Source organism: Halalkalibacter lacteus (assembly GCF_036663595.1).
In the GTDB taxonomy this organism is placed as follows: Bacteria; Bacillota; Bacilli; order Bacillales; family Bacillaceae_D; genus Halalkalibacter; species Halalkalibacter lacteus.
In genome coordinates this window covers 1-57,671 of record NZ_JAWRVL010000002.1, presented here as the reverse complement: position 1 = coordinate 57,671, position 57,671 = coordinate 1, and the positions used below count along the sequence as shown (strand labels likewise).

Genomic DNA, 57,671 nt, shown 5'->3' with positions numbered 1-57,671 from the left:
GATTTTCGTTAACTCGCATAATGATTGAACGGATTGACTTCTTCTTAGTAATTCAGCTAGGACAAAGAGACGCTCATCATCGGTTTTATCTAATCGTTTAACTAATACATCCGTTTCTGTTTTCGCAATTTTTGTATCATAAATATGATCATATCCAGCTTCTAACGATCGGACAGCTTTCAGCAAAGACTCTTCTAAATTTCGGCCAATTGCCATAACTTCCCCAGTTGCTTTCATTTGTGTACCTAATGTACGATTGGCAGCCTCAAATTTATCAAACGGCCAACGTGGAATTTTTGATACCACATAGTCAAGTGCAGGTTCAAAACTTGCATACGTTTTTCCTGTAATTGGGTTCATCAACTCATCTAAGCTATACCCTACAGCAATTTTTGCTGCCATTTTCGCAATTGGATAACCAGTTGCTTTTGATGCAAGCGCAGATGAACGACTCACACGTGGGTTCACTTCAATAATGTAGTATTGATCACTATCTGCGTCATGAGCAAATTGAACGTTACAACCACCTTCAATTCCTAATGCGCGAATGATTCGTAACGATGAGTTACGAAGGCGCTGATAATCACGATCGGTTAGGGTTTGGCTAGGTGCAACTACGATTGAATCACCTGTATGCACACCAACAGGGTCGATATTCTCCATATTACACACAACAATTGCTTGATCTTTTGCATCGCGCATAACTTCATATTCAACTTCCTTAAACCCTGCGATACTTTTCTCGATTAAACATTGTGTTACTGGACTATACTTTAATCCACTTGTCACAATTTCACGTAACTGTTCTTCGTTATGAACAATTCCGCCTCCCGTCCCACCAAGAGTGTAAGCAGGACGAACAATAATTGGGTAGCCAACTATTTTTATAAATTGAAGTGCTTCTTCAAGCGTATGAACAATTTCACTTTCCGGAACAGGTTCATCTAATTCATTCATTAGCGTTCGAAATAAATCACGGTCTTCTGCTCGTTTTATTGCGTCGAGGTCTGTACCTAGTAGTTCGATATTATACGTTTTTAAAATTCCAGACTCATCAAGTTCCATTGCCATGTTAAGACCAGTTTGTCCACCAAGGGTTGCGACAATTCCGTCTGGGCGTTCTTTACGAATGATGCGACTAACAAACTCTAATGTAATTGGCTCAATGTATACACGATCAGCCATTGTTGTATCCGTCATTATCGTTGCAGGGTTTGAATTAATTAAAATGACTTCATACCCTTCTTCTTTTAACGCTTGACATGCCTGTGTTCCTGCATAATCAAACTCGGCTGCTTGCCCAATTACGATTGGACCAGACCCAATAACTAAAATCTTGTTGATATCATTACGTTTTCCCATTTTTAAATCTCCCCTCGATTAGGCAAGTACAGTTGCTTTCTTTTCTGTTTCCATCATTGTGACGAACTGATTAAATAAGCTGTTTGCATCATGTGGTCCAGGTGATGCTTCTGGGTGGTACTGTACACTAAATGCTGCGTGCTCAAGATGTCTTACCCCTTCAACAGTGCTGTCATTTACAGCCACATGAGTTAATTCAAGACCCGTTCCTTCTAATGAATCAAGATCTACTGTGTAACCATGGTTTTGAGCAGTAATGTCAATTTTTCCAGTTGAGATTTCACGAACTGGATGATTCGATCCGCGGTGTCCGAAGCGTAATTTACTCGTCTTTGCACCACAAGCAAGAGAAAGAAGTTGATGGCCAAGACAAATGCCAAAGATCGGTACTTGTCCAAGAATTTCATTAATCATCTCAATAGCTTCAGGGACATCAACCGGATCTCCAGGTCCGTTGCTTAACATAATTCCGTCTGGACGGAGACGTAAAATCTCATTTGCACTTGTATTATATGGAACAACAACAACATCACACTGTCTTGCAATCAGTTCTCGTAAGATGCCATGCTTCATACCAAAGTCAACAAGTACGACTTTCATTCCTCTACCTGGAGCGTGATAAGGTGATTTTGTTGATACACGCTGAACTTGATCTCGTACAAATGTAGTTTGTTTTAATTCTTCAATTACTTGTTGCGCGTCAACATCTAACGAACAAATGCGTCCACGTAACGTACCGTGTTCCCTAATTAAACGCGTGAGTTTACGTGTGTCAATCCCAGCGAGTCCTGGAATATCCTTTGCACGTAATAACGTATCTAAAGATTCTTCTTCACGCCAGTGACTTGGTTCTGGCTCGTATTCCTTAACAATAAACCCATTAATCGCTGGAGTAACGGACTCAAAGTCATCACGGTTAATTCCGTAGTTTCCGATAAGCGGGTATGTCATAGTCACGATCTGACCGCAATATGATGGATCAGATAAAATTTCTTGATAACCTGTCATTCCTGTGTTGAAGACGACCTCTCCACTCATGACCTTATCTGCTCCAAATCCTTCTCCAATAAATACGTTGCCATCTTCTAATATTAGTTGACGTTTCATGCTTTCACCTGTCCTTTCTCAAATACAAGCTTCCCATCTACAAAAGTGAATACTGGCCATCCAAAGCAAGCCCACCCATCAAATGGAGTATTTTTGCCCTTTGAAAGAAATGTTTCTTTATCAATTGCCCGTTCTTCTTCAAGATCAATAACTGTAACATCAGCAATCTCACCTTCATTTAGAACACCCGATTGTAACTTAAATGTTTTCGCTGGCTTCACTGTCAACCAGTCAACTAATTGTTTCAATGTAGCTTTTTCTGTTTTTACTAGATGTGTATAAAGCAATGGAAAAGCTGTTTCTAAGCCAACAATTCCAAAAGGTGCTCGTTCCATCCCAACCGCCTTCTCTTCTTCTGTATGCGGAGCATGGTCTGTTGCAATAAAATCAAGCGTTCCATCTAAAAGACCTTCCCAAAGAGCTTCTTGATCTTCTTTTGCTCGTAATGGTGGATTCATTTTAAAGTTTGTATCTATTCCTGGAATGTCATCTTCACAAAGCAAAAGATGATGAGGTGATACTTCAGCTGTAACATTAATGCCTGCTTTTTTCGCATCGCGGATAACGCGAACCGATTCTTTCGTACTAACATGACAAACATGATAGTGAGCCCCTGTAGCTTCAGCAAGTAAAACATCCCGTGCAATATGTACCGATTCACACACTGATGGAATGGCCGGTAAGTTGTGTTCAGCTGAGAATTTCCCTTCATGTACACAACCACCATGAATCAAAGTATCTTCCTCACAGTGCGCAACAACTGCCATATCAACTTCTGCTGCTCTTTTCATAGCTTGTAGCATCATATCAGCAGATTGAACTCCGACTCCATCATCTGTAAAAGCGAAGGCGCCAGCTTCTTTCAGTGCTTCAAAATCGGTTAACTCTTTTCCTAATTGTCTTGTTGTAATCGCAGCATAAGGTAGGACACGTACATGTCCAGTTGATTCAATTCGTCCCTGCAGCCATTCCATTTGTTCTTTCGTATCTGGAACAGGTCTTGTGTTCGGCATTGATGCAATGGTTGTAAAACCACCCGCTGCTGCTGCTCGCGTTCCTGAATTAATCGTCTCTTTTTGTTCTCCACCTGGTTCTCGTAAATGTACATGAGCATCTACAAGCCCTGGTGTTACTAATTTCCCCGCTACATTTATAATTGAATCTTCCCCTGTAGAAGGAGAACTAAATTGAATACGACCATCCACCATATATACGTCTTTTATCTCCAAAGTACCATCGTCCGCTAAAATAAATCCGCCTTCTAGTTTGATTGTCATCTCTCATTCCCCCTTAGTATTGTTCAAGAGCTCGTTTTACAACAGCTTTTCTTACTGCAACGCCATTTTTCATTTGCTTAAAAATTCTAGAACGACTACATTCAACCAGTTCACTAGCTAGTTCCACTCCTCGGTTTACTGGTGCAGGATGTAGGATGACCGCTCTTTGTTTCATTCGACTTTCTCTCTCAATGGTTAACCCAAATTGATTATGGTAACTTTCTTTAGACCATTGCATTTTTCCATCATGACGTTCGTGCTGAATCCGGAGAAGCATAATTACATCTGCTTTCGGCAATTCATCATCTAAATTCACATACTGATAAGTCTGTTCATATCCAGCCATCCATTCTCTCGGTCCAGCAATTTTCACATTTGCACCTAACCTTGTGAGGACGTCGGCATTTGATCTAGCAACACGACTATGACGCAAGTCACCAGCAATAATAATATTCAAACCAGAAAATGATGAGAATTCTTGTTGGATTGTTAGTAAATCAAGTAAAGACTGAGTTGGGTGGTGACCAGACCCGTCACCTGCATTTATAATTGGAATTTGTACTTGTTCACGGATATGTTGATAATAGTTATTCTCTGGGTGTCTGATGACAAGAGCATTTGCACCGATTGCTTCAAAGGTTTTCACCGTATCAAGTAACGACTCACCCTTTTGAACACTCGAGCTCTCTTCTGAGAAAGACAGAACATGCAGTCCTAGCGTTTTTTCAGCTACCTCAAAGCTATAGCGCGTTCTTGTTGACGGCTCAAAGAAAAGATTTGCGATGAATAACTCTTTATTCGGACGCCACTCTTTTCCATTTGCAAAATGCGCTGCCTCTTGTAGAACATTTGAAATTTCAACTGTTGACATTGTTTCTAACGTAAGTAATTCTCCTCTGACTGCTTTTTGTTCTGTCATTGTCACCATTCAAACCCCTCCTCATTAGTATATATGTGTGTTAATCCCATAAAAAATACCCTAGAGAGTGAGCGACTCTTAGGGTATATGATACGAGAGTAGTCTTATCAACTCATCGCCACCAAACCCCTTTGAAGTCTCTCTGTACCTCGTTAAAGGGAACTATTTCTTTTGTTACTCAGGTTTAAACATCAATATTTTCTCCATAAGTTGTATTAGCAGGACCACCAACGAAAGATGCACTAATGGTTGCTACTCCATCCCCTAAAAACGAACGATGTAAACCCTCTTTAATGAAGTTCTTTCCAACTACTTTACTTAGTACCATTTGATCTCCTATATGCTCTGCAATTGGAACCATGATAAAATCTGGAGTATACGTTATATCCACCCGTATCTTAACACGATTTAAAATGAGACCCTTTTATCAGCCTCGCAGGACTCATTTAAAGAGGTACTTTACTATATTGTTCAATGGTTACTTCATCTAATGAATCAACTTCTTTTACCTTCGCAACAATGATTTCGCTTTTTGATGTTGGGACATTCTTGCCCACGTAATCAGGTCGAATAGGTAGTTCACGATGTCCTCGATCAATTAGTACAGCCAATTGAATTTGCTCAGGTCTTCCGATATCAATCAATGCATCAAGACCAGCTCGAACTGTTCGTCCTGTATAAAGAACATCATCCACTAAAATAACTTTTCGGTTACTAATATCAACTGGTATGTCTGTTCCTTGTAAGATTGGTTCTTCTTTATTCGTCTTGACTGTTAGATCGTCACGATAAAGGGTAATGTCAATTTCTCCAACTGGTATTTTTGCACCTTCAATTTGCTCTATGCGATCTGCTAATCGCTTTGCAAGGTAAATTCCGCGGGTTTTTATTCCTATCAGAATACAATTATCAACACCTTTATTGTGTTCAATTATCTCATGTGCAATACGAGTTGTTGCTCTTCTTATTGCTTGTTCATCTAAAATAACACGCGACAATTTTTCCACCTCCATATTCTCCTTGAAAACGAAAAACTCTCATGTCCATTTAGACATGAGAGGATAAAATACGTAAGTGAAAACAGGCAGAAGTATGCCTAGTTCATACGATCCATTTCCTTCTCAGCCTCACGGGACTGTAGTTAAAGGACTATTAATTTCTTTAATTTAGTATGACTTAAAAACATCTAATTGTCAATCGTTTTATTTTGTTCGTAGTAGATGTAACAGCTGCTCCATATCCTCTGGTATTGGAGCTTCAAAAAGCATGTCTTTTCCTGTTTTAGGGTGAATAAATCCAAGTACTGCAGCGTGAAGAGCTTGCCCATCGATATCGAGTGTTTTCTTTTTCGGACCGTATTTCGGATCACCTGCTAAAGGGTAGCCAATGTATTTCATATGGACACGGATCTGATGAGTTCTTCCTGTCTCTAATTCACATTGAACGTACGTATATTGATCAAACGTTTCAAGTACAGTAAAATGTGTGACAGCATCACGACTATTCTCTTCGGTTACTGTCATGCTCTGACGATCTTTTTTATCTCGACCTATCGGCGCATCAATCGTACCATGCTGATGTGGAATAATTCCATGAACAATTGCTTTATACAACCTTCGCGTTGTTTTTGCTTTTAATTGTTCAACAAGAGACTCATGTGCGTGGTCATTTTTTGCAACCATTATTAAACCAGACGTATCCATATCAATTCGATGAACAATTCCTGGTCTAATCACACCATTGATACCTGATAAGTCTTTACAATGATACATGAGGGCATTAACAAGAGTTCCTGTGTAATGACCTGGTGCTGGGTGAACAACCATTCCTCTACGTTTGTTCACCACAATTACATCTTCATCTTCAAATACGATTTCAAGAGGAATATTCTCTGCAACGATTTCTAACTCTTCAGGCTCAGGTATCTCAAGAATTATATGATCACCCTCAGCCACCTTATAATTGCTTTTCACTTTCCCATTATTCACCTTGATATGTTCTTCTTTTATCCAAATCTGCACTTGTGTCCTAGACCAAGTTTCATTCATTGTTGTTAAAAATTTATCAATACGTTCGGGTGCTTGATCCGTTGTGACAGTCCATTCAAAACGTTCCATTACGTGCGCTCCTTCTTTTGATTACGTTCATCAATTATCATTTTTATAAACAATAGTCCTACACCAATGCAAAGAGCTGCATCAGCCACATTAAAAATAGCAAAATTATAGGTGAAAATATATGTATCAACAAAATCTACTACTTCTCCACGGAACAGCCGATCAATAAAATTCCCAATAGCTCCACCGAGGATTAACCCTAGAGAGATTCCGATAAGCCGACTTTTTTTCGCTTCTTTTTGCATATAGTAAATGATTCCAATGATGACAATTGTCGTTATAATATAGAAAAACCACATTTTCCCTTGAAGAATTCCAAATGCTGCACCTGTATTTCGGTGCGATGTAAAATAGAGGACATCCTCGATAATCTTTATACTTTCTCCAATGGTCATTTGTTTATCAATAATCCACTTACTAATTTGATCAATAATAATAACGACTAATGCTAATAAATAATACTTCAACGTAAGTCCCCCGTTCTGTCCACATCTTTCCATACGTTTAGCATTATAGCACAAAAAGAGGGGGATGACCCCCTACTTTCCGTTCAAGTATTGGTCGTAATGCACGTTGCGTTGAAATACGACATCCTCATCACCTGTATACCCATCTATTCCAGTTGAAAGAAAGCCCTCAATTTCTTCTACATAGCCAACCAATTCTCCATTTTCGTCAAGTGATGAATCTTCAAAAACCATCGAATTCTCATTAAACTGAGCTACTGATTGATACGCATCTTCTGCATCAAATTCCGTTTCTCTATCATCATTATCATAATTAAATCGCTTAAATCCATCTAACACATCTTCTTCAGATGGTCGATCATTTGTTACATTATGCTCTGCTACAGTAACCACTGTTCTAGCAGCAGGGTTTGCTTCTAATCGTTCGTATGGAATTACCTCGCCAGTCGCTTCGCATAAGCCGAATGTACCATGATTAAATTTCGCGAGAGCATGCTCAATTTCTTCATGTTCTCTTTCCAGTTGTTCAAGTAAGGCGAAATCTTTCTCACGTTCATATAAATCAGTCGCTGTATCTGCAGGATGATTATCATATTGAGACAGTTCTCCTGTTGAAAAAGACAATGTTCTTGATTGCTCTTCTTGGAAGTGCTTTTGAATGCGTTCTTCTACTTTTGCTTTCCGGTCGAGAAGTTGCTGTTTTATCTGTGTATAATCAGTCATTTTCAATCTCCCCCAATGAACCAAATCAAGACGTCGTCTGACGCTCCTTTTTAGTGTGACCACTTGATGGCGAAATAGCCAACACAACATTTGTCAGCTTTTTGATACAAGATAAAGGACCTGGCACTTTAGCACAGCAATCCTCAAATGAAGCTCCTCATTCATCTTTTCACAAAACGAAAAAATCTTATTCAAATTAGGAATCACAATAGAACTAAACCAGAATGATCACACACAAACAAAGCCTTTTTAAAATCAATAAAAAAGACTTTTATCAATAGAGGGGGAAAGGAAACCAAACACACGCGTCAAATGTCGGCAGCATTATAGTTCTAACGATAAATTAAAAAAGTCTGCCCTCAGCTAATTAGCTATCGGGCAGATCTTTTTTTGTTAAATAAATTTAAGCGTAATGCGTTGTAACTGTTTCAGCACATGATGAACATAGTCCGGCATGCTCCTGATTTTCCCCGACTGTTTCAGAAACAACCCAACAACGCTCACACGTCTCACCTTGAGCAGGTTCTACCACAATTGCCAATTGTTCAAACGCAATTGCATCTACAGGGGCATCACTTGCTTCACTAGCTAACGTTACGCCAGAGACGATAAATAATTTTTCAAGCTTCGGAATGGCTGTAAGTAACTCTCTAACATCACCACTAGAATACAATGTAATAGCTGCTGTTAGCGACTTACCAATTTTCTTTTCGTTCCTCGCTTGCTCAAGTGCCTTTAATACATCATCTCTAACAACCATGAAATGATTCCATTTTTCTTTTAACCCTTCCACATCACCAAACGTTTTAACTTCTGGCATATCCGTTAATTGAACACTTGCTTCCTCAGCAGCAGGAATGTTCTCCCATACTTCATCAGCTGTGTGAGATAAAATTGGTGATACGAGCTTCGTTAGAGCAACTAGAACCTCATACATGACCGTTTGAATTGCTCGGCGCGATGGATGATCAGCATGTTCGATGTAGAGCGTATCTTTAGCTAGATCCATATAAAATGAGCTTAATTCAATCGTACAGAAATTATGAATCGTATGGTACACGGTTGAGAATTGATATTGATCATATGCTTGCTTGCTCTTTTCAATCACTTCATTTAGTTTGACAAGCATAAACAAGTCTACACCTTCAAGGTCGTTTACATAGTCTTTTGCTGGATCAAAATCATGTAGGTTCCCAAGTAAAAAGCGGAATGTATTCCGAATTTTACGGTATGATTCAGACACTTGCTTTAAAATCTTATCTGAAACCCTAACATCAGCTTGATAATCAACAGATGCAACCCATAAACGGAGGATATCTGCTCCTAGTTGCTTCATAACATCGTTTGGAACAACAACATTTCCAATTGACTTACTCATTTTACGCCCTTTTCCATCTAGAGCAAACCCGTGACTCAACACACCCTTATACGGGGCTTTCCCTGTTACAGCAACACTTGTTGAAAGTGACGAGTTAAACCAACCACGATATTGGTCTGAACCCTCAAGGTATAAATCAGCAGGACGATTAAGCTCATCTCGTTCTTCCAATACAGCCTGGTGAGAAGAACCTGAATCAAACCAAACATCCATGATGTCCATTTCCCGTGTAAATGTCCCGTTTGGACTATGCTCCGAAGTAAATCCTTCCGGTAACAATTGATCTGTCTCCCATTCAAACCAGACATTTGAACCATGTTCACGGAACAAATGCGATACATGTTCGATCGTTTCATCTGTAATAATAGGCTCACCATTTTCCCCATAGAACACCGGGATCGGAACGCCCCAAGCACGTTGACGAGAAATACACCAATCGCCACGGTCACGCACCATGTTAAATAACCTTGTTTCGCCCCATTTAGGAAGCCACTCTACTTCTTCAATCGCTTTTAATAATTCGCTACGGAAGTTTTCAATCGATGCAAACCACTGCGCAGTTGCCCGATAAATAACTGGTTTTTTTGTGCGCCAATCGTGTGCATAAGAATGAGTAATGAAAGTAAGCTTCATTAAAGCTCCTACTTCCTCAAGTTTCTCCGTAATCGATTTATTAGCTGCATCATAGAATAGACCTTCAAATCCAGGTGCTTCTTCTGTCATATGTCCTTTATCATCAACAGGACATAATACATCCAAACCGTATTTTTGACCAACAATAAAATCTTCTTCCCCGTGACCTGGTGCTGTATGAACACAGCCAGTTCCAGCATCTAAGGTGACATGATCTCCACATATAACTAAAGACTCACGACCATAAATAGGGTGTGTGGCTTTCACAAATTCAAGCTCAGCACCTTTTATTGTTTTTAAGACTTCTAGCTTCTCCCACTCAAATTCTTTTTGAAGTTTTTCAAGAAGTCCAGCTGCGACCACATACTTTTTATCATTAACATTGACTACGTTATAATCAAGTTCGGGATGAACAGCAATTCCTAAGTTTGCAGGAATTGTCCAAGGAGTCGTTGTCCAGATGATGATATTCTCATCTCCTTTGAGAACCCCATTTCCATCTTTTACAGGAAACGCAACGTAAATTGAAGGAGAACGCTTATCTTGGTATTCGATTTCAGCTTCAGCAAGAGCTGATTCTGATGATGGAGACCAGTATACAGGCTTCTTCCCCTTATAGATATAACCCTTTTTTGCCATATCACCAAACACTTTTATTTGCTGTGCTTCATATGCTTTATCGAGCGTAACATATGGATTCCACCAGTCACCTCGAACACCGAGTCTCATAAACTGTTCACGTTGTCTGTCAATTTGCTTTTTAGCATATTCTTCACAAAGCTTACGAAATTCTGCAACACTCATTGATTTACGATTCACTTTTCCGCTCTTAGTAAGGGCTGTTTCAATCGGCAAACCATGAGTATCCCAACCGGGTACGTAAGGAGCATGATATCCACTCATTGATTTGTAACGTACAATGACATCTTTTAAAATCTTGTTTAATGCGTGCCCCATATGAATATCACCATTCGCATACGGAGGACCATCATGCAAGACAAATAATGGACGCCCTTTTGTGCGATCTTGAACTTTTTGATAAATGTCCATTTCCTTCCACTTTTCTTGTCTTTCTGGTTCTCGATTCGGTAAATTCCCACGCATCGGGAATTCTGTTTTAGGCATCAATAACGTATCCTTATATTCCATTTCTGCTTTCCTCCTAGATCAATTTATAAAAAACACAAAAAAACTCCTCCTCCCAAAAAGGGACGAGAAGTTAACCCGTGGTACCACCCTGTTGAAAAGTATTCATACTCTCCACTCATTCATTCGTAACGGGAATAACACGTTGCATCCTACTCTTATTTCAGTGCAAAACTAAAGGGTGATTTTCCAATGTGAACGTGTTCAGGCTCCCACCAACCCTGAATCGCTAAGCACGTTTAATACATTGTACTCGTCCCTCTCATCGTCTTTATCAACATTCATTTAATGAATACCATTATATGATAGCATTTTGAGAAGTGCAAGCTCATCAGCAAAAAATTATCGCACTTCCTCTTTTTCGGTTACTCCATCCCAATCATCCGTTTGAAGCATTTCAAGCTGAGCTTCTATCAACATTTTAAACCTCATTTTGTAAACAGATGCTTGTTTTTTTAACTCTTCCATATCCATCATCACTTTTCTTGATTTAGAAAGTGCATCATTAATAATTCGATCTGCATTCTTTTCTGCTTCTTTCACAATAAGCTGCGCTTCTTTCTGTGCATTGCTTCTTACCTCTTCTGCAGCCTCTTGAGCGACTAGAATTGATTTATTAAGTGTTTCTTCAATATTTTTAAAATGCTCAAGCTTTTCATCTAGAACTGTTACTTGTTCAAACAAGTCTTTCTTTTCACGAAGAACTGCTTCGTAATCTTTTATAACTTGATCTAGAAATTCATTAACCTCATCTTCATCATAACCACGAAACCCTCTTGTAAATTCTTTATTGTGGATGTCTAAAGGGGTTAAAGGCATATATGCCACCTCCAAGTTGTTTACGTTATTTCGCTTAATTAAAACTATAGCTACAAAATAACATTTGTTTTAAATGAGCATAGTAAGATGTTCTATAAATTACGATGTTCCCCTATAAATAAACAATATTTCGACACGAACATCAAAAATCCTGCAACTTTTTCAATCTTTCCTAACGCTTTCTTCCAAATCGCAAACGAATCTTTTCTTTTTTCGTTAATCCTTCGATTGCAGATAATCGTGCTCGTCCAAATCCTCTGACAGATATGTAATCGCCTTCCTGCAAAAGAAAGTCAAGACGGTCAACTGTTTTCCAATTAACTTTTGCTAACCCTTTTTCAATAAACGGAATAACTTTTGATCTCGAAAGCTTGTACATTTGAGCAAGAACAACATCCAATCTCATTGAAGAAACAGTTATTACTGCTTCTTCCCATTCGTCTTTAGGTATAATGTGCTCAGATAGAGGAATTCGATTCAACCGGACTGATGCTCTTCCAATTGTTTGAATGTTCATTTCGACATAGTCAGCTATTTCACTCGCAACAACTATTTGCGCAATCCCGTTTTCACTAATAAAAATGTCTCCAAATTTCTCGCGTTTCACACCAATATTCATCATAGAACCTAAGATGTCACGATGTTCTAACGTAACAAATTTGAATGGGTATTCAATGGAGAAAAGAGTAAGCCTAAAGTCATCAACGGACGTTTCTAAATACGGCGGCGCAAGATGAAGACGACATCGCTCTGCAAAACGAGAGCCTCCCGCAAAAGAGAGGCTCACTTCATCATCTTGTCCGACTATGGTCCGAACAATTTCTTGTTGCCTTGGATCGAGAAAATCACTCAATCGGTCCAAATGACGTAACGTAACATCACCTTGCCACTCGATTACTTGGTCAACAAAAGGCCGCTCTTCCTCACGAAAGTGCTGATAAATACTAATTGTTGGTCACTCCCATCTCTTTTTATATCCCAAAAAGTGATGCGACACCCGTACTCGCTAAACGTAATACAATAATCGCGACGATAGGAGATAAATCAATCATTCCAAGTGGCGGAACAAATTTTCTAAATGGTTCTAAATATGGCTCTACAATTCGACCTACAAATTGACCAAGTGAAGACTCCCGTGCATTGGGAAACCAAGACATAAGGATATAACCAATAATAAAAAAAGAATAAATATATAATGCTTGATAAAGCAATAACCCAATTGTTTGCAAAATACTCACCACCTTCTACCTACTAACTATTCAAAATGCTCCTGCATCATTTCTGTAATTGTTCCTGATACATCTACATTATCAGGAGTACATAAAAAGATGTTTGAACCGATTTTTTGGATGTCTCCTCCAATAGCATACACTGTTCCACTCAAAAAATCGACTATACGTTTTGCTTGATCATGCGAGATGCGCTGTAAGTTAATAATAACAGCTTTTCGGTTCTTTAGGTGATCAGAAATCTCTTGTGCTTCATCATAGGTCCGAGGCTCAAGAAGCATCACTTTCGTTCCTTTTTGTACACTTTGCAAACTAACGACATTCTGTGGAGAATTAGACTGTTGTTTCGATGCTACTTGTCGTGAACGACGTTTCGGCTCAGGTTCCTCCTGCTCATATTGCTCATCGATAAATTCTTCCACCTCTTCATATTCATCCTCTAATTCAAAAAAACGTTTAAACTTTGACTTCATCCCCATTTATATTCTCCTCTCGACTAGTTTATTCTCGTCCTACAAGAGCTGATCCGAGTCTAATAAATGTCGCTCCTTCTTCAATTGCTACTCGATAATCATTAGACATTCCCATTGAGAGTTCTGTACATGGAGCATAGGGAAGCTGTAAAGCCATTACTGAATCTTTTATTTCTTTTAACCTCCGAAAAATAGGTCTCGTTAATTCAGCATCATCAAAGAAAGGAGCCATTGTCATAAGTCCAATCACTTGGATTCCTTGAAAGGTTGAAAGCTCTTTTATAAAAGGAATGACTTCTTCCGGTGCAAGACCAGACTTTGATTCTTCACCTGAAACATTTACCTGAACGAAACATTTCATTACTTGCCCCTCTTCTAATCGCTTGTCCACTTCTTTGGCAAGTGACAATCTATCAAGAGAGTGAAGGTATTCATACTTTCCAATAATCTGTTTTACTTTTCGAGTCTGCATGGAACCAATAAAATGCCAAATCCCACTCTCATGTAATGCTTCCCACTTTTGCACGGCTCCTTCTACACGATTTTCACCAATATGTATTAAACCTGCATTAAGTGCTTTTTCAGTCGTTTCAACACTTACATATTTTGTAACTGCTACAATTTGAATTGAAGCAGGATTACGTTTAACACGATTGCATACAACTTCAATTTCCTTCTGAATAGAAATCAACTTTTCCTTTACGCTCATTTTCATTCATCACCTTCCAATCGGAAACCAATAAAGCTCATTAATCTTCCTGTCCTCCCAGCTTCAGCACGATGTGAAAACATTCTTTCATCATCAGCTGTGCAGACGGCAGATACAAAGATCTGACCCTGTTTAATTCCTTCTTTTCTCATAAGCTCTTTATTCACTTCTCGTAAATCAAGGAGATATTTTTCATTCGATTGTTTCATATATGGAAGATGAGCTAAATCATTAGGCCAACATTTCTCTACTTCCTTTATCACTTTCTGATCCACTTCATAAGCTAACTGACTTATACAAGGCCCGATTGCTACATGAATATCATTAAGAGGTATCCCTTCTTCAACTGTCCACCTTTTTATCATAGCTGATCCAATATTTTGAACTGTCCCACGCCATCCAGCATGCGCAAGCCCTATAGCACCGTGACTTGGTGCAAAGAAATATAAAGGAACACAGTCAGCATATAAACTTGTTAATAACAAATTTTTCTCAAACGTATACATTCCGTCTGTACTGGCAATAGCCGTGTCAAGATCTTCACTTCCAAATCCAGCTTCAATCTGGGTAACCTTTTTAATGGTAGACCCATGAACTTGTTCTGAACCGATCCATCTAGTCATTGGAAATTGAATGTCATTTGCTAATAGGCGTCGATTCTGCCTGACATTTTCTAGGTCATCTCCGACATGAAATCCTAGATTTAAACTGTTATATGGTTCGTTGCTCTGGCCACCTCTTCTAGTAGAAAAACCAACAATGAGGTGAGGATGGGCTTGTTGCCATTCCTTAATTGTTAAATACCTTTCCTTGGTTTGAACAAAAGGTTCCATCCGACTTCCCCTCCTCCCCTCACTTTACATGAATATAAAGGAAACATTTAGTATATTTTCATTTTATCATAGGACCGCCCATACAAGAAACGACTTTCTTCTTACTTTATCGCTTTCTTGTTGTCGGTACTTGTTCAAAATTCACTGGTTTTCTCCCAAAAGCACTTGGCACTTCAACAAGAATGACATCAGAACCAATTCGAATAATATTTTTCCATGGGACAACAATTTCTTCTGAATCTTTCCCAAATAGCCCCATCATTTTTCCAGAACCATTAATGACCAATGCTTCAATTGCCCCCGTAGATAAGTTGATTTCTAAATCAGTTAAATGACCTAAGCGTTTTCCATTATCCATATTAACAATATCTTTAACTTGTAATTCTGATATTTTAATCATTTTCTTCCCCTCTTTCATAGTATTACGTCTTATACTATATGCGAGGTTGTATAGGTTTTATGAACAAATACTAATCCAAAAAGAGGATGACTCAAAAGGCCTGTCCTTTCTTAGTTATCAGAGTATCTTGTGTGTCGTTTATCACAAGAATTCTGTCTTCTAATTAAGGTGCCTTACGAGTCATCCTCAGTCTAATCTTTTAAATTTGAGCATGTTTATTCATTTGTTGAATGGCTGCTTTTTCTAAGCGAGATACCTGCGCTTGAGATATTCCAATTTCATCTGCAACTTCCATTTGAGTCTTCCCTTGGAAAAACCTCATATTCAATATCATTTTTTCTCGGTCATTCAATCTAACCATTGCTTCTTTTAATGCAATTTCTTCAACCCAATTGACATCTTTATTCCGTTCGTCACTGATTTGATCCATGACGAAAATCGGATCCCCACCATCATTATAAATTGGTTCAAATAGAGATACTGGATCTTGAATCGCATCTAACGCAAAAACAACATCTTCTTTCGGTACATCTAATACCTTTGCAATTTCTTGGACAGTTGGTTCTTTTTCACGTTTTTTTCCTGACATGATCTGATCCCGTACTTGCAACGCTTTATAGGCGATATCTCGTAAAGAACGAGAGACACGGATCGGATTGTTATCGCGCAAATAGCGACGAATTTCCCCTATAATCATAGGGACCGCGTATGTAGAGAATTTAACGTTTTGGCTTAAATCAAAATTATCAATCGACTTCATTAAGCCAATGCAACCTACTTGAAACAGATCGTCAACGTATTCTCCGCGATTGTTGAATCGTTGAATTACACTTAACACTAGACGTAAGTTACCGTTAACTAGAGTTTCTCGTGCGCTTGTTTCACCACTTTGCAATCGCTGAAATAGCTCACGCATTTCAGTGTTCTTAAGAACAGGTAATTTCGAGGTATCTACACCGCAAATCTCAACTTTATTTCGTGTCAATTCTTTCCCTCCTATCGCGGGAGATGATGTCTAAGAAAAGTATCTCCTCAGAAGGGAAAAATATGCACGAGCGTTGTCGAATAAAATAGATCGACATCGCTCGTGCACGTCACGACAATAAAAACAGAATAAAAAAATATTTTCCAGGTGATTTTTTAACAGTGATTAAATTAGAACCTCTTATACAAGTCGTTGCGCGTTCTATCTGAGAAACCCATTCAGATAGAACTTAAAACCATGCAACGGCTTCGCTCAATGCTTAGAGGTTGTTCCAAAAGGTAAAAACCAACCTTTTGGAACAACCTCTTATACCATTTTATTGAATTCCTTTTGTAGTCGTTTGATGATTCGTTTTTCTAGGCGGGATATATAGGACTGTGAGATGCCTAGCATGTCAGCAACGTCTTTTTGTGTTTTTTCTTCATCTCCAGCTAGTCCGAAGCGGAGCTCCATAATTTGTTTTTCACGATCATTTAACGTATGGAGTGCTTTTACCAATAATCTCCTATCTACCTTTTCCTCAATGCCTCTTGTAATGATATCTTCTTCTGTACCTAAAACATCTGAAAGGAGTAATTCGTTCCCATCCCAGTCAATATTTAATGGTTCATCAAACGACACTTCTGATCTTGTCTTATTGTTTCGACGTAGGTACATAAGGATTTCATTTTCGATGCATCTGGATGCGTACGTTGCTAGCTTGATTTTCTTTTCTGGATTAAATGTATTAACAGCTTTGATTAACCCAATTGTCCCAATACTAATTAAATCTTCAATATTGATGCCCGTATTTTCAAACTTACGTGCAATATAGACAACTAGACGTAAGTTTCGTTCAATCAACATTGACCGAACAGCTTTGTCACCAGACGGTAATTTCTTTAATAAAACAGCTTCTTCCTCTTTTGAAAGCGGAGGTGGTAGTGCCTCGCTTCCTCCTATGTAATAGATCTCATCAGATTTCATTCCTAGTCGATACATTAATTTGTACCACCATAAGGTTATCTTTAGCTTTAGCATGTTGTGTGCCTCCTTATTACTGGATTATGCTAGCTTATCAGTGGAAACACCGAGTACTAACTTTGGATGAACGATACACTTAAAAGCTCCATCAGCAGATAATTCTTTATCCTGTAATCCTAGCAGAACATTCTTAGTTTCAAACTGTTCTTCTTTATGATAGATTTTCACTTTGTCTGGCTTTAGACCCGTTAAAAATGGGGAAGATTGCCCAATGACTTTGTATGGAATAATACAAGTTCGTTCTAATAAACGATTATCTTCTTCTTTTTTTAGACCTACATGCTCGTGAATTGTCATCACATGATTGATCGATTCTTCTGTAAAAAAAGGATGAAGCAACGTTGCCTCAATGATCATCACTGGCTTTTTCGATATTGGATCAGATAATTGGTTACCGCTATCAATTAATCCTTTCGTTCGAAATGTATACCCTGAAATGGAAATATCAACATCTACTAGTTGATCGTATTGTACTTGCTTCGTCTCAATTGTTTCAAAACGGTGCTTTGAAAAAAACCAAATTAATGGAAAACCAATCATTACGAACACCCAACTTATCCCGCTACCAAAATAACCCGAGTTTACTTGAAGGATTCCTTCAAATATATCAACCTCGGTCTGCCAAAAGAAATGTAGTGCAAACAATCCACCACCCGTCATAAATGTTACAAAATAAAACATAAGTAAACCTTGTAAAAAGTAGCGCAACCGTCTATACCCAAACGCAATGTAGACAATCACCGCTGAATAAAGAAATTTCATCCATGGCTCATAAAATAAAAATGCAACAGGACTGAACATTAAGAACACAATAAGCGATGCAAATATTGCAGCTAGGATCATTCGAATATGATGGAAACGTCGCTTTAACACTAAAGCCGTTAAAGCAATTAGCAAATAATCGATACAAAGATTCAGTACCCAAATCACATCAATATATAAGGTCATATCCATCCTCACATCCATCGATTTGAAACAAGTATATACCAAATTCTAGTAAGAAGTCTGTCGCTTCATGACAAGCTTGAGGGGGTTATTTTAAGAGATTTTCAGAAAAAATGTCTACTTTTCATGTACGGAAATAATAATGCCTTTTTCGGGGAATATTGGGCAAAAGTAAATTCAGAAAAAATGAAAAGAACTAAAAATAAAAATTCTTTCTTCATATTTAACTTAAGACCTTTGTGTATGATCATTTCCATTAGAAAAAGCTGATTCAAAGTCTGAGACCATGAACCAGCTTTTTAAATTAGCGATTTCTATTTCTACGATTTCGTAAGAAGGTTGGAATATCTAACGTATCCGTTGCTTCTGTCGGTGCAGAGTTTCTTTGCGTATACCGAGTATCTTTTTGTTCTTCTTGAACAGGAGCTTGATTGGCTTGACCTTTTGAAATAGTTGGAGATCCAGATCGTTGTCCAGCATTTTCAACATCATCAAACCCTGTAGCTATAACGGTAACAACTATTTCCTCTTTTAGATTCTCGTTGATTACAGAACCAAAGATCATATTAACCTCTTGGTCAGAAGCGGCTGAGACAATTTCAGCAGCCTCATGAACTTCATATAACGAAAGGTTAGACCCACCAGTTATGTTCATTAAGACACCTTGTGCACCATCAACAGATGTTTCAAGTAATGGACTTGAAATGGCTTTTTTCGCGGCCTCACTTGCACGGTTTTCTCCAGTTGCAATTCCGATTCCCATTAAAGCAGAACCTTTTTCACTCATAATTGTTTTAACATCTGCAAAGTCTAAGTTAATTAGCCCTGGTGTAGCGATTAAATCAGATATACCTTGTACACCTTGACGCAGTACGTTATCTGCTTCTCTGAATGCCTCAAGCATTGGTGTATTCTTATCAACAATTTCTAAAATCCGATCATTTGGAATAACAATTAATGTATCGACTTTCTCTTTTAATGCTTGAATTCCTGTAGCTGCATGTGTAGATCGCTTACGTCCTTCAAACGTAAATGGTCGTGTTACAACACCAACTGTTAGCGCGCCTAATTCTTTAGCAACTTCAGCAATTACAGGTGCTGCACCTGTACCTGTTCCACCGCCCATACCAGCTGTAATAAACACCATGTCGGCTCCTTGTAATACCGCTTCAAGCTGCTCACGACTTTCTTCAGCAGCTTTTTTACCGATATCAGGATTTGCTCCTGCTCCTAATCCGCGCGTTAATTTACCTCCTAGCTGTAATTTAGCTTCAGCTTTTGATAAATGAAGAGCTTGAGCATCGGTATTTACCGCAATAAACTCTACTCCTTGCAATCCATTTTCTATCATTCGGTTAACGGCATTACTACCACCACCGCCAACTCCAATTACTTTAATTTGTGCTAATTGTTCCATATCCATTTCAAACTCTAACATGTAAGGTCCCCCTAATCAGACTATATCCCGTTTCCGTATCATTCTATTCAAAAAAGACTTTAAACCAGTTCTTCATTTTCCCTTTAGTTTTAGGTTTTTCATTTTTACTACCTGTTTGTGACTCGTTTCGATTTTGCTTCGGTTCTTGATGAGATTCAGTAGAAGTTACAGCAGCAGCAACTTCCTTTCCTTGAACCTTTACATTTTTATAAGCGAATTGGATAAGCCCAACCCCAGTAGTGTATTGAGATTCACGTACACCTAAATAATCAGGAACAGCAATTCTAACGTTTCCTGGCAATAATTCACTAGCTAATTCTAAAACACCTGGAGTCATTACAGTTCCACCTGTTAAGACATATCCACTAGGAAAATCTCGATAACCTAAACGAGTAATTTCTCGATAAATAAGTTCGAACATTTCCTCCACCCTTGGCTCGATAATCTGAGCGAGTTCAAACTGCGTACACTCTTCAGACTCCGCCCTGCCAATAGTTGTTACTTCGAAACGCTCTTCCTGAGAAGCATCATCGATATAGGCATGTCCATGCTTTGTTTTAATTCGCTCTGCTTCTTCAGTAGAAATTCGTAGGCCAATCGCAATATCATTTGTAATATGATCGCCACCAAATGGAAGAACAGTTGTATTCTGCAATGTTCCTTGCTCGAAAACAGAAATCGTAATTGACCCACCACCAATATCAACTAAGCAGACACCTAAACTTTTCTCATCTTTTGATATTGCAACAGAACTAGATGCTAATGGTTGCAAACAAATATCAGCAACTTGTAATCCTGCACGCTCCACGCAACGAAGCAGATTATGTAAAACCGTCTTCGACCCTGTAATAATCATACCTTCCATTTCAAGCCTAACACCAATCATACCACGAGGATCATTGATTTCATCTAAACCATCGACAATAAATTGTTTTGGAATAACATCAATAATTTCACGTTCTGGTGGAATCGAAACGACCTGAGAAGCATCAATAACACGCGAAATATCTTCATCTCCAATTTCTCGATCAGAACTTGAAACCGCAACTACACCGTGACAAGGCTGGAGTTGAACGTGATTACCATTCACTCCGACAATCACTTGCTTTATTGAAAGTCCTACCATCCGTTCGGCTTGCTCCACTGCTCTTCGGATGGATTGAACTGTCTCATCAATATCAACAATTGAACCTTTTTTTATCCCCTCAGAGTTCGATTTCCCAACTCCAATAATATTCATCGTTCCATTTGACATTTCACCAATGATCACTCTGACATTGGATGTACCGATGTCTAAACTGACGTAAATCTCGTTGCTGTTCAATCTATGGCACCTCCTCGTGTAATCCATCGCGTCAATATAATTCACAACTATAATCTCTCTTTAGAATTAGCGATTCTTAGAATTTCATAGACTCTAGACTAATTCAACATTAGATATAGTTATCCCTTTTATAAATGGCGACTTTCTGAAATTTTTAGTGATTTTTCATAAGATTTCATAGTTCAATTTTTTTATCTACTATTTTGATGGTTCGCTTGCCATTTAGATAGCAACATTCTGCGAATAACAGCAATATTATTAAATAAACGAACACCGAATGCAAAAATGGCTGCTAAGTATAAGTCTACACCAAGATGGACACCTAGAAAAGCCAAACCTGCTGCTAAAAGTATATTAAAGAAAAAACCAGACAAAAAGACACTTGATTCAAACGTTTCTTGTAAATATGCACGTATACCACCAAACAGCGTATCCAAAGCTGCTAATACAGCAATTGATAAGTAGTTTGAGTATTCGGCCGGAACTCGAAATTCTGTCATTAAACCTAACAAAACCCCTATTATTAACCCAACAATCGGTAACCACACGATTACCCCTCCTTCACTTCTTCCATATAACGAACTCGTCGCGTCTGATCGTATGCTGGAATCTCCACTTCGTCAACCATTTCAACAGTTAAGGAGAACCCTCTAATTTCCAAATACTCTAGTGAAGCTGATACGACCATTTGATTGTGCAAGCTCTCAGATTTATCAGAAAGTACTTTAACTTGAAGTGGAAGAGGCGGTAAGCGTCGGTTGTTTAAATACGTTATCTCATTTACATCTCGAAAAGCTGATGTTGAAATGATACGTTCATTTCCTACAGCGATTTCCTCTGCACCATAAATATTTAGTTCATTAACTAAATATCGCATTACTTCAGAAGGTGGAGTCCGTTTTGATTGACCGAAAAATTGGTCATGATATAACGAATCAATTGTTATGATCAGCCCTTCTCCACTTAATTGTTCAAGCCCTGCGTTGATACGTAACTCTTCGACTTGCTGTGTAAGAACGTCGATAAGATCTTCTTCCCTATTTTCTGCAGACCTTTCATATTGCAGTAATAATGCCTGCGCTTTGTCAATTTCACTATTCAATTGTTGGCGCCTCTCTTGCTCTGCCTGCAACTCTCTTCGTAACTCAAGAATATCTCTTGTGTCTCTAATAACGGGTTCTTGAGTTGATTGGAATTGGACAGCTAACATAAAACCAATGATACAGGTCACGATCATAAAGATCCATTGCATATTCAAGATTTCATCACCCTCTCTCTGACAAATAAGGGTCTAATGTAATCATATTTTTCTTTTGAATCCTTACGGTAATCTCATCATTAACTAATTGATACTGTACCCCACCTGGTAACGTCAGAGCGGATTCCAGATGATCTGGATCCCCAATTCCTGTAATCAAAAAAGGGGCCGATGACGTATTGCCATCTACTCTTATAACCGGTCCAGTACACTGAATATATGATTGATGCGAGATTCTGTAACCATTGATTGCTACAGCTTCAGCACCTGCAACAAACAACTCGTGAACAACTCGCTGAATGTGAAATTCGTGTACAATATAATCATTTGGATTCGCACCATCAGGCATGTAATCTGCATCTTCTAATGCTATTTCGATACCTGGACCTTCTACTTCGACCTGTCCTACGATTTTCCTTAAGCGTTCAATGTCTTCTAATAAATTTTGAGCTTTTACTTCTTTTTCTTCGTCCATTGAAGCTAGGTTACTTTCAAGGTCTCTTACTTGTGCTTGGAATAACCTTAAATCTTCTTGTAATTTTCGATTTGTCGTTTGCTCCATAATAACTTGGTTTCTAAGCTCATCTTCAAGTTCCCATTGCCGCTCTATCCCTGGCTGAAGAGGCGAACTTCTTTCACTCGTTATTTCATAACTCAGTGCTAAGATAAAGCCAGTAACAAGCAAGACGAAGGATAGAATGATATGTTTACCCTTCACCTTCAATATCTGTTTCCTCCTCCACTTCTAATTCTTCAAAATAAGGACTCATTCTCATGTGGAGAATTCCTTTTTTGTTTGGATCTAACTCCTTAACAATAGAAGGGTAGGGAGCCAGATTTTCTGAAAGGTTTCTAATTGACGTATGAACTTCAATACCATCTGTCATATAAAGAACGATGGAAAGAGCATCGTTGTCTGTTGGCTTATAATACACCTCTGAAATTCGTTCAATTAAGCGGCTCGATATTTTTTGCAATTCAGCTGATAATTCTGCTAATACCTCACCTTGTGTGAAATCAAGTAAAAATGGAGCATCCGATGGAAATTTATTTTTAGGTAATTCGTCTAAGTATTCACCAGTCTCAAGAATGGGAAAATATTTATCATCTCGATAAAGATAACCAATTCTAGAATACTCCTCAACTGAAATCCTCACTGTACTCGGGAATTGTCTATCAATACTAACATTAGCAATTTCCTTATGAGCCAGTAAACGGTCTGTTACTGCTTCTTTTTCTAAATTCCACATGCTTGTCCCATTATTGATTTTACTTAATTTAATGATATCAGCTTCAGAAACAAAATAATTGCTTTTAACATCTACATTTCTAACATGGCTTAATGGAGATTGAAAATAGACCATCAGTAAAAGGAGTAAGAAAAAGAAAGATAAAAAAAACAGCAAACGCCGATTAGCACGCTGCTTCCGTTGCTCTTTTAGCGATGGAATTCGTTCATTAATTGTGACGACTTTTTCCTTACTCATATTTACTCCTCCGACTACTCTTGCCATCCTTGTAAAAGTAACCATTCTTAAACTAGAAAAGCCTCCTTCCTCCCCTATAAAACGAAAGGAAGGACACCCCTTACTCGATCTTACTATTTTCTTAATTGTAACATATTCACTTCTGAAATTAATCTATTTTAATCGTTTTCTTTTGGGCGACCAATCATTTCTACTTCCGTCTCAATATCTATGTCATATTTTGTTTTTATTGTCTGCTTAACATGGTTAATTAAATCAAGTACATCTTGTGCTTTCGCATTTTCGATGTTAACAATAAAATTGGCATGCATCGTTGATATCTGCGCTCCACCAATTTGAAATCCCTTTAATCCAGCCTCTTCAATTAATTGACCAGCATAATTCGGAAGTGGATTTCGAAAAACACTTCCACATGTTGGATGCTTCCATGGTTGAGAATCTCGCCGGTAATCTTTATTGGCTTGCATATGCTTGACGATCTCAGCTTTATCTCCTTTTTCTAATTGAAAGACAGCCTCAACACAAATGCCCTTTTCTCTCTGGAGACGAGATGTTCGGTAGGAAAAGTCCATATCTTCCCCTTTAATCCATTCAAGACGTCCATCTGGAAAAAGAACTAAGGCTTTTTTGAGAATGTTTGAAACATCTGATCCGTGTGCTCCAGCATTCATAAAAACCGCCCCACCTACAGATCCAGGTATACCTCCAGCAAACTCAAGACCAGCAAGTCCTTCACGACTTATAACAGTAGCTAGCTTAATAAGAGGATAACCCCCACCTACCTGAATGGTATCGTCCTTAATCTCAAGATGGTCCATTCCTTTTCCTAACTTTATAACAACTCCTTCAATCCCTCCATCTGCAACTAACAAATTTGATCCCCTGCCTATAACTCGCCAAGGAACACCATATAATCCAATAAGATCCATTAGTTTCTTCACGCTCTCTACATGATCTGGTTCAACTAATACATCTGCCGGTCCCCCGATTTTCCATGTTGTGTGATTAGAAAGGGGTTCATTTTCTTTTACAATGCCAATATTTTCTTGTTTTACTTTTTCAATAAATGGTTTCATATTTTGTTCCCTCTTTTCATGCTACAAGAAGTTAAACTATCTATTTTCACAGTATGCACATGCCTATTTATCGTGAAACGTCTATCAGAACTTGATAGACATTTCTAGCCGCATGCGGAACACCTAATTCTAGTGATGCACGATTCATTTCATCCCATTTTCCTTTCACGGAAAAAACATGATCAATATCTTTAAGTAATGTCTCTCCGCTCATTTCTAGCTCTTTTCGCACAATTGCTGCTCCATTCACTTTTAGAGCATTCGCATTTTTCTCTTGATGATTATTTGTAACATATGGACTCGGTATTAAGATACTCGGCAAACCGAGTGCAGTAATCTCAGCTAATGTCGTAGCTCCTGCACGAGCAACAATTAAATCAATTGCCCCTAATACATCTGGCATATTATGAATAAACGGTTTTATAATCACATTCCTTGATTGTTCAACTTCATTTACCTTTTCCATGACGGCATCATAGTGAACAGAACCCGTAACATAGACTACTTGGTAATTCTTTTTTGACCATTCTCCAATTACTGAAAGAAATGCATCATTAATCGGTCTAGCCCCTCTGCTCCCCCCTACAATCAAGACCGTTTTCTTAGTTGTATCAAGACTAAGTGAAGCTCTACCTGCTTCTCTATCAATATTTAAGACATCCGAGGCTCTTGGATTACCAGTAAAAACAACTTTTTCCTTTGGGAAGAATTGTTTTGCTTCTTCAAAACAGACCGCAATACGATCAACATACTTACTTAAAAACTTATTTGTTAAGCCTGGAACACTGTTTTGTTCATGAATCACAGTTGGTATATTTAACTTTGCTGCCGCATAAACAACAGGGCCGCAAACATATCCACCTGTGCCGATGACAACATCTGGTTTAAAGTTTTGTATTAATTTCTTTGCTCGTTTGGTTCCCGTTAGAAAACGTGTGATCGTTTTAATATTTTCAATTGATAATTTTCGTTTAAATCCCGATATATGTATTGTCTCGAATGGGATGTTCTCTCTTGGAACAATCTCCGCTTCTAGTCCACGAGACGTCCCTATGTACAGAATTTCTGCACCTTCATGTTTCTTTTTTATTTCTTTAATTAACGATAAGGCGGGATAAATATGGCCTCCTGTGCCTCCTCCACTTACAACTACTCTCATCGGCTTCCTCCCAAATAATTGATTACTAGTGCATGTTCAAAAAGAGGTATTTAATAGCTTCATTCATTGCTATGAGGCTGTTCAATTGGATAAAGGGAACACTTCCCTTTTTGAACAACCTCTACTACCATTTTATCATGAACAGAACTTGTATTATACACGAATCCTGCTAGTTTTTTCATCATTCCACTTTCTTTCACACTTTCACATGGATCAAGACTATTTCTTATGAGTATTTTCCTAATAGTGGGGCCGCTGCATCTTTTAGGCCTATACTTAAGTGACTTTTTCAGAATAAGCGAGTAGCATGTGGAGCATTACAACCACTTTTTTGAACACGAACTTATAAGACAGTCAAGGAACTCATGCTTATTATAGGGTTTCACAATTTTTCTTTCTTACCTTACATAACGACTAATATTTAACAACACACCAATTGAGACTAGCATTAACGTTAGAGATGATCCTCCATAACTAAGCAACGGAAGCGTGATTCCTGTGACTGGCATTAAACCTGTTACTACACCGATATTAATCATGACTTGAATCGCAACCATCGAGATAATTCCAACTGCTAAGAAGCTCCCGAATAAATCTGGCGCCCCTAAAGCAATTCTAATTCCTCTCCAAAGTAATATCCCAAATAAGAAGAGAACGATGAAGCCCCCAATAAATCCAAGTTCTTCAGATAAAATAGCAAAGATGAAGTCTGTCTGGGGCTCAGGCAAGTAAAAGTATTTTTGTCTACTTTCTCCAAGGCCCATTCCCATTAAGCCCCCAGGACCTATTGCATAAAGAGACTGGATAATTTGAAAGCCGCTTCCTAAAGGGTCTGACCAAGGATCTAAGAATGAAGTGATTCGTTTTATCCGGTAAGGAGCAGATGCAATTAAAGCAACAAATCCAGCTAAACCAGCAATCCCTAACCATGCAAAATGACTGAGACGAGCCCCCGCAACAAAGATCATAATGACAGATGTTCCAACCATGACAGCACCTGTACCTAAATCTGGTTGCAACATAATCATTCCAAAAGCAACCATAACAAGAACAAGGGAAGGAACAAGACCATTTTTAAAGGAAACAATTTTCTTTTGATTTTCAGATAAGTACTTTGCCAAAAAGGCAATCATAGCCATTTTCATAAATTCAGAAGGTTGAATTGAAAAGGCTCCAATCCCCAACCAACTTCTTGCACCACCACGAACGAGCCCGACACCGGGTATTAAAACGATGACCAACAAAATAAAGCAAACAATTACGATGACTTTTGACCAAGTACGCCATGTCCAATAATCAACACGCAACATAAATAGCATAGTCATGACCCCTACTCCAGCAAAAAACAGCTGTCGCTTGGCAAAGAAAAAAGAATCATCAAATCTGTAATTTGCCCATGCAGCACTTGCGCTATAAACCATTATTAACCCAATCACCAAGAGCGCAATCGTTGTAAACATCAGTACATAATCTGGCGCTGTTTTCACTTTTGGCATTTCATACACCTCATCTAACAGGAATTAAGTTATAGAGTTGATCAAAAGGTCGGTCTTCCTTTCTTCAATATCTTGAAATACAAGTTTTCTAAATTCGACTGTACAACCCCTCAACTTAAACGTATGCATGAAGTGTTCAAAACATGTCCATCACTAAGTCTTAAATGAACTCCCAGCAGTAGTATTGAAATTTCCAATTGGGCATAAAAATACTAAGTTGTTTCTACGCAAAAAAGCCAACTCCAAAGAGATGGCTTCTTATTGCAAAGAATTCGCATAAAGATTTGTGAAGAGAAGAAAATCGTTTATACTCCTTTATATTCCTAAGTGTTCAACCGCTTGTACAAAACGCTCTCCCCGTTCCTCAAACGTCTTAAATTGATCCCAACTTGCACAAGCTGGTGAAAGCAAAATGACATCTCCTCGCTCAGATTGTTCATATGCACTCTTTACTGCATCTTCAATTGACTGAGCAAAAAGAATTGTATCGACATTGGCTTTTTTCGCTGTTTTTGCAAGTTTTTCTTTCGTCTGTCCGAATGTAACAAGTGCTTTTACATTGCTTAATGAGGAAACTAAATCGTCAAACTCATTCCCTCTATCTAATCCGCCGGCTAACAAAATAATAGGTTGATCAAATGCTTCTAAAGCTTTTTGAGAAGCTAAAATATTCGTGGCCTTCGAATCATTGTAAATACGTCTGCCATTAAACTCTTTAACATATTGCAAACGATGCTCTACGCCACTAAATGTTGTCAGAACATGGTTAATTTGTTCTATCGTCGCTCCCATTATTAGGGCTGCTCCAATTGCCGCTAAGATATTCTCAAGGTTATGGGCGCCAGGTAATACAATTGAATCTACTGAGACAATTCTTTGTTGATCATAATAAATTGCCCCGTTTTTGATATACAAACCAGCATCTAGCTTTTTTGTAACAGAGAAGGGAATAAGCGTTGCAGAACTAGTCTCTGCCACTAGGACAACATCTTCATTATCTGCATTAAAGACTAAGAAATCCTCTTTTGATTGATTAGCTGTTATTTTCGCTTTTGCATAGCGATACTCATCCTTTGTTCCATGATAATCAAGATGCGCATCAAATAAATTTAAAAAGACGCTAACTTTTGGCTTAAAGGTTTCAGTTCCAAGCAACTGGAAACTAGACATTTCTAGCACAATGATATTTTCAGATGTTGCCTTCTCTGCTACCTCACATGCCACAGTACCAATATTCCCAGCTATTAGAGGCTCTTTCTTACTGCCAATTAACATTTCATAAATAAGCGTTGTTGTTGTTGTTTTCCCGTTTGAACCGGTAATGGCCACAATTTCAGCCTTACTAATAATCGAAGCTAATTCAACTTCGGTTACGACAGTTAACCCTTTCCTTAACGCTTCACTGACAATCGGATTAGAATATGGGATTCCAGGATTTTTAACAACAAAGTCAAACGCTTCATCCAATAATTCAACAGGATGATGACCGCAAATAACCCGGATGCCGAGTTTCTCTAATTCTTTTGCCTTTTCATTCTCTTCATAAGGCTTTGAATCATTCACAGTTACAATAGCATCAAGTTTAGAAAGAAGCTTTGCTGCCGCTTCCCCACTTTTCGCTAAACCTAGTACTAAGATTTTTTTTCCTTTAAATTGTTCTTGTGACTTCATTTACAACCACACCTCTAAATAGATTCCTAAGCAAGCAAAAATCATACCGACAAACCAAAATGTCACGACAACACGCCATTCAGACCAACCTGAAAGTTCATAATGATGGTGAAGAGGACTCATTTTGAATACCCGTTTCCCTCTCGTTTTAAATGATATAACTTGAATAATAACCGAAAGAGTTTCAATAACGAAAACCCCACCGATTAAAACAAGCAAAATTTCCATTTTCGTCATAATGGCAATCGCTGCAATCGCTCCACCTAATGCTAATGACCCTGTATCCCCCATAAAGACCTTGGCTGGGTGGGCATTAAACACTAAAAATCCAAGTACCGAACCGACGATTGCTGCACTAAAAATCGAAACATCAATAAAACCTGCATGCCATGCAAGAACTGCAAAAGCACCAAAAGCGATTGCTCCTGTTCCAGCAAGCAGCCCGTCTAACCCATCCGTTAAATTTACAGCATTTGATGCTCCAACTAACATGATAATAATTAGTGGTAAGTATAACCAACCTAGATCAATCGAATAACTAGTAGCAGGAATCGTAATTTCAGTGGAAAAATCCATTTGAATTAGGCCGATATAAAATAAAACTGAAATGAGTAATTGCCCAACTAATTTTTGTTTCGAAGTTAATCCAAGATTCCGTTTCAAGACAACTTTTATAAAGTCGTCTAAAAATCCAACTAAGCCAAACCCGACTGTTACGAGTAGCAATAATAGAATTTCTTGGCTAAAAGCTAAAAAACGAGTTGATATAAATAAAGTCGTCGCCAAAACGGTAAGGACAATGACAATTCCTCCCATTGTTGGGGTTCCACTTTTCTTTTGATGTGATTTTGGACCTTCCTCACGAATGCTTTGCCCAAATTTAAGTCTTCTTAAAAAAGGGATAAAAAGCGGAGACAGGAGGACAGCAATTAGAAATGAAAGCAGTAAGGTAAGAAGTAAAACGCGCTCTAACATCACTGATCATTCCTCCTTTCTTTTCAATGAATGACCTATCCTTTGTTACTTATTAAAGGTTGATACGTCAATCTATTCTATTTTTATTGTTATCATTCAATCTATTCTTATATGTCAATCACTACAAGAAAATATCATTTGCACCCTTTTACTTGTTTAACAGACTATCATTAAAATCCGATCGTTCTAAAATTCCTTCACGAGCTACTTCACGATCGTCAAAATGATTCGTCGTATCACCGATTATTTGATACGTTTCATGACCTTTTCCTGCTATTACGATGATGTCGCCTTTTGCGGCCTCTTTTATTGTTTGTTTGATTGCCTGCTTTCGATCAAGAATCACTTCAAATTGCCCTTTCCGAACGCCAGCAACCATGTCTTGAATAATTTTTTTGGGATCTTCCGAACGAGGGTTATCTGAAGTAAAGATAGCACGATCTGCATAGTCACTTGCAATTTTTGCCATAACTGGTCTCTTTGTCCGGTCCCTGTCTCCTCCGCACCCAACAATGGCGAAAATACGATGTGTCGCAAAGTCTTTTACTGTTTTTAACACATTTTCTAGACTGTCCGCTGTATGTGCATAATCAACAATGACAGTAAAATCTTGCCCCTCATCTACCGCTTCAAATCGGCCCGGTACCCCTTTTACTTGCTCTAAGCTTTTTTTAATATCTTTAAGCTTTACATTTGAAACTAAAGAGGCTGCGGTAGCTGCAAGTGCATTGTATACACTGAACATTCCAATCAGTTGAAGTGATATCGATTCACGTTCTCCAAATGCATCAATGTCAAACGTTGTTCCAGAAGGAGTTATCCTAATATTTGTCGCCATAACGTCAGCTTTTCCTTTTACGCCATATGTAACTACATCTACTGTTGTTAACCGGGAAAACTCTATCGATGCAGGATCATCACCATTTAGCACCGCTACTTTATCTGTAAACGTATTACCAAGTTGAGCAAATAAAAGGCCTTTTGCATAAAGGTAAGCTTCCATCGATTCATGATAATCCAAGTGATCTGGTGTCAAATTCGTAAACACAGCGACATCAAAGTCACAGCCCCGAACTCTCCCTAGGTGAAGTGCGTGTGACGACACTTCCATCATCACTGTATCAACTTGTTCTGCTAGCATCTCTTTAAATAGCTGCTGCAATGGCAATGATTCAGGCGTCGTGTTTTTTGTCTCATACTGCTTAGCCCCAACTTTTGTGTACATCGTACCAATTAAACCTGTTTTTCTTTTGGCATCCTGCATTACTTTTTCAATGAGATGTGTTACGGTCGTTTTTCCATTTGTTCCTGTAACCCCAATTAGATGAAGTTTTTCCGTTGGATTGTCATAGTAGTGACAAGCAAGCTTTGCCATAGCTCGTTTTGTGTCTGGTACAATTATTACAGGGACCGACACAGAGAGAGGGCGTTCAGCGATAATAGCGACCGCCCCTTGATTTACTGCCTGTTCAGCAAAATCATGTCCATCTACTGTATACCCTTTTATACAAATAAATACAGTACCCGCTTTTACTTTTCTAGAATCCATTTCAAGAGACGTAACTTCAGGATTTACACCAACCGTAATTTTTTGAAAACGTAATGATAAAAGTAACTCTTGTAGCTTCATAATTCTTCAGACCTCTCAATCCATCCATATCACAATATAGCGTTCAAAAATTCGCCATTCCCTTTTGGACAATGTTGACCATTTTTCCAAACACCTTAATTATTTTAGACGTTTTGTCCTTATTTGTCACCCATATAAAGTCGGATTGTTGAACCCTCTGTTACTTTGACTCCCGGTTCAGGTGATTGCGCTAGTACATGACTACCTTCACCGTCTGCTTCAACTTTTAATTCATAGTAAGATTCATGAATCTCTCGCTTCGTTCGACCTATTAAATCAGGGACTTCAATTAACGGGGTATCTGTCCAAGTTAGTTCTTTCTCAATTTGACCTTCACGCTTTTCAACCCCCATCGCCAGCAAGCTATCTCCAATAATATTACCGACAATCGGCGCTGCTACAACTCCACCAAATTGCAACGTATTTTTCGGATTGTCAATCGCGACATATACAACAATTTGCGGGTCATCAGCAGGTGCAAATCCTATAAATGAGACGATGTGATTATTTTCTAAATAACGGCCATCTTTTGCTTTTTGAGCTGTCCCTGTTTTTCCACCCACTCGATATCCATCCCGAAAAGCTCCTTTACCAGATCCTAACGCAACAACATGTTCAAGAGCATAACGAACTTCTTTTGAAGTTTGTTCTGAGACAACGCGTCGCTTCATGATAGGAGATTGTTTCTCAACGACTTCACCAGTTAAAGGATCGACCCATTCTTTTGCTAAGTATGGTTGATATAAGTATCCTCCGTTAATCGCAGCAGAAACTGCTGCCACTTGTTGAATCGGAGTAACAGCTACCCCTTGACCAAAAGCAGTAGTCGCTTGCTCAAGGGGGCCAACACGATCTCGGTTAAAAAGAATACCAGTTGCTTCTCCTTGTAGGTCAATTCCTGTTTTTTGACCAAAACCAAAGTCTTCAATGTAATCAAATAATCTATCTTTCCCTAACCTTTCTCCAAGTACAACAAATCCAGGGTTACAAGAATTTTGTACAACTTCTAAAAACGTTTGGTGTCCATGACCACCTTTTTTCCAACATCGCAAATTTCTTCCAGCCACTTCAATATAACCAGGGTCATTAAATGTATCTTTCTCAAGGTCTACTTCTCCCTCTTCTAAAGCAGCTGCAAGAGTAATAATTTTAAATGTTGAACCCGGCTCATATTGCATCCAAACTGGTTTATTTTGGTTATATATATCCGGGGTTACATTCCGAAAGTTTTCCGGATCATAATGTGGTCTGCTACTCATCCCCAATACTTCACCTGTATTTGGATTCATGGCAATTGCAATGGCACCATCCGGGTTATAAGTTGCTTCAGCAATATCTAACTCCCGCTCTATTGTTGTTTGCACACGACTATCAATCGTTAACCGTAAATCAAGCCCGTTTAAAGGTGCTGTGTACTCATCTGCAAGATTCGGCATTCGATTTCCCTTGGCAGTGGAAAAAAACGATACATGGCCACTAGTCCCTTTCAACTCTTCTTCATAGTATAACTCAAGACCCGTCAACCCTTGATTGTCAATCCCAGCAAAACCCAATACATGCGATAGATAACTTCCAAATGGGTAGTGTCTTTTGCTATCTTCGGCAATATAAACCCCTGCTAAACGTAACTCACGTACTTCACTTGCCTTTTCTTTTGTCACCTTTCTACCTTCAGGATTGATTCGTACAATGGACTTATTCTTTGTTACATACTCATAGGCTTTCTTATGATCCATATCCAAAACCGACGCTAATTTCTCCGCTGTATCGGCTGGATCTCTTACTTGTCTTGGAACGACAAGAATCGATGGTGCACTCACATTCGTTGCTAAGACTACATCATTCCGATCACGAATTTCCCCTCTTTTCGCTTCAAAAGGTACATCCCTACTCCATGAGTCTTCAGCTCGATCCGTTAACCAATCACCTAATGCAAACTGAACATAGCCAAGCCTCAAAGCAATAATGATAAAAATAGCCAGTCCCAAAAAAAGTACAATGATTAGTCGTTTACGTACTGTTACGTTAGAAACTCGCACTGTAATACCTCCTGCATACATTTCATATCAGCTTGATTAAACGTATGCTTGTACGTTACTAGATAGAACAAGTGCTATAGCTTCTTCCTCCTTATTCTCCTGTTTGTTCAGTTGATTGTTCAGATGTCTCTTCCTCCAAAACATCTTCACTGCTATTAGGCTCGAGCTCAACTACCACATAATCACCTTTTCGTATCGTAGATCCCGGTTCTAAACTTTGAGTTCTTACATACCCATTCCCAAAAAAAGTCGGAGTAAGTTCCATAACTTGGGCAAACCTTCTAACATCACGATTTGACCAGCCCGTTAAGTCAGGCATTTGAAATTTCTCACTATCTGTTCTAACGAAAAGGCGCTCTCGAGGTAACATCCCTTTTCCAGAGAGAGGTTGTTGAGATTCAACGGTAGAACCTGAACCGAGTAAAACTAAATTAATTTCTTCAGCTTTAAGACTTTCCTTCACTTCTGGAACTGAACGACCAACATAATTTTCCGTCTCGAAGCCCGTTTCTATTTCTTCAACAATTTCTTCAACTGAAGGTGTAATATTTAAGTATTGTAAACTATGCTTCATAATCGTGTTGAAAATCATGGATGTCGGAGCCGAACCTGCTTCATCTAACTCTAACTGCGGTCGATCTATCGCTACGTACACAATGACTCTAGGATCGTCTTTAGGCGCCATTCCTAAAAATGAAAAAATATTCCCTCCATGACCTTGTATATAGCCAGGTCCACTAGGATTACTAATCTGAGCCGTACCTGTTTTTCCAATCACATTGAATCCATCTAAATGATATGGGTGACCAGTACCAGCTGAAGAAGAAACAACCCCTTCAAGAAGATCTTTCACTTGAGTGGCGGTATCTTTTGATATCGGTTCTCCTACAACTTCAGCCTCATTCTTCTGAACGACCGTATTCGTATTTGAATCTACTATACGATCAATCATATACGGCTTCATCATTTTCCCTTCATTTGCTATCGCTGTTGCAGCTTGAATTTGTTGAATAGGGGTCACAGCAGTACCTTGCCCGTATGCAGTAGTTGCTAATTCAACTGGTCCTCTTTTTGCTATTAAACTGTCTGCCTCATTGGGTAGATCAATTCCTGTTTTTTGATCAAAACCAAATTTTTGTAAATACTCATATAGTTTTTCTGGTCCTAATTTTTCTAAGACTAATTTAGCCATCGCTACATTCGACGACCTGTAAAACCCTTCATCAAATGAAATTGCACCCCAACCTTGCGCTTTATTATGATCTCCTATTCTCCGATCAGCCACTTGAATCGTACCAGATTGATAGAGTTCATCCCCTGAATAAACCCCTTCTTCAATAGCAGCAGCAACAGTAAACATTTTCATCGTGGAGCCCGGTTCAAACCGATCAGATATTGCGTAATTTAAATAGTTTGTAATTTGCTCGTACTGATTTGGATTAAAACTTGGACGATTGCTCATCCCTAGTATCTCACCTGTTTTTGGATCAGCAACAATCGCAATCATTTTTTCAGGATTGTATTCTTCCTCGACTTGAGTCATTACCTGCTCAAGTGCTGTTTGGATATTTGAATCCAGTGTTAAGTACACATCGTGTCCGTTTTTGGCTGGTGTAATATGTTGATTAGGATTTAGCAAAGGGAGTCCTTTACGGTCTCTTTGATAGCTAATGGAGCCATCCTCAGCTTTTAACAGCTCATGTAAACTTCTCTCAAGACCCATTCTTGCCTCTCCCATATCTCTTTCAGTGTAACCTATAACATGAGAGGCATATGTTTGTTTTGGGTAATACCGCCTTGGTTCATCTCGAAAATAGATTCCATCTAGCTCTAAATCAAGAATCGCTCTCATTTGTTCATGAGTCATATTTTTAGCGCCTAACCCTAGCTCAATTTGAAATTTATCACTTGCTTTTCCATTTTCTAAAGCCTTTGCCAAAGCATCTTCATCCATATTAATATGTGGAGCAAGTAAGCTTGCTGTTTTTTCAATGTCTCTTACATAACTACGGTAATTTTCATCTAACACCGCATATACAGTATACGAGTTGAGTTCTTGTGCGATCGCACTTCCCATGCGATCATAAATGGTTCCACGAACTCCTTCTATTTCCCTTGTTATCGTCCATCTCTCTTCCCCAAGCGCTTGTAAATTTTGTCCGTCTATTTCCTTTGTCGTTTGAATATAAATAATTCGACCAAGTAAAATAAAAAACAACACTAGTACAACGCCTAACAACAAAACCGCTCTCTTGTTTGTGACAGATCTTTTTATTTCCAACGTTTTCACCTCTTTATCTACTATGCCATAGGTGAGATTCGATTACAGCGTTACAAATTATACCATTTTAAGAGTTACTTCAAGAAGTCCATCAATTTTCTCCTGTTTTGAAACACTCTCTTAGCTGAAAAAACTAGCTCATCGCTGAACTAGTTTTGCACGACTTTCACCTTATTATCATCAAGGGACATCCCAAGTTTCTCTGAAGCTATATGTAAAATACGATCTGGCGCACTCAGTTCAGCTACTTGTAATGTTAACCCCTCGTTTAACTGTGTTTGCTGATTGATTGTTTGTTCTAATTGATAAACTTCTTGGTTTGCACTGTAAAGAGTTGCGTAATTATGAACCATCACTCCTAGTACGATAAAAATGATCAACGTAACCAACCCAACAATCGCTTTTTCACCAACGGTTATCGGGTTACGAACACGACGTACACGCGTTCTAGTTTGTATCTTCCTCTGTTCTTGTTCTTGAAACTTACGCGCTACCATACTCAATTTTACTCCCCCTTATCGTTTTTCTGCCACTCTCAATTTTGCTGATCGTGATCGATTATTCGCTTCTAGTTCCTCATTTGAGGCTACAATCGGTTTCCTTGTAATCAATTTTAAAATTGGTTCATGACCTTCTGGAATAATCGGCAAACCCGGTGGAAGATCTGGACCCTTACTTTTTTCTCGAAACACTTCTTTACAGAGCCTATCTTCTAATGAATGGAACGTGATGACAGAAATCCGCCCCCCTGAAGCTAGTAAAGAGATTGAATCCTCTAAAGCATCTTCGAAAGCTCCTAATTCATCATTGACAGCTATTCTAATGGCTTGAAATGTCCGCTTGGCAGGATGTCCACCAGTACGTCTAGCCGGGGCTGGAATCGCTTCTTTTATGATTTCCACAAGTTCCCCTGTTGTCTCAATCTTTTTCTTGTTTCGATGCGCTTCTATCTTCCTGGCAATATGCTTGGCAAACTTTTCTTCTCCATACCTTGCTATGATTTTGAGAAGTCGTTCAAACGGCCATTCATTTACAACTTGATAAGCTGATAACTCTGCTGTTTGATCCATCCTCATATCAAGAGTAGCATCTTGATGGTAGCTAAACCCACGCTCTGCATCGTCTAGTTGAGGACTCGATACTCCAAGATCAAATAATATCCCATCTACCTTCGTAACTCCTAGCTGTTCTAGTTCACGTTTTAAATATCGAAAATTACTTTTAATAAATGTTACTTTTCCTGCGTAAACCTGCAATTGCTCTTTTGCATGCGCTAATGCTTTGCCATCTTGGTCAAATGCATAAAGATGTCCATCTTCCCCCAGTTGTGCCGCAATTAAGGATGAATGTCCAGCACCACCCAATGTACAATCCACATAAATCCCATCTGGTTTGATGTTTAGTCCATCCACTGATTCTTGTTTTAACACCGTAATATGATGAAACATTTCACTACCTCCAAAGGCACTCTCTACAAATCAAAATCTACAATATTTTCAGCAATTTCACTAAATGATTCCTCTGATTCAGCGAAATAATCTTCCCAAATCGTTTTACTCCAAATTTCCACTCGATTGGAAACTCCAATCACAACGCACTCCTTTTCAAGTTGTGCATATTCCCTAAGTGGAGAGGCTATATTTACTCTCCCCTGTTTATCTATTTCACATTCAGTCGCGCCAGAAAAGAAAAATCTCGTAAACGCTCGTGCATCTTTCTTAGTAAAGGGCAGGGTTTTTAATTTGTCCTCGAGCTTCTTCCACTCTTCCTGTGGATAAACAAATAAACAACGATCAAGCCCACGGGTCACAACAAAAGACGAGCCTAAATCATCCCGAAACTTCGCCGGAACAATCATACGACCTTTCTCATCTACGTTATGGCGATATTCACCCATAAACATCGCTTACCCATCTCCCCCCACTTACTACCCTTAAGTTACCACATTCCTCCACTTCGCACCACAATAATTTTTTGAATTATCCACAACAAAAAAAAACCCACCATAAGGCAGGATCTTTTATCCACATTTCGACGGAAAAACATAACACAAATTTACAAATAGACGATTTTATGCTTGTCGCTAACCGACATCTCCATTGACAACAATCGCCTGAATCCATCCTCTCCGATGACATTCATCAACATAATCGGATGAATTATGCGCTCTTGGGCACGATTTAACGGCGTGAGCCAGTGCCCTGTTTCTGTAAATTTCGAAAGGGTATGCTCATGGCTTTGTCGAACAAAATGTTTCATCTTTTTTTCCATGAAATTTATTTGATCATTCATTATAGCAAGGTTTTTCTCGCCTAACTTAGCTAACGTCGGATCCATTTCCTCTGCAAGTTGACGTATTGGGTAATGATTACTTGCCAATTCATTCCTAACCTTATCTATCACCTCACTGACCGGAAATGATGTTGCTTCCTCAAGCCAAGCCTCACACACTTCTTCCATTTCCCCTTGTAAAAACGGTTTAATGTCATAATTCATTTCCACCAACCACTTTCCAATATGTCGTGGAATAAATGTCAGTTGAATTCGCGGTATTACAGGAGGCATTTTCACATTAAAATGAGCAAAGACTTCTTTTAGCGTAGCCCAATACAATAATTCACCAGGACCAGACACAAATGACAGAACCGGTAACAACCATTCTTGCATCAAAGGTCTTGTTACAACATTATTACTAAATCTTTCCGGGTTTTTAGTTAGAATGTTTGTTAATTCCTCTTTTGTATATGTTACATCTATTCCCTTTACAGAAAAAACACCTTCCTGATAGTCAAGTCGTTTCCGCTCCCCATTTATCTCAAAAAACAAATGAGCATTTTTATCATCTGTTACAATCGGCTCACCATAACCAGCTTTTAAAAATGCATGTGCGCCTTCTTGCTGGGCACTTTGAACACATTCAACATCTCGAATTAATCGCATAAAATAGTCAACTTCTAACTTTCTAATTGCCGGATCATGAGCATCTAATAATAACAAACCTTCTTTTCCAAAAAACCAATTCATCACTTTCCGAAAAAAATCAACAAATGTCGTCGATTGACTGGAAAAAAAAGTAACTTTATCAAGTAACGATTTCGTATAAGCTGTTTCAGGCAACGTAGCAAAAATCTCTTGTAACCACTTTTCTATTTCTGCTGAATCTAGTGAAAGAGAGGACGCAGATGCAATTGGGATATTGTCATGATACAAATGCTTTTTCCATCGTCCTATTTTCTTTTTGTAAACAAACCGTATTTCATCAACATCGTGATCTTCTCCTGCAATCCAGAAAATCGGAATGACAGGTAAATTTAGTTTTTCTTCCTGTTGTTTCGCTAATATGATAATAGACATTGCTTTATAGACCGTATACAAAGGTCCAGTTAAAAGACCAGCCTGCTGCCCGCCGACAACGACCATTGAGTTGGGTTTACGTAGCTTCTCTATTTGAACGTGCGCTCGATCTTCATAGTCAAGAGACGAGTGAACAGACGTTAGATAATCTGCCACCTCGTTCCGTTTATATGTTCTTGTTAAGATGTTATCGACTCTTTTTTTATATTTATCCGTATCACTATATGAATAATCAAAAAAATCTTCGTTCACTTTTCTTCCGCTTATATACTCACTCATAAAACCAGTATTAGATGTTAAGTTGATTTCTCTTACTTCCATATGTATAGACGTCCCTTCGTATTACTAAATTCCTTTCCATCATAGCAAAGTACAAGCAATTGACCAAGTGTAACGAACGAAGGATTAACTTAAAATCCTTAGAAGTAATCCAAATCCACTTAAAAATAAATACGTCATAAAAAACAACAGAAAATTAAAACGCCAAATTCCTTTGAATAACTTTCCAACATGTATATCTCCAGCAAGCCTCCAATGGATAAAAGTAAAAATAAGAGCAACAAAAAAGAAGACTGCTAATATAACCCAAAGAAAGGACTTAGCCCAAAGCTCAACAATAATAAAATTAACAGCAATCATAAAAAGGACTGTCGTCCAGTCAGAAGCACGCTGAATAGACTTAGATTTATTTTTTGACATTTTTGCAGAAAAAATATAGATGATGTACCATCCTAAAAGTGGAATCGTTACGATCGTGGCAATCACCCAAGCTACAACCTCACTCATGAGCAGTCCCCCCATTGTTCAATTTCTTTTGCCCTTATCCCCTCATAAAGAAATGTTAATATAGGCATGAACTTCTTTTGATCCCGGGCTCTTCGAATCAAATATCCTACAATGCTATCGATTTCTGTTTTCCGATTATTCACAATGTCCACAAACATCGAAGAGCGGTTATTCGCTGTTTTTTCACAAACATGACAAACATACTTCCACATTTCTGCATCGTTTGTACATCCAACAACAGAAATTACTTCATTAAACACTAACTTCATCATAGATAAATAATGTTCACTCTTTACTAGTTCACCATTTTCAACTTGAAGTAATGCTGTTATTGGATTGATACAAGCATTGACAACCAGTTTACCCTCTAACATAGAAAACCAGTCCTGCTCTTGTTTAACAGGGAAGTTAGGATCAATAATCCCTTTTAATATCTCATTTACTACCCCTGAACTCTCACGTACATAACTCCACCTTACTCTTCCTACTCCTGTATGATGCACGGTATAATCATTTTTACGTAACGCCCCATGCTCGATAACACCCACAGCCAATTCTGGTATAGCTAATTTAGAAAATATCTCCGTATGTCCCATCCCATTTTGTAAAAACAAAATAGATTTCACTTTTGCAGAATGAACTTTCTTTAACACGCTTGTAACCTGATAAGACTTCACAGCCACGATTAAAAGATCTATCGTTTCATCCCATTTCATGTCAGAAAAAGTAGACACAGATACATTCATTCTAGCTGTTTGATTATGACGAACGACATGCACTCCTTTTTCTTTAATAACATCTACTTGGTCCTTTCGATTGGTTGCTAGCACTATAGCGTGCTGGTGACTGGCGAGATAAAAAGTTACTAACAATCCAATAGAACCTGATCCTACAATTACAATTTTCACTTTTATTACTCCTTGAATTTTTAAGAAAATTGTACCATACCTTTTAGTAAAACGAACGATTATTAATAATCTGATTATTAAAACTTTTCAACATTGGTAAAAAAACGGACATTTTTAAACGCTCCCAACAGAAATTGTAGTAAAATAGAAAAGAATATGCTTACTTAAAGGAGGATAACGACATGCAAAATTATGAAGTTAAGCGTTTACTTGTAAACTATAAAACATTAGAAGAATTTAAAAACTTTCGCGAATATGGCTCTGCAGAACTTTCAATGAAAGGTGACTTAGAAGCTAATATGATTGAAAATGATAGCGAATCACCGTTTTATGGAATATATTACGGTAATAAACTCGTCGCTAGAATGAGTTTATATCGCATCGCCGGTAAATTTGATCGTTATTTCAATCCCCCACAAGATTATTTAGAGCTGTGGAAACTAGAAGTATTAGAACCCTATCGAAAGAAAGGCTATGGAAAAACATTAGTGAACTTTGCAAAATCATTCGGCCTCCCTATTAAGACAAATGCCAGACAAGGCTCAAGTGATTTCTGGACCCACATCGGTTTTGAGGCCGCGACGTACGATGCTACTAGAGATCGTGGCGAAAGTCCTTTTGTCTGGTATCCAACAGGGGTTAAAGAGCAACAAACTGATCAAGAACTCATCAATGTTGAATCAACTGAAAATATCAATTAATCACTTGTCACTTTCACGCACAAGAAAACACACATGAGCGCCTCTTAGGCTCATGTGTGTTTTTTAAATAGATAACTTTCTCGCTCGATCCATAATAGACAATAGAGCTCGATAGTCTTCTGTCATCACTTTCTTTTCTTCTTTTACTTTTTCAAGCTCTTCTTGCAACTTTGCATTTTCAATTTTTAACTTTTCAATTTCCTCGGTCGGAATACGATTTTTCATGCTTTCATGATAGTTTGACAAAAAAGACAATACCGTTTCCATCGTTATTGAAGATGTCTCTTTCCCATTCTTCTCTACTTTCTCTTGGATGTCTTCTCTAACCTCTGGTAACGTTGCAACTGGCTCAGTAACTTCTTCACTACTCTCTTCAAGCCATTCTGTTTTCTCAAACAGTTGTTTCTTCCCTTTTGACCGCTGTTTTTTCGCTAGCGCAATAGCTGATTCATACTTTTTACGGATAGCTGAATTCCACCTGAATCCGCATGCTGCGCTCGTTCTAGATAAGCGTTCTCCAACTTCTTCAAAAGCAGAAAGTTGTGTACTCCCTTCTCGAATATGTCGAAGAACAACTTCAGCTAAAATCAAATCTTCATCGGTGCTCCATGCATCTTGGCGAATCGTTGTCATAGAATCCCTCCTCAAAAGTCTCATTTACTTATTCGTATGCATCTACTAGAGTAGAAAGACTTATTATTAGTAAAAAAATGATATTCTCTTCCCTTTTATGAAGATAGTTTTCGTTCTGATAGGGGTTGATCAAAAAGGAGTGGGCAATAGCTCGCTCGTTATGTGTAAGTTTCTGGAAACCAACTCAGAACTGACTTAAAACATGCTAACGGCTCTGCTCATTGCTTCGTGGTCGTTCAAAAAAGTTAAATCACCCTTTTTGAACAACCTCTAGTAGACAAGTATTACCGATTTTCCAAGATGTATTCATAAATCTAGTACCGAAACTCTTATGAGCGATTTAAAAAGGCTTGAACAGCTTCATGATGTGCATCCGTCTCCCATAACTTGGCACAGTTATGAATTTCATTTTCGATATTTCTATGTATTTTCGTTCGATCTAATTGATCTAATAATCTTGCTTTATAAGCTTGTAACACACCTTTATTTTGCATTAGGTACGGTGTTAGGTACTCAATAACCCCTTCAGGAAATGACGTGTTCAAAACAACTTTTTGCAAGTACCCTTTTTTATATAACTCATCAACACTATACATTCTAGCTGAGAGCAACATGTCTAGCGCTATGTTTTTTGTTACTCTCTCAAAGAGTAACGTACCTCCTCCCCAACCTGTTGTTATTCCAAGTTTCCCTTGAACAAAGCCTACTTTTACGTGAGGAGCGCCAACTCTTATATCACAGGCTGTCGCTAACTCGCTCCCTCCCCCAACAGCGGTTCCATTTAGAGCAGCTACTGTTACTTTTGGAAAAAATGCTAGCCTTTCAAAGATTGCCCCCATTTTCAATAGCATCTCCTTCGCTTGCTTTTCGGATTTCAAGTATTGAAACATTGACAAATCTCCGCCAGAACAAAAAGCGCGTTTTCCCGAACCACTTATAACAACAATGCCACTAGCATCCCTTTCAGCTAGCGTTAACGCATGATTTAATTCCTCCATCACCTGTACATTTACAGCGTTCCTTATTTCTTCTCGATCAATTTGAATCCAGGTCACACTGTTACCATAGTTTTTAATCTGTACAGTCTCCAAATATGCTCTCTCCCTTTTATAATTGTACTAGCACTAGTAGTTCGACATATCCATATTTTCTCCTCTGATGTCAAATCACTTCTAAAGATGTCTCAAAGAATTACCAGCAATATAACTGATTAGTGCAAACACAAAAAAGACGAAGAGGAACTCTTCGTCTAATTGATCATATCCAATTACTTGCTGATCACGTCTTGGCCTTTGTAAGAGCCACACTCTTTACAAATACGGTGAGCAAGCTTTAATTCTCCACACTCAGGACATTTAGTCATACCTGGTACCGCTAATTTGTAGTGAGTACGACGCTTGTTTTTGCGAGTTTTCGATGTTCTTCTAAATGGTACTGCCATCATTCCCACCTCCTTAAAAAATCTATAAAATCCAACTTCGTTCACTTAAGTTGGTATATGAAATGAAGGCCCGACCGTTGCCGGTGCTTCGATTTTCCTATTTCTTGTCAAAAAACTTTGCCAAATCAGCCAATCTTGGATCAATTCGATTGTTGTGATCTTCCTCCGTAATGAGTCCCCAATCTTTCCCGGATGGCGGCGCAAGACGTTCTGCCTCTTCTTCCGCATATACTTGAATCGGAATCTCAAGTAAAATTCTTTCTTTAATGGCAGGGAGCAAATCAACGGTTTCACCTTCAAAAAAGTTGATATCATCATGATCGACATCTGCTGTTACATAATCATTTGCTTGATGAAAATGCTCAGTCACATGAAGATCAATTGGAAACTTCACATCTGCTAAAGTTCTGACACATGGAAGAACTAACTCTCCTTTGATATCAAGCAAAAAGGTAAGCAGTGGACCAGAGTAGATGAGTTCTCCTTTAACATGAAACGGAGAGACGACCCTAATTTCTGGATTTAATTCTTTTAAGCTAGATAAGTCAATTTCTTCTTCAAATGTAAATGGTTCGCGCTTGGCTACAGTTAATTGCTGTAATGACCATTTCATTTCGATCACCTCTAAGACAACAAAATTAAGTATAGCTCTACACTATTTGAATGTCAACCTTTTTTCTTTACACTTGATTGACTATAATAAACTGACTAGAGCTAGTACTTGTTTAAAGCATGACGTTTATTGTAGCATGTCATAAAAGAAGAGTAAAGATACTCTATTTATCCAAAGTACAAAGACCTTAAAAATAAAACGATCAAGAATGATTTCTACCTAGAATTAGGTGATTTAATGAATTCACATTGCTATAAAGGATTAGGTGATTTTAATGAAAGCAGTCGGAATTGTAGTCGAATATAACCCATTTCACAATGGACACCATTTCCAAGTTAAGAAAGCACGACAACTAACAAATGCAGATGTTGTAATAGCAATTATGAGTGCCTCCTTTTTACAACGAGGTGAGCCTGCAATTGTTTCAAAGTGGTATAGAACACAAATGGCACTCGCTTGTGGAGTCGACTTAGTCATTGAGCTACCATATATTTATTCTACCCAAAAAGCAGAATCGTTTGCGAATGGAGCCATTTCTCTTTTAGCTGAAATGGACGTTGACTTCATCAATTTTGGCAGTGAGTCAGGAAAGGTACAGGACTTTGAATATTTACTTACATTTATGAATAAAAACAAGCGCACTTTTGATCAACTTGTAAAAGAAAATATGAAATTAGGTTATAGTTATCCCCGGGCAACCTCTGTAGCATTTACGCAATTAAACCCGGACTCAGACACCCTTTCATTAACACAACCGAATAATATATTAGGTTTTCATTATATGAAAGCGATTCAAGAGCAAGGACATTCGATTCATGCTACTACAACTTTACGACGTCAAGCTCATTATCATGATCAAGAGATTTCAGAAGGGTCAATTGCCAGCGCTACAAGTATTCGTCAAGCCATTCAAGAAGATCGAATACCAGAGATAAAGCATGTCATGCCAGAAGAGTCCTTTCAACTTCTTATCTCATACAAACAGTCCTACAATTTACTGCATACTTGGGAAGATTACTATGATTTATTACAATACAAAGTTCTTTCAACACCTGTTAATCACTTACGAATGATATATGAATGCGAAGAAGGTCTGGAATATCGGGTTCAAGATGTCACCAAGCGTGCAACTTCATTTTCTGACTGGATGCAACAATTAAAAACAAAACGTTATACGTGGACGAGACTTCAGCGATTGGCTACTCATATTTTAACCAATACAACGAAACTAGAAATGAAAGAAGCTTTAACGCAACAAACACCTGAATATATCCGCTTGTTAGGAATGAATATGACTGGCCAAGCTTATTTAAATCATTCAAAGAAGCATCGTCGTATTCCATTAATAACAAAGCCCGCAAAAGCAAAAGGAATAACAGCTTTCCTTGAAGAGCGCGCAACAAATATCTATTTAGCTCCACTTTCAAGTGAGATACGCCGTAAAGAGATGAGTGAACAATTCTCAAGACGACCTATAATCAAACATTAAGAAAAGGATGGCATTTGCATCTCCATTAGTTACTTCAAACAAAAAGAGCCGTTTGAGACAAATCTCAAACAAGCACTTTTTGTTTGTTTACAACTACCTTTGCGGAAGCGACTCTAAAAAGGCCAACACTTCATCAAATGTATCAATTGGAATGATTTTCATATCGGTTCCAATATCTTCAGCTGCATCGAGTGCTTCTTGATAATTTGAATGATTAGCCCCACCTTCATGTGGAGCTAAGAAATAATCTGCTCCTGCTTTATCTGCAGCTACAACTTTTTGATTAGCCCCACCAATTCTTCCCACTTCACCAGCCTCATTAATCGTACCTGTTCCGGCAATATCATACCCTTTCGTAATATCGATTTCTAAAAGTTGATTGTAAATTTCCAAAGAAAACATTAATCCTGCAGAAGGTCCCCCTATTTGACTCGTATCAATTGTTACATCTGGGTTAAATGACACTTCTCTGTCCGTTACGGGAGCTGATATACCTATTCCTACTCTTCCTGCAGGTGCGTTCAATCCGTCAGGAAAAGGCGAGAAACCAAGCTCCACTACTTCGGTCTTCCCTTCTCGATTCACCGTTAGCTTTACTGTATCTGCTTCATCCATCCCTTGTAGCTTTTCAATTAATTGCTCTGCAGTCTGCACTTGTTCTCCATCTACTTCAATTATGTGATCACCTGTTCTTAATACATTGTAAGCTGGCATTCCTTCAATCAATGTCGTAACCAAAACTCCATAATGTTCGTATTTAACTATTTTATCTGCTGCTTCATATGCAACAATTTTCGCAACTTCTTGGGAACTCGTCATTGCCATTAACTGACGATGTTGATATTCTTCATCTGTTTCTCCTTCATAACGTAGTTGTTCCTCAGGATAAACCATTCTGTAAGGGCTCATCTGTGCCCATAAATAAAAGAAGAGATTGGCCTTCCCCATTTGAACAGTTGTTAACATAAATGAGCCTTCCTCTTCTGTATATCCATCTTCTACGTCAATTACTTGATCTAAAACCTTTGCTCCTCCAGGTTGAGAGTAATAGTAAGGGAGCTGATAAAAGTGTAGAAAAAGCAAAACGATAATAAAGAAGATCCATCTTTTTTTAATCCTCGACCCTGTCATGTTTGTTCTCCTTCCAATTTGCAATGCAACTTTTGATCTCATCTAATTTATCCAATGTTGCATCTTCACCACATTGAATCAAACGCTCAACTCCAGAAAAATCTAGGGAACTTGAATGCTTGACGATTGGCCTTATCATAACGGAACTATCAAATTCTTGAACACGAATCATTTCACGTGCCATAATATCCATACTTTGCATAATCACATCATAGATGGTATGTAACTCTGGTTCCGTTCGAAAATAAGAAACGTCAACAGCTATCGTAACATCTGCTCCCATCTCTTTCACTACCGATACAGGAATGCGATCGATCACACCTCCGTCAACAAGTAACCGTTCCCCTATTTTTTCTGGAACGAATATACCTGGGATGGCAATACTTGCCCTGACCGCTGTAGCAACGTCTCCTTCTGTTAAGATTACTCTTTCACCATTTTTAATATCAGTCGCAACGACCGCAACCGGCGGAGATAATTCTTCTAGCTTTTTCCCTTTCGCTAACATACGAATAAGATCCTTCGCTTTTTGCCCTGCCACAAACCCAAGCTTTGGAACAATGAAATCAATATAATATTTCCTTCGAAATAATAAAGCGAATCGCTCTAAGTTATACGGCGATTGTCCAACGCCGTATAAACTTCCAACTAACGCTCCCATGCTACTACCTGCTATATAGTCAATTGGAATGTTTTCTTTTTCTAACACTTTTAATACACCAATATGAGCAAAACCACGTGCCCCACCAGAACCAAGTGCAAGACCGATTTTTGGACGAGTTCTCGCCACACTTATCCTCTCCTCACATTTTTGGTTGCCTCAATCTAAATCATATGGTCTATTACGAGCTCGTATACGTATAGTTATATTATGGACATGTTCAAGAATCTTACATATAAGAGCATGTTTAAAAAGGGAGATGCAATGGCTACGCTTATTGCTTCTAAGTTGTTCAAGAACAACCGCTAAAAGGAGGCCTCTATTTGATGTCTTTATCCATAACTAAAACCCTCTCACTTGCTCTACTTAGCATTTTACTAGCAGCCTCTCTTATGATCTATCCACAAGTAGCTCTTGAGGGATCGATTCGAGGATTGCAAATCTGGTGGGATGTTGTCTTTCCAGCATTGTTACCTTTTTTCATAGTATCAGAGCTACTAATTGGGTTTGGTGTGGTAACGTTCCTAGGTGCATTACTTGAACCACTAATGCGCCCGCTTTTTCGGGTACCTGGTGTCGGTGGATTCGTTTGGGCGATGGGACTGGCATCTGGAAACCCTGCTGGTGCAAAGATCACAGCACGTCTTAGACACGAAAAAAAAGTATCAAGAATTGAAGCAGAACGCCTCGTCTGTTTTACTAGTTCTTCAAATCCACTTTTTATTTTTGGGGCGATTGCAGTAGGTTTCTTTCATAATGCCGCTCTAGGAATCGTTCTGGCACTTGCTCATTATTTAGGTAATATTATCGTCGGTCTTATTATGCGTTTTCATGGTAGGGAAGAAGAAGCAGCTAGTCCGCCTCTTAAACCAAAAGTTAGTGGGCTATTTACAGCCATTAAATTGCTTCACGAAGAAAGAATTCGTGATGGGCGCCCCGTCGGAAAGCTACTTGGTGATGCAGTCCAATCATCTGTTCGCTCGCTGCTAATGATCGGTGGATTTATCATTTTATTTTCTGTCCTCAATCAAATATTAAGCTTAGTTGGAATAGTCACTTTACTCGGTACATTATTTTCAGTCGTTCTAACATTTTTTCGTTTGCCAAGTGAATTAGACACTTCTCTTATTTCAGGCTTATTTGAAATGACTCTTGGAGCACAAATGGCGAGTGAAACATCTTCTGTTCGTTTACTAGAACAAGTAATTGTAACAAGTTTTATCCTAGCTTTTAGTGGGTTCTCTATTCAGGCACAAGTTGCTAGCATTATCGCCGAGACAGATATTCGTTTCAAGCCATTTTTCATTGCTCGAGTACTACATGGTTTTATCGCCGCTTTTCTAGTCTATTTATTATGGAATCCATTTTATGTACAGCACCAATTAGCTGCTAGAGACTGGCAAGCCATACCCGTTTTCTTACGAGAACAATCAAGCTCATGGTTCACATCAACGTGGAATCTGATTGTTCAATACGGGTCGCTTTTCACCCTCATGATGCTGATTGTATTTATCTTGTTAACTGCCAGTAGCGCATTAGCTAAACTAAAATAGAACAATGAGAATCAAAACCAAAGGGTTTAACCCCAGAGGCAGATCCTTTCTAGTGCGCCTTATAAATTATCAAATTTGTTTTTTAACGCTTCTGCTACTACATCCGGAACAATATCTGAAACGTTAGCATTGTATTTTGCAACTTCCTTTACGATACTGGAACTCAAATAAGAATAATGATTATTTGTCATCATAAAAAATGTTTCAATTTCAGGACCGAGCTTCTTGTTTATGGAAGCTGCTTGCATCTCATATTCAAAGTCTGAAACGGCTCGAAGTCCTCGAATTATCGTGTTGGCCTGCTTCCCCTTCATATAATCAATCAATAAACCATTAAACGAATCAATCTCGACGTTTTCAAGATCTTTTGTAACTTCTACAAGTAATGAAACGCGCTCCTCCACAGAAAACATCGGTTGCTTATTTCGATTGTGGAGGACGGCAACAATCACTTTATCAAATACAGAAGCACCTCTTGTAATGATATCTAAATGACCTAATGTCACAGGATCGAAACTCCCTGGGCATACAGCTATACTCGCCATTTCGCCACTCCTCTCTACTTATATATATAAATTGTAATCGTTGTATCTCCATAAATTTCTGAACGATATACCTTAACTTTTCCAATTTCAGCTGGAAGTTTCACTGATGAATCATGTTCACAAACAATCATCCCACTTTCTTCAAGCAACTCATAATCGAGAATGATACTTATTTCGTTTACGATATTTTGCTTTGCATAAGGTGGGTCTAGAAAAATAAACGAAAAAGTAATTTCTCGTTTAATCAATGCTTTTAATGCCCTTGCCGAATCATTCCGATAAACTTCTGAGTGATCTTCAAACGAACATTGCTGTAAGTTTTTTTTGATTGTTTCAATCGCTTTTCGATCTTGATCTACGAAAATAGCTCTCTCTACTCCACGGCTGATTGCCTCAATCCCTAATCCTCCACTACCAGCATATAAATCCAATGCAGTTCCTCCATGAAAATATGGACCAATCATATTGAAAATCGATTCTTTTACTTTATCCGTGGTAGGTCTTGTTGAAGATCCTGGTACAGCTTTTAAAGACAAGCCACGTTTTTCTCCTGATATCACTCTCACTATTTCCACCTATCCTCTACTTACATAATCTACTCTATCCTACCATAAAAATAATCCAAAAATCATTTAGAGAGATTGTTCCAAAAGGTTGATTTTCACCTTTTGGAACAATCTCGAAGCAATGACCAGCGTGTGAAATCATTGAACTCATTAACACCTTTGAAAGAATCAAAAAGAGTCATTTTCTCCATTTTGAACAATCTCAAGTCGTCCACTTCTACTTTCAGTTTGTCACGAGTGATAAGAAGTGATGCAACGTATTACTCTTGCTTGATAGAAGGTTTCAAAACATGCATTTCTATATTGCGTTGTAATATTTTCTAGTTTGTATGTATGAAATAACGAGATTACGGTCATACTTCAACTAGTAGCACTCTTATAGTGTTGCTACAACCGCGGAGAAGGCTTACGTTTCCCCATAAGTTCTTCCTCCGGTTTCTCCTCTCCCATAGCCTTATTACATACATAGTATGTGTATGGGCACCTCGCAAGGGATTCCTTGCGAGGTTTTTTTTTGCTCGACAAGCTCTTTGATTCATGCTACATTTTTTTGTTGTAGATTGTTCTATAGAAAGAAGGGGTACTGAAATGATTCAACGCTTTATTTTACTAGGTGAAGGGTACAATGATTTATATGAATTACTTGAGATAGCTAGATCCAATCATTCTAGAATACATATGCTCCTACGCCTTGATACAAAAATAAATCATCAAGAAAAATCTTCGCTTGTTCTCATTTTACATCCAGCTGAACCAGGTAAAATGATGCCGTTTTATCTCTGTTTAGAAGGTATTCACAACCCAAATAGTAAACCTACCGAGCGTTATCGATTATTTGAACAGCTTTCTAAGCAAGTAGAAAAAACAATCCATAAACTTGAAGTAAAGTCATCTGATCAATTTGAGGAAAATGATTTATATTATCAATATCTTATTGGCGTGCTTCGGATGAACCGGTATATTCCACCCCTTCAATAACATTCCTTAAAAGAGGCCTTTCAAATAGGGAGCTTTGTTCCCTTTTTCACAGAAAAAAAGTGACTCCATTCGGTCGCATTCAGCTACCTTTGAGTCACCCAATTATATGCCCATTTTATAATCATACTCTTTTGCTTTATCTGGCTTAGCATTTTGAAATTCCGTTTCAATAAAAGGTCGCATCGACGGTTTTACATCTCGCACAAATGGAAAAGACTGTAATTTCTTCATCGTATCTTCAACTTTCTCTTGATCACAGTAAAAAACAACATATTTCATCTTTTTTGAGACATAATGAACATTACCAAATCGACGTAGTTGCCTTGCAAACTTTAGTGATGTAAGCCATACAGCAACTCCTTGACGTTTCGAACCTAACATATATTGTTCTCCTTTAATTTTGATCTTGCTTCAGTCTAGCATGTTCTGACTTTTCAATCAATAGATCTGTTGTCTTCGACGTATTCGAAACATACCGACTCATGAGACACACACCAAGCTTGTTGGCAAAAAACGAGAGAGAAGCATTTCGCTTCACTCTCGTTTAACTGCAACCGCAACCTCCGCCTGAACTACAACCACCACTACATGACATATTATCAAAAAATGGATTGCCTGTAGGTACTTTTATCGTATCAGAAACAGCTCTGGCTAACACTTCACTTATCTCATTTAAGAGAGATTCAAGCTCACGTTCCGCTTTCTTAAACACAGATACAGATGGTGTTAAATCGAGGTCACGTTTCACTTGGCGTATTTCAGTTGAAACTTTATCGTAATCTGGGTGATATTTCCCAAAACGTTGTACTTCTTCATATTGGTCCTTCATTTTATTAAACGTTTGAATTCGCTCTTGAGCTTTCGAATCCGCTAGTAGTACCTTTTTTGCTTCTATATATTGCTGATAAGATTCAGAATGGAGAACTGCTTGCCCCAGTTCACTTGCTTCATCCATTACTTCAAATGTTGAAATAGTTGCGAGCATGATCCACACCTCCTAAAAAACAGTATAACATAACCTGCCTAAATCGTTTAATATGACAGTCACAAATATAAATTAATGGATGATGGTGATCTGACTTGCATTCCATGTAAATTTGTAAGCTCTTCTGTTAATTTTAGTAAGGCAACATCTTTTTGTTTCGCTTCAATCATCACATCCAGATGTTCAACAGTACCAACTACCTTTTTCATAAAATCATAAAATCTTTTAGAGTCAATGAAATCATGGTGTCTTCTGTCATTCATACTTTCTTTTGGACTAGAAATGTGTATTTTCATTGGCAAAGAGCTATCTTTCCACGTATTTACAACTCGTTTCCACAATGACAACAGATCTGTTGACTCGTGTAACACATCATAATGATGAAGATCAAAGACAACAGGTATATGTAATTTTTCTCCAAGGTATAACACATCTTCAATTGGATAGTTAACATCATCATTCTCTAATATAATCATTTCTTGTATTGTACTAGGTATTTTCGCAAAGTTGTTAATAAATTGCTCAAGTCCTTCTTCCCTGCCTTCCTTCTTACCTCCAACATGGAGGACACATCGATGAACATGAGAGAGACCCATTCCCTTAAGTAGTTTATAATGCATAAGCAAAGTTCGTAACGATTGCTGTAAAATTTCTTTTGAGCTATTGTTTAAGATTACAAAGTGATCTGGATGAAAATCTACTCGCATATCTTCCTTGTTAATAAATTTTCCTAATTGCTTCAACATGGGAGCTAACGTTCCTTCATATTTCCACCCTTCCGTTAGTGGATGATTAGCTAGGGGGACAATTCGTGAGGACAAACGAAAAAAAGTAATATCATGGGCCTGATTGTGTTTTAATATTCGCAAGCAATTTTCTAAATTGGCTATCGCTACTCTTTCTAATTTACGGATGCCAGCCTCTCGATCTGCAATTTGCTCAAATTGTTTCACTGTTACGTTTTTGGAAGGAGATGCATTGGAAAGTAACATACTCATTGCTACATAACCAAGTCGAATTGATAAATTGTTATCCATGATTGACTTCCCATCTTTCTTTGTCTATAATTCATTCGTCTTATTTAAAATGGATGAAGAAGAAGGTGTATGTTGTTGAAGATCGTTACATTTAACCCATTCCGAACTATTGGAATGCCAGGTATACAATATGTTAAGCCTGAACACATGTTTGAGCAACGAAAGAAAATAGAAGAAGCAGATGTTTGCCTGTTTCCTGAGAATTGGCAAGTAAATGCACTCGTATATGGAATGAAAAAAAACATTTTCCCCAGTATTCAATCGATTCAAATGGGTTTCAATAAAATTGAAGTAACCCGTGGGTTATGGAGTGTTTGTCCTGAACATGTACCAAATACGGTCATTTTAGGTAGAAATCATGAGAATATTAACCGAGTGTTTGATGAATTTCCATTTCCTTTTGTCGCAAAAGAAATCCGAAATTCCATGGGAAAAGGTGTTTTTCTGATTGAGAACCATAAACAATTTAATGAATACGCTGAAAACAATCCTTATTTCTATGTACAAGAGTATCTACCCATTGATCGTGATTTACGTGTTTGCTTTGTTGGAGATGACGTCATTGCTGCTTATTGGCGAATTAATGAGAGGAATTCTTTCAGAAATAACGTTGCCCAAGGTGCCCGTATTTCATTTGATGATATTCCAACTGAGGCAATTAACTTAGTTCGCAAAACAGCTCGAGATCTTGGCATTAATCATGCTGGATTCGATGTTATTTCAGCTGGTGGAAAATATTACTTCCTCGAATTTAATACACTTTTTGGCAACCAGGGATTTCAACAGTTAGGTGTTTCGGTTGAGAAAACAATCTACGACTACTTGCAGAAAACAGTCGTTAAATCGTAACAAGAATCGTTTCCTCCATATCGTATGGAGAACGATCATTTTTTACAATTACCACTTTTATTTCATGTTCACCCGAAGGCAGATCGTTAATAATAAAAGCAGGTTCGTATAGTGTATCAACATGTTCATCGTTTATGTATAGTCGGATATGCCCTTCCCCTTCCTGGTGAAGCATTCCGACTTTTTCTTTTTTAAAGTGAAATTGGTTCACGAAGCACTCAATAAATACACTTTGTTCTCGTATATCATAGTCAATCATTAATTTAGAATCATTGTTTGCAACTGTAACCATTCCTGTACTTTGAATAGGAACCACTTTTACCACTTCTAAATTCGGTTCTTCTTCCGCGCATACAGTAGCAATAGCTCCCAGTGTCATTGTCAAAACAATAGGAGCTACATAGATAATCTTCTTCATTTTTCATACTCCTCTAACAGTAAGGTTTTTTTCTAGAATACCTCTACTGTCATCCTTCTATTCGATCTCATAAAAATTTACAAAGACCTCTCACCCAAAGGTGGATCAAAAAGAATGAAAAAAACCCTTTAGAAAACAACGTCTAGCCTTTTTGAAATAATTTCAAAAAAAATGACCTGCCAATTTTATTGGCTAGGTCCTTGCGCTCCCGCAACCGTTGCTTGCCCCATCTTAAGCATTTCCATCATCATCATGACCAGCCCAAGAGAATTTTGTACCTTTTCTACCCGTTGCGGTAAAGTACGACCATAAAATTGATTAGCTTCTTTTTCTAACAACGCAATTTGACTAGGGTCTCTGCTTAGCTTACGGTACCAGTTAGGGTGCTGTCTTATATAGTGACGCAACTCTGGTCGTTCAAGTAACAATTGCTGAATATTCACTCTCATGTTACATTCCCCCTAACGTAAATTTAATCACGTCGAAATGAAAATGGATGATCTTGCTGTCTTTGATTAGGTTGGTTATCAGGCTGCTTTTGAAATGACTGGATGACATTTTGAACATTTGATAACACTGAGCTAAATTGTCCTAGATGATTTTGAAGATCTTGCACGTTCATTCGTTTGACAATCCCCATAATTTGTCCGAGAGCGTCTGTTGCACTTTGAGTCGACTGTTCTTTCTCAGGCTCTTGCTGGTGCGACTCCTCAGCATGAACACCAGCTGATTTCTTTTGAGTATATGAGTTCCATTGCTCATGGTCTCCACCTAATACACTCCATTCTTCAAATAGCCCCTGGAGCGTCTTTCGTCCCTCCTTTACTTCCTTTAAAAGGACTGGGTGCTCTTTCATGAACTGTTTAAATTCTTGCACAGAAGGATGTAATCCCTGTTTCGAAACCATTTCTCAATCACCCTCCTTATCTTCTTTATCATAGTTTACACAAATGCCCAGTCCAACGTGCGCCCATTTTTCAAGTTGCTGATTAAAGTATTTTTGCTACAATATGAAAAAGGATATTGAAGAATGCAAGATGTTGAGGAGAATAAGGAATTACGTTGTATCGCCTCCTTAAGTCATAGCGGAAACAACTTTGTGTAACAGAAAGTCTATGATAAAAAAGAGAAATTGGTTGCACGAGCTATTGGAACATTCTTTATAATTGATTCTCCAAAACAGTTAACAAAGAGGGGACAAAAAGGTCAATGAAACGACCTCTTTGCCCCTCTACAATTGCCATGGTGTCATAAAATTTTGTGTATAATATTCCTGAAAAACCCCTACTCCTAAATGAGTAAATTCCTCATGTAATAAATTTACACGATGTCCTTCACTATTGAGCCACCCTTCAACAGATGCTAAACCATCAATGTACTTTGCGGCTATGTTTTCGCCAGCTAACATAAAAGGCACATCACCACTAGTGAATCGATCCGATAATTCTCCATATGTCGGAGATGTATGAGAAAAAAATTGATTCGTACTCATATCCATACTATGAAGATAAGCAACGTCCGCGACTTTCCCTTCCCATTCAAATGGATCTAATCCGTGGCGTGAACGAATAACATTGGTGAAATCAAAAATTTGTCTAGCATTGCCTTCTTCAATTTTAAACCATTCATCCTTGGATAAGGTAGAGCGTTCAGGAAGAGAGCCTCGATAAGAAACAGAGTAAGGTCTCTGTCTAATTAACACCTCATCTACACTGATTCGAATGCTAGATAGTTCATTCGTGTAGGTATCAAAGTAAAATTGCACCCAATGACCATCTAACTCTACAAGTGGTCTCATGTTTACATCTTCATTTGTCAACTCAAATTGATAAACTCCATCGTTCGTTTTTATTTCAACATTTTTTTGGAAGTGTAGAAGTTCATTTAATTCTTTGTAAGTTTGGCCTAAAGAAAGCGACTTCTCGCTAATATCTCCTGTTAAAAAAACCGTTACAACCTGGTCATCTTCCATACCAATTTGCATATATGAATCAATAGAAAAAGGATAAATCCACCAATCATATCCATAAGCAGATAAATCAATTCTTGTCGGTTCTCCAAATTCAGCTTTGACCTCATCAGCAGTTAACCCAATAAAACGTTCATGCTCAGCAAACGAAATATTCTCCTCTTCAATGAAAGAATCAGCAACTATAAAAGCCACTTCTTCAACAGATTGTCCCTGTTCATCAATAAGAACTGGTTGCTCGAACCACTCAGCTATTTCAGCTTCATATATCTTTTCGAAAGCAACGATCGATAAGAATAACAAAAGGCCGCCAGTAACCATATGTTTCTTCTTCATACATTCCCCTCTCTCTATTACCTGGCCACAAATTCCAATAAATGAACGACCAGAAATCAAGTATATGAGTTTTCTTCCTCCTCAATATAATTCCTTACAAAGAAAATTCGCAATATACCTTGGTAATTCCTTTCACTAACTATGTAAGGTTCTGTCGGTTTTAAAGTTGAAAGTGTCGAACATAAATAACCATAGGATTTGCACTGCTTGGATGTTGTTCAAAAAGGGAAAACCACCCTTTTTGTATTAAAGTAGCATTGGCTCCTCTCGGTGCACGCAATGCTATGAGAAAGTCACTCATAGCTCCGCTCAAATGATAGCACCGGCTCCGCTCACTGC

The 57,671-nt window shown here is 38.2% G+C and carries 60 protein-coding genes, 1 pseudogene and 1 other annotated feature (1 of these 62 running past the window's edge); of the genes and pseudogenes, 5 read left to right on the top strand and 56 right to left on the bottom strand.

The window, feature by feature from the left end:
* The 41 genes and pseudogenes from carB to SAZ04_RS01545 form a co-directional block, all read right to left on the bottom strand.
* Positions 1-1,362, bottom strand: the 5' portion of a protein-coding gene (gene carB, locus SAZ04_RS01745) for a carbamoyl-phosphate synthase large subunit (RefSeq protein ID WP_332690109.1). 1,830 nt of this gene lie to the left of the window's left edge; the window shows 1,362 of its 3,192 coding nt (coding positions 1-1,362); it begins with the start codon at positions 1,360-1,362; its stop codon lies beyond the left edge, outside the window.
* Between the two features lie 18 nt (positions 1,363-1,380).
* Positions 1,381-2,469: a carbamoyl phosphate synthase small subunit gene (locus SAZ04_RS01740; protein ID WP_332690106.1), complete on the bottom strand. Its 1,089-nt coding sequence runs from the start codon at positions 2,467-2,469 to the stop codon at positions 1,381-1,383.
* Positions 2,466-3,746, bottom strand: coding sequence for a dihydroorotase (gene pyrC / locus SAZ04_RS01735; RefSeq protein ID WP_332690104.1), 1,281 nt, complete (start codon positions 3,744-3,746; stop codon positions 2,466-2,468). The genes SAZ04_RS01740 and pyrC overlap by 4 nt, the downstream gene beginning before the upstream one ends.
* Before the next feature lie 13 nt (positions 3,747-3,759).
* On the bottom strand, positions 3,760-4,674 hold the full coding sequence (locus SAZ04_RS01730; protein ID WP_332690101.1) for an aspartate carbamoyltransferase catalytic subunit: 915 nt from the start codon (positions 4,672-4,674) through the stop codon (positions 3,760-3,762).
* Positions 4,675-4,852: 178 nt separating this feature from the next.
* Positions 4,853-5,026: pseudogene (locus SAZ04_RS01725) on the bottom strand (solute carrier family 23 protein); the annotation flags it as partial.
* 85 nt (positions 5,027-5,111) lie between these two features.
* Positions 5,112-5,672: a bifunctional pyr operon transcriptional regulator/uracil phosphoribosyltransferase PyrR gene (pyrR, locus tag SAZ04_RS01720; RefSeq protein WP_332690098.1), complete on the bottom strand. Its 561-nt coding sequence runs from the start codon at positions 5,670-5,672 to the stop codon at positions 5,112-5,114.
* 195 nt (positions 5,673-5,867) lie between these two features.
* Positions 5,868-6,782, bottom strand: a complete 915-nt coding sequence (locus SAZ04_RS01715; RefSeq protein WP_332690095.1) for an RluA family pseudouridine synthase — start codon at positions 6,780-6,782, stop codon at positions 5,868-5,870.
* Positions 6,782-7,249 (bottom strand): signal peptidase II, encoded by a 468-nt coding sequence (gene lspA / locus SAZ04_RS01710; RefSeq protein WP_332690092.1) that lies wholly within the window; start codon positions 7,247-7,249, stop codon positions 6,782-6,784. The genes SAZ04_RS01715 and lspA overlap by 1 nt, the downstream gene beginning before the upstream one ends.
* A gap of 72 nt (positions 7,250-7,321) precedes the next feature.
* Positions 7,322-7,972, bottom strand: coding sequence for a TraR/DksA C4-type zinc finger protein (locus SAZ04_RS01705; RefSeq protein WP_332690089.1), 651 nt, complete (start codon positions 7,970-7,972; stop codon positions 7,322-7,324).
* A 403-nt stretch (positions 7,973-8,375) separates the two neighbouring features.
* Positions 8,376-11,132, bottom strand: a complete 2,757-nt coding sequence (gene ileS / locus SAZ04_RS01700) for an isoleucine--tRNA ligase (protein ID WP_332690086.1) — start codon at positions 11,130-11,132, stop codon at positions 8,376-8,378.
* Between the two features lie 55 nt (positions 11,133-11,187).
* Positions 11,188-11,404: a binding site (T-box leader), on the bottom strand.
* Positions 11,405-11,471: 67 nt separating this feature from the next.
* On the bottom strand, positions 11,472-11,948 hold the full coding sequence (locus SAZ04_RS01695; protein WP_332690084.1) for a DivIVA domain-containing protein: 477 nt from the start codon (positions 11,946-11,948) through the stop codon (positions 11,472-11,474).
* A 172-nt stretch (positions 11,949-12,120) separates the two neighbouring features.
* Positions 12,121-12,897, bottom strand: a complete 777-nt coding sequence (locus SAZ04_RS01690; RefSeq protein WP_332690622.1) for a YlmH family RNA-binding protein — start codon at positions 12,895-12,897, stop codon at positions 12,121-12,123.
* 22 nt (positions 12,898-12,919) lie between these two features.
* Positions 12,920-13,177, bottom strand: coding sequence for a YggT family protein (locus SAZ04_RS01685; RefSeq protein ID WP_332690081.1), 258 nt, complete (start codon positions 13,175-13,177; stop codon positions 12,920-12,922).
* Positions 13,178-13,203: 26 nt separating this feature from the next.
* Positions 13,204-13,656: a cell division protein SepF gene (locus SAZ04_RS01680; RefSeq protein WP_332690078.1), complete on the bottom strand. Its 453-nt coding sequence runs from the start codon at positions 13,654-13,656 to the stop codon at positions 13,204-13,206.
* A 22-nt stretch (positions 13,657-13,678) separates the two neighbouring features.
* Positions 13,679-14,359, bottom strand: a complete 681-nt coding sequence (locus SAZ04_RS01675) for a YggS family pyridoxal phosphate-dependent enzyme (RefSeq protein WP_332690619.1) — start codon at positions 14,357-14,359, stop codon at positions 13,679-13,681.
* A gap of 2 nt (positions 14,360-14,361) precedes the next feature.
* Positions 14,362-15,192 carry a peptidoglycan editing factor PgeF gene (pgeF, locus tag SAZ04_RS01670; RefSeq protein ID WP_332690075.1) on the bottom strand — a complete coding sequence of 277 codons (831 nt, stop codon included), beginning with the start codon at positions 15,190-15,192 and terminating at the stop codon, positions 14,362-14,364.
* Between the two features lie 106 nt (positions 15,193-15,298).
* Positions 15,299-15,592 (bottom strand): YlmC/YmxH family sporulation protein, encoded by a 294-nt coding sequence (locus SAZ04_RS01665; RefSeq protein ID WP_332690072.1) that lies wholly within the window; start codon positions 15,590-15,592, stop codon positions 15,299-15,301.
* Positions 15,593-15,791: 199 nt separating this feature from the next.
* A complete protein-coding gene (gene sigG, locus SAZ04_RS01660; RefSeq protein WP_332690069.1) occupies positions 15,792-16,577 on the bottom strand; it encodes an RNA polymerase sporulation sigma factor SigG in 786 nt (261 codons plus the stop codon).
* Between the two features lie 306 nt (positions 16,578-16,883).
* Positions 16,884-17,597, bottom strand: coding sequence for an RNA polymerase sporulation sigma factor SigE (gene sigE / locus SAZ04_RS01655; protein ID WP_332690066.1), 714 nt, complete (start codon positions 17,595-17,597; stop codon positions 16,884-16,886).
* Between the two features lie 24 nt (positions 17,598-17,621).
* A complete protein-coding gene (gene spoIIGA / locus SAZ04_RS01650) occupies positions 17,622-18,548 on the bottom strand; it encodes a sigma-E processing peptidase SpoIIGA (protein WP_332690063.1) in 927 nt (308 codons plus the stop codon).
* 301 nt (positions 18,549-18,849) lie between these two features.
* Complete coding sequence (ftsZ, locus tag SAZ04_RS01645) at positions 18,850-19,983, bottom strand: cell division protein FtsZ (RefSeq protein WP_332690060.1); 1,134 nt, start codon at positions 19,981-19,983, stop codon at positions 18,850-18,852.
* Between the two features lie 43 nt (positions 19,984-20,026).
* Entirely contained in the window at positions 20,027-21,307 is a 1,281-nt protein-coding gene (gene ftsA / locus SAZ04_RS01640; RefSeq protein WP_332690057.1) for a cell division protein FtsA, read from the bottom strand.
* A gap of 191 nt (positions 21,308-21,498) precedes the next feature.
* Positions 21,499-21,855: a small basic family protein gene (locus tag SAZ04_RS01635; protein ID WP_332690054.1), complete on the bottom strand. Its 357-nt coding sequence runs from the start codon at positions 21,853-21,855 to the stop codon at positions 21,499-21,501.
* A 2-nt stretch (positions 21,856-21,857) separates the two neighbouring features.
* Entirely contained in the window at positions 21,858-22,559 is a 702-nt protein-coding gene (locus SAZ04_RS01630; RefSeq protein ID WP_332690616.1) for a DUF881 domain-containing protein, read from the bottom strand.
* A 13-nt stretch (positions 22,560-22,572) separates the two neighbouring features.
* Positions 22,573-23,289 (bottom strand): DUF881 domain-containing protein, encoded by a 717-nt coding sequence (locus SAZ04_RS01625; RefSeq protein WP_332690051.1) that lies wholly within the window; start codon positions 23,287-23,289, stop codon positions 22,573-22,575.
* A complete protein-coding gene (locus SAZ04_RS01620) occupies positions 23,273-24,052 on the bottom strand; it encodes a cell division protein FtsQ/DivIB (protein ID WP_332690048.1) in 780 nt (259 codons plus the stop codon). The genes SAZ04_RS01625 and SAZ04_RS01620 overlap by 17 nt, the downstream gene beginning before the upstream one ends.
* A 158-nt stretch (positions 24,053-24,210) precedes the next feature.
* The gene (gene murB / locus SAZ04_RS01615) at positions 24,211-25,128 is read right to left on the bottom strand and encodes a UDP-N-acetylmuramate dehydrogenase (RefSeq protein WP_332690045.1); all 918 of its coding nucleotides are present in this window, start codon (positions 25,126-25,128) and stop codon (positions 24,211-24,213) included.
* Positions 25,129-25,195: 67 nt separating this feature from the next.
* Entirely contained in the window at positions 25,196-26,287 is a 1,092-nt protein-coding gene (gene murG / locus SAZ04_RS01610; protein WP_332690042.1) for an undecaprenyldiphospho-muramoylpentapeptide beta-N-acetylglucosaminyltransferase, read from the bottom strand.
* Between the two features lie 59 nt (positions 26,288-26,346).
* Entirely contained in the window at positions 26,347-26,472 is a 126-nt protein-coding gene (locus tag SAZ04_RS01605) for a hypothetical protein (RefSeq protein WP_332690039.1), read from the bottom strand.
* A 213-nt stretch (positions 26,473-26,685) separates the two neighbouring features.
* Complete coding sequence (gene spoVE, locus SAZ04_RS01600; RefSeq protein ID WP_332690036.1) at positions 26,686-27,783, bottom strand: stage V sporulation protein E; 1,098 nt, start codon at positions 27,781-27,783, stop codon at positions 26,686-26,688.
* A 315-nt stretch (positions 27,784-28,098) separates the two neighbouring features.
* Entirely contained in the window at positions 28,099-29,454 is a 1,356-nt protein-coding gene (murD, locus tag SAZ04_RS01595; RefSeq protein ID WP_332690033.1) for a UDP-N-acetylmuramoyl-L-alanine--D-glutamate ligase, read from the bottom strand.
* Positions 29,455-30,429 (bottom strand): phospho-N-acetylmuramoyl-pentapeptide-transferase, encoded by a 975-nt coding sequence (gene mraY, locus SAZ04_RS01590; RefSeq protein WP_332690613.1) that lies wholly within the window; start codon positions 30,427-30,429, stop codon positions 29,455-29,457.
* 148 nt (positions 30,430-30,577) lie between these two features.
* On the bottom strand, positions 30,578-32,059 hold the full coding sequence (locus SAZ04_RS01585; protein ID WP_332690030.1) for a UDP-N-acetylmuramoyl-L-alanyl-D-glutamate--2,6-diaminopimelate ligase: 1,482 nt from the start codon (positions 32,057-32,059) through the stop codon (positions 30,578-30,580).
* Positions 32,060-32,178: 119 nt separating this feature from the next.
* Positions 32,179-34,098 (bottom strand): stage V sporulation protein D, encoded by a 1,920-nt coding sequence (locus SAZ04_RS01580; protein ID WP_332690027.1) that lies wholly within the window; start codon positions 34,096-34,098, stop codon positions 32,179-32,181.
* 91 nt (positions 34,099-34,189) lie between these two features.
* On the bottom strand, positions 34,190-36,379 hold the full coding sequence (locus SAZ04_RS01575) for a penicillin-binding transpeptidase domain-containing protein (RefSeq protein WP_488803315.1): 2,190 nt from the start codon (positions 36,377-36,379) through the stop codon (positions 34,190-34,192).
* 149 nt (positions 36,380-36,528) lie between these two features.
* Positions 36,529-36,876, bottom strand: coding sequence for a cell division protein FtsL (gene ftsL, locus SAZ04_RS01570; RefSeq protein WP_332690610.1), 348 nt, complete (start codon positions 36,874-36,876; stop codon positions 36,529-36,531).
* Positions 36,877-36,894: 18 nt separating this feature from the next.
* A complete protein-coding gene (gene rsmH, locus SAZ04_RS01565; RefSeq protein WP_332690021.1) occupies positions 36,895-37,827 on the bottom strand; it encodes a 16S rRNA (cytosine(1402)-N(4))-methyltransferase RsmH in 933 nt (310 codons plus the stop codon).
* 23 nt (positions 37,828-37,850) lie between these two features.
* A complete protein-coding gene (mraZ, locus tag SAZ04_RS01560; RefSeq protein WP_332690018.1) occupies positions 37,851-38,282 on the bottom strand; it encodes a division/cell wall cluster transcriptional repressor MraZ in 432 nt (143 codons plus the stop codon).
* Positions 38,283-38,434: 152 nt separating this feature from the next.
* Positions 38,435-40,054 (bottom strand): bacillithiol biosynthesis cysteine-adding enzyme BshC, encoded by a 1,620-nt coding sequence (bshC, locus tag SAZ04_RS01555; protein WP_332690015.1) that lies wholly within the window; start codon positions 40,052-40,054, stop codon positions 38,435-38,437.
* 84 nt (positions 40,055-40,138) lie between these two features.
* Positions 40,139-40,519 carry a DUF3397 domain-containing protein gene (locus SAZ04_RS01550; protein WP_332690013.1) on the bottom strand — a complete coding sequence of 127 codons (381 nt, stop codon included), beginning with the start codon at positions 40,517-40,519 and terminating at the stop codon, positions 40,139-40,141.
* Positions 40,516-41,427, bottom strand: a complete 912-nt coding sequence (locus SAZ04_RS01545) for a 2-dehydropantoate 2-reductase (RefSeq protein ID WP_332690010.1) — start codon at positions 41,425-41,427, stop codon at positions 40,516-40,518. Before SAZ04_RS01545 ends, SAZ04_RS01550 begins: the two co-directional genes overlap by 4 nt.
* A gap of 182 nt (positions 41,428-41,609) precedes the next feature.
* Between SAZ04_RS01545 and SAZ04_RS01540 the strand changes: the two genes are divergently transcribed.
* Positions 41,610-42,128, top strand: coding sequence for an N-acetyltransferase (locus SAZ04_RS01540; RefSeq protein WP_332690007.1), 519 nt, complete (start codon positions 41,610-41,612; stop codon positions 42,126-42,128).
* Between the two features lie 63 nt (positions 42,129-42,191).
* On the opposite strand, the gene SAZ04_RS01535 is transcribed toward SAZ04_RS01540, so the two are convergent.
* From SAZ04_RS01535 to SAZ04_RS01520, 4 genes are all read right to left on the bottom strand, one after another.
* Positions 42,192-42,761: an RsfA family transcriptional regulator gene (locus SAZ04_RS01535; protein WP_332690004.1), complete on the bottom strand. Its 570-nt coding sequence runs from the start codon at positions 42,759-42,761 to the stop codon at positions 42,192-42,194.
* Between the two features lie 329 nt (positions 42,762-43,090).
* Positions 43,091-43,852, bottom strand: coding sequence for an enoyl-CoA hydratase/isomerase family protein (locus SAZ04_RS01530; RefSeq protein ID WP_332690001.1), 762 nt, complete (start codon positions 43,850-43,852; stop codon positions 43,091-43,093).
* A gap of 176 nt (positions 43,853-44,028) precedes the next feature.
* Complete coding sequence (rpmF, locus tag SAZ04_RS01525; RefSeq protein ID WP_144450654.1) at positions 44,029-44,202, bottom strand: 50S ribosomal protein L32; 174 nt, start codon at positions 44,200-44,202, stop codon at positions 44,029-44,031.
* Positions 44,203-44,299: 97 nt separating this feature from the next.
* The gene (locus tag SAZ04_RS01520; RefSeq protein ID WP_332689998.1) at positions 44,300-44,815 is read right to left on the bottom strand and encodes a YceD family protein; all 516 of its coding nucleotides are present in this window, start codon (positions 44,813-44,815) and stop codon (positions 44,300-44,302) included.
* 274 nt (positions 44,816-45,089) lie between these two features.
* Between SAZ04_RS01520 and SAZ04_RS01515 the strand changes: the two genes are divergently transcribed.
* Positions 45,090-46,304, top strand: a complete 1,215-nt coding sequence (locus tag SAZ04_RS01515) for a nucleotidyltransferase (protein ID WP_332689995.1) — start codon at positions 45,090-45,092, stop codon at positions 46,302-46,304.
* Between the two features lie 93 nt (positions 46,305-46,397).
* On the opposite strand, the gene SAZ04_RS01510 is transcribed toward SAZ04_RS01515, so the two are convergent.
* Together SAZ04_RS01510 and SAZ04_RS01505 are read right to left on the bottom strand one after the other, a co-directional pair.
* Positions 46,398-47,435, bottom strand: a complete 1,038-nt coding sequence (locus SAZ04_RS01510; protein WP_332689992.1) for a SepM family pheromone-processing serine protease — start codon at positions 47,433-47,435, stop codon at positions 46,398-46,400.
* Positions 47,416-48,225 (bottom strand): patatin-like phospholipase family protein, encoded by an 810-nt coding sequence (locus SAZ04_RS01505; RefSeq protein ID WP_332689989.1) that lies wholly within the window; start codon positions 48,223-48,225, stop codon positions 47,416-47,418. The genes SAZ04_RS01510 and SAZ04_RS01505 overlap by 20 nt, the downstream gene beginning before the upstream one ends.
* Positions 48,226-48,422: 197 nt before the next feature.
* Between SAZ04_RS01505 and ylbJ the strand changes: the two genes are divergently transcribed.
* Positions 48,423-49,649 carry a sporulation integral membrane protein YlbJ gene (gene ylbJ / locus SAZ04_RS01500; protein WP_332689986.1) on the top strand — a complete coding sequence of 409 codons (1,227 nt, stop codon included), beginning with the start codon at positions 48,423-48,425 and terminating at the stop codon, positions 49,647-49,649.
* 59 nt (positions 49,650-49,708) lie between these two features.
* Here the strand turns inward: ylbJ and coaD are convergent, their stop codons facing one another.
* Together coaD and rsmD are read right to left on the bottom strand one after the other, a co-directional pair.
* On the bottom strand, positions 49,709-50,194 hold the full coding sequence (gene coaD, locus SAZ04_RS01495; protein WP_332689983.1) for a pantetheine-phosphate adenylyltransferase: 486 nt from the start codon (positions 50,192-50,194) through the stop codon (positions 49,709-49,711).
* A 14-nt stretch (positions 50,195-50,208) separates the two neighbouring features.
* On the bottom strand, positions 50,209-50,760 hold the full coding sequence (rsmD, locus tag SAZ04_RS01490; RefSeq protein WP_332689980.1) for a 16S rRNA (guanine(966)-N(2))-methyltransferase RsmD: 552 nt from the start codon (positions 50,758-50,760) through the stop codon (positions 50,209-50,211).
* A gap of 588 nt (positions 50,761-51,348) precedes the next feature.
* On the opposite strand from rsmD, the gene SAZ04_RS01485 reads away from it, so the two are divergent.
* The gene (locus tag SAZ04_RS01485; RefSeq protein ID WP_332689977.1) at positions 51,349-51,738 is read left to right on the top strand and encodes a DUF7147 family protein; all 390 of its coding nucleotides are present in this window, start codon (positions 51,349-51,351) and stop codon (positions 51,736-51,738) included.
* Between the two features lie 102 nt (positions 51,739-51,840).
* On the opposite strand, the gene SAZ04_RS01480 is transcribed toward SAZ04_RS01485, so the two are convergent.
* The 3 genes from SAZ04_RS01480 to uvsE form a co-directional block, all read right to left on the bottom strand.
* Positions 51,841-52,119: a YlbG family protein gene (locus tag SAZ04_RS01480; protein WP_332689974.1), complete on the bottom strand. Its 279-nt coding sequence runs from the start codon at positions 52,117-52,119 to the stop codon at positions 51,841-51,843.
* Positions 52,120-52,282: 163 nt separating this feature from the next.
* Positions 52,283-52,723 carry a YlbF/YmcA family competence regulator gene (locus SAZ04_RS01475; protein WP_332689971.1) on the bottom strand — a complete coding sequence of 147 codons (441 nt, stop codon included), beginning with the start codon at positions 52,721-52,723 and terminating at the stop codon, positions 52,283-52,285.
* A 59-nt stretch (positions 52,724-52,782) separates the two neighbouring features.
* Complete coding sequence (gene uvsE, locus SAZ04_RS01470) at positions 52,783-53,760, bottom strand: UV DNA damage repair endonuclease UvsE (protein ID WP_332689968.1); 978 nt, start codon at positions 53,758-53,760, stop codon at positions 52,783-52,785.
* Positions 53,761-53,835: 75 nt separating this feature from the next.
* On the opposite strand from uvsE, the gene SAZ04_RS01465 reads away from it, so the two are divergent.
* Positions 53,836-54,609: an ATP-grasp domain-containing protein gene (locus SAZ04_RS01465; RefSeq protein ID WP_332689965.1), complete on the top strand. Its 774-nt coding sequence runs from the start codon at positions 53,836-53,838 to the stop codon at positions 54,607-54,609.
* Here SAZ04_RS01465 and SAZ04_RS01460 read toward each other — a convergent pair.
* From SAZ04_RS01460 to SAZ04_RS01445, 4 genes are all read right to left on the bottom strand, one after another.
* Positions 54,599-55,027, bottom strand: a complete 429-nt coding sequence (locus SAZ04_RS01460) for a hypothetical protein (protein WP_332689962.1) — start codon at positions 55,025-55,027, stop codon at positions 54,599-54,601. The two genes, SAZ04_RS01465 and SAZ04_RS01460, sit on opposite strands and share 11 nt — an antisense overlap.
* Before the next feature lie 185 nt (positions 55,028-55,212).
* Positions 55,213-55,476 carry a YlbE-like family protein gene (locus SAZ04_RS01455; RefSeq protein WP_332689959.1) on the bottom strand — a complete coding sequence of 88 codons (264 nt, stop codon included), beginning with the start codon at positions 55,474-55,476 and terminating at the stop codon, positions 55,213-55,215.
* A gap of 23 nt (positions 55,477-55,499) precedes the next feature.
* The gene (locus tag SAZ04_RS01450) at positions 55,500-55,934 is read right to left on the bottom strand and encodes a YlbD family protein (RefSeq protein WP_332689956.1); all 435 of its coding nucleotides are present in this window, start codon (positions 55,932-55,934) and stop codon (positions 55,500-55,502) included.
* A gap of 324 nt (positions 55,935-56,258) precedes the next feature.
* Positions 56,259-57,332 carry a CAP domain-containing protein gene (locus SAZ04_RS01445; RefSeq protein WP_332689953.1) on the bottom strand — a complete coding sequence of 358 codons (1,074 nt, stop codon included), beginning with the start codon at positions 57,330-57,332 and terminating at the stop codon, positions 56,259-56,261.
* Between the last annotated feature and the right edge of the window lie 339 nt (positions 57,333-57,671).

What these genes read in the sequence shown, in the direction of transcription:
- coaD (WP_332689983.1), bottom strand. Translation starts at nt 50,194, where the DNA reads ATGGCGAGTATAGCTGTATGCCCAGGGAGTTTCGATCCTGTGACATTA.
- SAZ04_RS01515 (WP_332689995.1), top strand. Translation starts at nt 45,090, where the DNA reads ATGAAAGCAGTCGGAATTGTAGTCGAATATAACCCATTTCACAATGGA.
- mraZ (WP_332690018.1), bottom strand. Translation starts at nt 38,282, where the DNA reads ATGTTTATGGGTGAATATCGCCATAACGTAGATGAGAAAGGTCGTATG.
- SAZ04_RS01675 (WP_332690619.1), bottom strand. Translation starts at nt 14,359, where the DNA reads ATGAGCGTAAAGGAAAAGTTGATTTCTATTCAGAAGGAAATTGAAGTT.
- SAZ04_RS01475 (WP_332689971.1), bottom strand. Translation starts at nt 52,723, where the DNA reads ATGCTCGCAACTATTTCAACATTTGAAGTAATGGATGAAGCAAGTGAA.
- SAZ04_RS01520 (WP_332689998.1), bottom strand. Translation starts at nt 44,815, where the DNA reads ATGAAATGGTCATTACAGCAATTAACTGTAGCCAAGCGCGAACCATTT.
- SAZ04_RS01485 (WP_332689977.1), top strand. Translation starts at nt 51,349, where the DNA reads ATGATTCAACGCTTTATTTTACTAGGTGAAGGGTACAATGATTTATAT.
- SAZ04_RS01715 (WP_332690095.1), bottom strand. Translation starts at nt 6,782, where the DNA reads ATGGAACGTTTTGAATGGACTGTCACAACGGATCAAGCACCCGAACGT.
- ftsL (WP_332690610.1), bottom strand. Translation starts at nt 36,876, where the DNA reads ATGGTAGCGCGTAAGTTTCAAGAACAAGAACAGAGGAAGATACAAACT.
- SAZ04_RS01605 (WP_332690039.1), bottom strand. Translation starts at nt 26,472, where the DNA reads ATGATGAAAAAACTAGCAGGATTCGTGTATAATACAAGTTCTGTTCAT.
- SAZ04_RS01730 (WP_332690101.1), bottom strand. Translation starts at nt 4,674, where the DNA reads ATGGTGACAATGACAGAACAAAAAGCAGTCAGAGGAGAATTACTTACG.
- uvsE (WP_332689968.1), bottom strand. Translation starts at nt 53,760, where the DNA reads ATGGATAACAATTTATCAATTCGACTTGGTTATGTAGCAATGAGTATG.
- mraY (WP_332690613.1), bottom strand. Translation starts at nt 30,429, where the DNA reads ATGTTAGAGCGCGTTTTACTTCTTACCTTACTGCTTTCATTTCTAATT.
- SAZ04_RS01620 (WP_332690048.1), bottom strand. Translation starts at nt 24,052, where the DNA reads ATGAGTAAGGAAAAAGTCGTCACAATTAATGAACGAATTCCATCGCTA.
- SAZ04_RS01480 (WP_332689974.1), bottom strand. Translation starts at nt 52,119, where the DNA reads ATGTTAGGTTCGAAACGTCAAGGAGTTGCTGTATGGCTTACATCACTA.
- rpmF (WP_144450654.1), bottom strand. Translation starts at nt 44,202, where the DNA reads ATGGCAGTACCATTTAGAAGAACATCGAAAACTCGCAAAAACAAGCGT.
- murD (WP_332690033.1), bottom strand. Translation starts at nt 29,454, where the DNA reads ATGAAGTCACAAGAACAATTTAAAGGAAAAAAAATCTTAGTACTAGGT.
- ileS (WP_332690086.1), bottom strand. Translation starts at nt 11,132, where the DNA reads ATGGAATATAAGGATACGTTATTGATGCCTAAAACAGAATTCCCGATG.
- ylbJ (WP_332689986.1), top strand. Translation starts at nt 48,423, where the DNA reads ATGTCTTTATCCATAACTAAAACCCTCTCACTTGCTCTACTTAGCATT.
- sigE (WP_332690066.1), bottom strand. Translation starts at nt 17,597, where the DNA reads ATGCTAAAGCTAAAGATAACCTTATGGTGGTACAAATTAATGTATCGA.
- SAZ04_RS01510 (WP_332689992.1), bottom strand. Translation starts at nt 47,435, where the DNA reads ATGACAGGGTCGAGGATTAAAAAAAGATGGATCTTCTTTATTATCGTT.
- SAZ04_RS01450 (WP_332689956.1), bottom strand. Translation starts at nt 55,934, where the DNA reads ATGGTTTCGAAACAGGGATTACATCCTTCTGTGCAAGAATTTAAACAG.
- rsmH (WP_332690021.1), bottom strand. Translation starts at nt 37,827, where the DNA reads ATGTTTCATCATATTACGGTGTTAAAACAAGAATCAGTGGATGGACTA.
- spoVE (WP_332690036.1), bottom strand. Translation starts at nt 27,783, where the DNA reads ATGCCAAAAGTGAAAACAGCGCCAGATTATGTACTGATGTTTACAACG.
- SAZ04_RS01540 (WP_332690007.1), top strand. Translation starts at nt 41,610, where the DNA reads ATGCAAAATTATGAAGTTAAGCGTTTACTTGTAAACTATAAAACATTA.
- ftsZ (WP_332690060.1), bottom strand. Translation starts at nt 19,983, where the DNA reads ATGTTAGAGTTTGAAATGGATATGGAACAATTAGCACAAATTAAAGTA.
- murG (WP_332690042.1), bottom strand. Translation starts at nt 26,287, where the DNA reads ATGAGAGTAGTTGTAAGTGGAGGAGGCACAGGAGGCCATATTTATCCC.
- SAZ04_RS01585 (WP_332690030.1), bottom strand. Translation starts at nt 32,059, where the DNA reads ATGAAGCTACAAGAGTTACTTTTATCATTACGTTTTCAAAAAATTACG.
- SAZ04_RS01705 (WP_332690089.1), bottom strand. Translation starts at nt 7,972, where the DNA reads ATGACTGATTATACACAGATAAAACAGCAACTTCTCGACCGGAAAGCA.
- pgeF (WP_332690075.1), bottom strand. Translation starts at nt 15,192, where the DNA reads ATGGAACCTTTTGTTCAAACCAAGGAAAGGTATTTAACAATTAAGGAA.
- SAZ04_RS01445 (WP_332689953.1), bottom strand. Translation starts at nt 57,332, where the DNA reads ATGAAGAAGAAACATATGGTTACTGGCGGCCTTTTGTTATTCTTATCG.
- SAZ04_RS01535 (WP_332690004.1), bottom strand. Translation starts at nt 42,761, where the DNA reads ATGACAACGATTCGCCAAGATGCATGGAGCACCGATGAAGATTTGATT.
- murB (WP_332690045.1), bottom strand. Translation starts at nt 25,128, where the DNA reads ATGAAACCATTTATTGAAAAAGTAAAACAAGAAAATATTGGCATTGTA.
- SAZ04_RS01455 (WP_332689959.1), bottom strand. Translation starts at nt 55,476, where the DNA reads ATGAGAGTGAATATTCAGCAATTGTTACTTGAACGACCAGAGTTGCGT.
- bshC (WP_332690015.1), bottom strand. Translation starts at nt 40,054, where the DNA reads ATGGAAGTAAGAGAAATCAACTTAACATCTAATACTGGTTTTATGAGT.
- pyrC (WP_332690104.1), bottom strand. Translation starts at nt 3,746, where the DNA reads ATGACAATCAAACTAGAAGGCGGATTTATTTTAGCGGACGATGGTACT.
- SAZ04_RS01630 (WP_332690616.1), bottom strand. Translation starts at nt 22,559, where the DNA reads ATGCAATGGATCTTTATGATCGTGACCTGTATCATTGGTTTTATGTTA.
- SAZ04_RS01740 (WP_332690106.1), bottom strand. Translation starts at nt 2,469, where the DNA reads ATGAAACGTCAACTAATATTAGAAGATGGCAACGTATTTATTGGAGAA.
- SAZ04_RS01695 (WP_332690084.1), bottom strand. Translation starts at nt 11,948, where the DNA reads ATGCCTTTAACCCCTTTAGACATCCACAATAAAGAATTTACAAGAGGG.
- SAZ04_RS01680 (WP_332690078.1), bottom strand. Translation starts at nt 13,656, where the DNA reads ATGGGGATGAAGTCAAAGTTTAAACGTTTTTTTGAATTAGAGGATGAA.
- SAZ04_RS01550 (WP_332690013.1), bottom strand. Translation starts at nt 40,519, where the DNA reads ATGAGTGAGGTTGTAGCTTGGGTGATTGCCACGATCGTAACGATTCCA.
- SAZ04_RS01665 (WP_332690072.1), bottom strand. Translation starts at nt 15,592, where the DNA reads ATGATTAAAATATCAGAATTACAAGTTAAAGATATTGTTAATATGGAT.
- spoIIGA (WP_332690063.1), bottom strand. Translation starts at nt 18,548, where the DNA reads ATGACCTTATATATTGATGTGATTTGGGTACTGAATCTTTGTATCGAT.
- SAZ04_RS01460 (WP_332689962.1), bottom strand. Translation starts at nt 55,027, where the DNA reads ATGAAGAAGATTATCTATGTAGCTCCTATTGTTTTGACAATGACACTG.